Origin of the sequence: Vibrio sp. 10N.261.52.C2, from assembly GCF_041471425.1 — a bacterium.
Lineage (GTDB): Bacteria > Pseudomonadota > Gammaproteobacteria > Enterobacterales > Vibrionaceae > Vibrio > Vibrio crassostreae_C.
On record NZ_JBFROH010000032.1, the window covers coordinates 7,168 to 64,838 of the forward strand.

Here is a 57,671-nt window from a genome sequence, read left to right on the forward strand (position 1 = left end):
TACGAGATACGAGATACGAGATAAATGGGGAGTTTAAAAAGGTTGTTGGGATAAAACAAAGGGAAGAAAAAAAATATCGTGGCATAGCCGGGGGGACTATACCACGGGTGCCAACGACACCTTCGCTTGCTGCCGGAGTGATATAGCAAAGCCATATCACCTCTGGAATAAAATTAAAGAGAAGTAGTTTCTCTTCGATGGAGTAACTATACGTCCAGCTACTTATTTTACTTATAAAATTAACGACAGATACCTATGATAAAACCGACATTGTCTCAAGTAATTGATAATTAATGATTTATTTTTGTTTGGGAGGGTTTGTACTAGTGAGGTAGTTCTCGCTAGTTGTTGAAAGTAACGTTTTTGACGTAAACGTTTTTAACGAAACTTACGAGTATGTATTTTCGAAAACATTGATTTCACACAATAGAATTGTGGGCATGTATGTGTATCATGGCGTTAATAACAATCTTTCTCATTATCAGTCACGAATTGGGTACTTATGAAACTCTCACAACTAGAGCAAGGAAAGGCGGCTTCTATTGTTGCACTAACAGGTTTAACACCAGACGTAAGGAAGAAACTTATGGTCATGGGTATGTTGCCAAAAACCGAGGTGACGCTTATCCGCCGTGCACCTATGGGTGATCCGCTTCAAGTTGAAGTGAGAGGTGTTTCTATCGCCATTCGTGAAAGCATTGCAGAACAAATCGAGGTTATCTAAATGGATTATCAAGTTCTTACCGTTGGTAACCCGAATAGTGGTAAAACAACACTGTTCAACGCACTGACTGGTGCTAAGCAGCACGTTGGTAACTGGGTTGGTGTCACTGTTGAAAAGAAGACGGGTTTATACTCGCACGCTGGTGATCAGTTTCAACTAACGGATTTACCGGGTATCTATGCACTAGACAGTGGTAATGATGCGAACAGCATCGATGAGTCTATCGCGTCTCGCGCTGTTTTAACTCACCCAGCAGATGTGATCATCAATGTTGTCGACGCTAACTGTCTAGAACGAAGCTTATATATGACATTACAGCTGCGTGAGTTGGGTCGCCCAATGATCGTTGTGTTGAACAAAATGGATGTATTAAAGCGCGAACGTCAGGTGATTAACCTTAAAGCACTAGAGAAAGAGCTAGGTTGCCCAGTTCTAAGCTTGTCTGCAAACGATAAAGGTCAAGTGGTTCGCTTTAAAGAGCGTCTGCATAAACTGCTTGTTCAAGGTGTGAGCCTTGACCCTATCTCTATTGATTACGATGCCGCGTTAGAAGCTCTTATCCCTTCTGTTGAGTCACAATTTGATGATGCTGACGTATCTCACCGAGCGCTAGCGATTCGTGCTTTAGAAAATGATTACTTGGTATTGAATGGTTTAGCCCCACAAACTCGCACTCAAATTGATAGCGTGCGTCTTGGTGCCGATTTCGATATTGACCTTGCTGTTGCTGACGCTAAATACACTTTCTTACATGACCTTTGTAAACGTGTTCGTCGCAGCGAAGGCAAACTAAGCCGTAACTTTACAGAGAAAGCAGACCAATTCATTTTGAACAAATGGGTCGGTATTCCTTTCTTCTTCGTTATCATGTACCTAATGTTCATGTTCTCTATCAATATCGGTAGTGCGTTTATCGACTTCTTCGATATTGGTGTTGGAGCAATATTAGTTGATGGTGGACACCACTTATTAGATGGCCATTTACCAGTTTGGTTAGTCACTGTACTTGCTGATGGTATTGGCGGCGGTATCCAAACGGTTGCGACCTTTATTCCTGTTATCGCAGCGCTTTACCTATTCTTAGCGGTACTAGAAAGCTCAGGCTACATGGCTCGTGCTGCATTTGTACTTGATAAAGTGATGCAGAAGATTGGTTTACCGGGTAAAGCATTTGTCCCACTTGTACTGGGCTTTGGTTGTAACGTGCCTTCAATCATGGCAACTCGTACTCTTGACCAAGAGCGCGAACGTAAACTAGCAGCATCAATGGCGCCGTTTATGTCATGTGGTGCTCGTTTACCGGTATACGCACTGTTCGCGGCGGCGTTCTTCCCAGGTGCAGGACAAAACGTAGTATTCGCTCTGTACATCATGGGTATCGTTGCTTCTGTATTTACGGGTTTGTTCCTGAAAAACACGATCTACCCAGGTAGCAGTGATAGCTTAGTGATGGAAATGCCAGATTACGAATTGCCGACAGTGCAAAACGTAATGTTGAAAACTTGGCAGAAGCTGAAGCGTTTCGTACTTGGTGCAGGTAAAACAATCGTGATGGTTGTGGCTATTCTTAGCTTCCTAAACTCTCTAGGTATGGACGGCAGCTTTGGTAACGAAGATAGCGAAAACTCAGTACTGTCTAGAGCAGCTCAAGTTGTAACACCTGTATTCCAACCAATTGGTATTACTGAAGAGAACTGGCCTGCAACGGTTGGTATCATCACAGGTATTTTCGCTAAAGAAGCCGTTGTTGGTACATTAAATAGCCTATATACAACGCCTTCTGATGAAGAAGCAGCTGAGTTTGACTTAGCAGCAAGCCTGCAAGAAGCGGTAATGACGATCCCTGAAAACCTAGCCGGATTGAGCTACTCAGATCCATTAGGTATTGAAGTTGGCGACTTGTCTGACTCTAATTCTGTAGCAGCTGACCAAGAAGTCGATACCTCTATCTTTGGTAACTTGAAAGACAAGTTTGTATCTGGTCATGCGGCATTCGCTTACTTGATTCTTATCCTGCTTTACACGCCTTGTGTGGCCGCGATGGGTGCTTATGTTCGTGAATTTGGTCAGACGTTTGCACGCTTCATCGCGGTTTGGACGATGGCTCTTGGTTACTTTGGTGCGACTTTCTACTACCAAGCGGCAAACTTTGCTGCGCATCCTGTGACAAGTGCAGTATGGATGGTGGCGATTGCTGGTGGTTTTGTGGTGACGTATCGCGTCTTCAAGAAAGTGGGCAGTAAGCAGAAAGCACTAGAGGTGCAAGTAGTATGATTTTAACTGAACTTCATCAATACATTGATAGCCACGGCGTTGCGGCTCGTAAAGAGCTCGCTGCAAAGTTTGGCATGAGTGAAGATGGCGTCGATGCGATGCTGAGTGTTTGGGTCAAGAAAGGGAAAGTTTCTCGCTTGGTCGATACGAATAAGCATGGTCATACAACGCGTATTCGCTACACCATCAGCAAACAAGATGGTTTGTCGCTTAACGTGATGATGTAGTTCGGTCTTCAGACTCTCGTTGAAAAAGGCGAGATTAGAAAATGACAAAGCCGCTTATCTAAGATGAGCGGCTTTTTGTTATGTGTCTTTTCTGAAGTGTTTTGCTTTAAAGCTCAATGAGATGAACTCGAATTATGCTTTCTTGAAGATAGAGCTCAGTGACAGAACGTTTTGGATACGAGTCAGGATAGCGGCTTGATCTTCTTCACTGCGCTGTTCGCCTTTTGTATTACCCCATACTGGGCCGGGCCAAGCAATGTCGTCTTTGAAGCGTGCAATATGGTGGATGTGCAGTTGTGGCACCATATTACCCAGCGCACCAAGGTTCAATTTGTCTGGTTGGAACGTTGCTTCTAATGCTTGGCTTACCGCCTGAGATTCATGTAGGAACTGCTGTTGCTCTTTCATTGGTAAGTGGTGCAACTCTTTTAGGTTGGCACGTTTTGGTACCAAGATAACCCAAGGCACTGCGTTATCTTTGTGTAGCAGGGCTAAGCTCAGTGGAAATTCGCCGATAAGTGTGGTGTCTTTCGCAAGTTGCGGGTGAAGTTCGAAGCTCATGATCTTTCCAATTAATTGTTTTACATGAGTATAAGGTCGGAGTTTGAATGTGGCTAGGGCTTACGTTCTCAATAAGCAGATTCCCTATCACGTTCGTCCCTCACTGTAGGGAATGATGGCGAGAAGAGGGATAACGATTTGGTGTGGTTTGATGGCGCATCATTGATGTTGTCTTGGATTCACTACACCTATTCTCGTCATCTCCTAGAGCGACGAATGAGCGTAATAGGAGATCTCTTGCTGTGTAGGTTAGCTAATCGCTTAAATAATCGAGTAAACAAACCTCCAGACAAAAAAAGGTTGACGCTTTCACGTCAACCTTTCTAATTTTCTCGAATCTCGAATCTCGAATCTCGAATCTCGAATCTCGAATCTCGAATCTCGAATCTCGAATCGCTTACATGCGCTCTAGAGTGTCGATACCTAGAAGCGATAGACCTTGCTTGATCGTCTTCGCTGTTAGTGCAGCAAGCTTCAGACGGCTCTGCTTAACAGCTTCGTCTTCAGCAACTAGGATAGGGCACGCTTCGTAGAAGCTAGAGAATTGACCAGCTAGTTCGAACAGGTAGCTACACATGATGTGTGGTTGACCTTCACGAGCAACAGACTGTACTGCTTCTTCAAACTGTAGAAGTTTCGCGATAAGCGCTTTCTCTTTCTCTTCAGTGATTTTGATTTCACCTTCAAGCGAGTCCATAGAAATGCCAGCTTTAGCAAATACAGAAGCAACACGAGTGTATGCGTACTGCATGTATGGTGCTGTGTTGCCTTCGAATGCAAGCATGTTGTCCCAATCGAACACGTAGTCAGTAGTGCGGTGCTTAGAAAGGTCTGCGTACTTAACCGCTGCCATAGCAACAGTGTTCGCGATCGCTTTCTTCTCGTCTTCTGCTAGTTCTGGGTTCTTAGATTCGATTAGCTGCGCTGCACGAACTTCGGCTTCATCAAGAAGATCAGCAAGACGAACAGTACCGCCTGCACGAGTCTTGAATGGTTTACCGTCTTTACCTAGCATCATGCCGAATGCGTGGTGCTCAAGAGAAACAGATTCTGGGATGTAACCTGCTTTACGAACGATAGTCCAAGCTTGCATTAGGTGCTGGTGTTGACGTGAGTCGATGAAGTAAAGAACGCGGTCTGCGCCTAGTTCTTCAAAACGGTATTTTGCACAAGCAATGTCGGTTGTTGTGTAAAGGAAGCCGCCGTCGCGTTTCTGGATGATAACGCCCATTGGGTCACCATCTTTGTTTTTGTATTCGTCTAGGAATACAACTTGTGCGCCGTCATCTTCTTTAGCAAGACCTTGCTCTTTCAGATCCGCAACAATAGTTGGAAGCATGTGGTTGTACATGCTTTCGCCCATTACGTCATCACGTGTTAGAGACACGTTTAGACGATCGTAGTTGCGTTGGTTTTGAATCATTGTTACGTCAACAAGCTTCTTCCACATCTCTGCGCAGAACTCGTCGCCGCTTTGCAGTTTAACAACGTAGCCACGTGCTTTAACTGCGAACTCTTCGTCTTCATCGTAGAGCTTTTTAGATTCACGGTAGAAGCCTTCAAGGTCAGCAAGTTCCATTGAAACTTCACCAGACTCAGCCTGAACGCGCTCAAGGTTTGCGATAAGCATACCGAATTGAGTACCCCAGTCACCGATGTGGTTAGCGCGGATAACGTTGTGGCCTAGAAATTCTAGAGTACGAACTACTGCATCACCGATGATAGTTGAACGTAGGTGACCAACGTGCATTTCTTTAGCAACGTTTGGCGCAGAGTAATCCGCAACAATAGTTTGCGTTTCAGCAACGGCAACACCAAGGCGAGAGTCAGCCAATGCTGCGTCTGCTTGTTTGGCTAGGAAAGCTTCATCTAGGAAGATGTTTAGGAAACCCGGACCTGCGATTTCAACTTTAGACGCGATACCGTCTAGGTTTAGAACGTCCAATACTTTTTGAGCAAACTCTCGAGGATTAGTGCCTAGTCGCTTAGCAACGCCCATAACGCCGTTTGCTTGGTAGTCACCAAATTGTGGTTTTGCAGATTGGCGAACAGCCGCAGGAGAGCCTGCAGGTGCGCCAGCGGCTTCTAGAGCCTGAGATACTTTGTCATTAATAAGTGCTTGGATATTCACACGCGTTTCCTTCAATTCAAGGATGATAAGAGTGGCCGTTAATTCTTGGTCATTAAATTGGTTAATTATGCTTCTAGTTAACGATTTAATGCCACAATCAGCAGCAGACTCTGTTTAAGTTCACAGAAATGGCGGTAATCATACCAATTTTGTGCGGTTTCTTATAGGTCGAATTGATAGAAAATTAACATTTCCTGAGTGGTTTTTGACAATCGACTTTTAGCAAGACGCGTTTGCATGTTTAAGGAGCGAAAAGAACATAGTTATTGAGTGTTTTTTGTAAAAGCAACGCTTGTTGCAAAAGGCAAAACTGATAACATGCAGCCATTATTTGGAGAACACAGACAATGATGATGAGCCTGAAGCAAGCTGAACTAGAACCACAACAAATGATCGCCCGCCTTGATACTTTTATGGCAAAAATCGAGAGCCTAGGAAATACATTAGGTTTGGATTTAAGCTTTGCTCAAGCGGATCATATTGCGCTGCGAATCAATGACACTGAGCTAGCGAAATCTGCCCATCAAGCGTGGTCTGAGTACGGCTCTATGATTTCTGAGGCGATGATTAATGGTCGTCCAATTGTGGTGTTGGCTTTCGATGAACCCTTGCAAAGCCTTGGCTGGAAAATTGAATGTTTGGAGCTGCCATATCCAGCAGAAGGTAAGATTTACCCAAGCCAAGATTGGGAACATGTAGAGTTTGTGATTCCTTCTCATGCCCAAACAGCTGATGAGTATCTAGCGGATCTTAAAGAAACTTACCCGCAGTTCGCTGCTAACTTTGAAACGCTGGGTGAGCAAGGCGTTAAGATCAAACTCTCTAGCCCGAAAGGCGAGGGTGAACGCTTGAATAACCCAACAGTGGCTTTTAAACATCAAGGGATTTGCATCAAGCTGCATCCACACTCTTTGAAGAAGATTGTGGAATCAGAACAGGCTTAATTTGAATAGAGAGTTGCTAGGAAAGAGATTCCTGATCTCGCCTTGGCTCGTCGGAATGACGGGGTGTTCGATGAAATTTTCCAGAGTCTATCTTTGGATAGTGACAGACTGAGCGTTCGAGAGCGTATGTTAGAGCCTATAGCTCGAAGGTTCATCACCGAGTTCGTCATTCCCGATAGCGACGAAGGAGCGTAGTCGGGAATCTCTCAAAGCGAGTCTGATCATCAGATACAAAAAACGCGCGATGGGCTTTCCCTATTGCGCGTTTTTTATTGGGTTCTAACTGGAAGTCTTACCGGAAATCGAATATCCGATTTACAGAATTACAGTCTTGTTGCCGTAAACAAACACATGATCATTGATCACCTTGTTTAACGCCTTACTTAATACATTCTTCTCTACGTCACGACCGGCTTGTGCCATGTCTTTCGCGCTGAAGTTGTGATCCACAGGGATAACATCTTGCTTGATGATTGGACCTTCATCCAAATCATTCGTCACAAAGTGTGCCGTTGCGCCAATGATCTTCACGCCGCGCTCATACGCTTGTTGGTATGGCTTCGCGCCAATAAATGCTGGCAAGAAGCTGTGGTGGATATTGATGATCTTGTGGTGGTATTTTTCAACAAAACCTGGTGTCAGCACTCGCATGTACTTAGCCAAAACAAGGTAATCCGCCTCGTACTGGTCAATCACTTCTAGCATCTTCTTCTCATGTTCTTCACGGTTTAGCCCTTCGTGAGAAACATGGTGGTAAGGGATGTCAAAACGCTCGGTTAGGCTTTGTAGAATGTCGTAGTTACCGACAACGGCCGCAATTTCAACGTCTAAGCTGCCATCGAAGTTCTTCATTAGAATGTCGCCAAGGCAGTGTGCTTCCTTGGTCACGAGTATCACAACACGCTTGCGAGACGAATCAACAAGCTTACGTTTCGTATTTGGTGGCAGGGCTTGGTCTAAATCGGCAAGCAAGGTTTCATCATTGAAATAGCCTTCCAGCTCGGTGCGCATAAAGAAGTGGCCACTTGTGTTATCTACGAACTCATTGTTGTGAATAATATTGAGTTGGTGCTTATAACAAATATTGGTGATCTTAGAGATGAGGCCCGGGGCATCAGTACAATGTGTTAGTAAAGTTTTTCTTTCCATTTGCATCTTACTTCCATGAAATGTTGCACTTATTATATGAAATAGGGATTCTTCAAATTTAATGCAGGCCGTCGAACGGTGAACTGAGCCGCAATATCACCGTTATAATTAATCTATTATCAAGTTGGTTTCAACAAATTCTGCTGCTGATTTATCGCTTTGATAAATTGTTTGATATAGAAATATCAGTTTTTAGATAGAAAAACAGGCAGAAGCTTCATTTTTAAAAGTTTTGACCGTAGTACGCATTTGAACTTCAACCGAGTGAATTCATTGGCGAGAGGTACCGAATTAGATGGTCATGTTCTAGATGAAATGTGGGAAAGTAAGACCTCACCAACCGATGCAGCGAAAGCCATACAGCCTGGTGATAACCATTTTGAAGGTGCTCCTTGGCTATCACGTTATCTCAGTCGAAAATAAAAACGATTCTCTAATTCCTACTTCTTCAATTCTTACCTTCAAGGTAACTTAAGCCACGTCAAGCCAAACCAAACACCTCCGGTGCGAAGTCATTCTTGATTCGCGCCGGCTCACTAAACCTGCCATAATTCTCCTTCTCTTTTTCTAAACTTCGTACTCTATGATATCTAAAACGTTTTCTGCTGATGGCGCTCTGGGCAAAGCTATCCCTGGGTTTCAACCAAGACAAGCTCAGTTAGACATGGCTGAAGCGGTTTCACAAGCTATTGAAAATCAAAGCCAGTTGGTTGTTGAGGCTGGAACAGGTACTGGTAAGACGTTTGCTTACCTAGTGCCTGCGCTGCTTAGTGGCAAGAAAACCATCATTAGTACGGGGTCTAAAAACCTTCAAGAACAGCTGTTTCACCGAGATTTACCCTTGATGGTCGATGCGCTTGGCTTTTATGGTCAAGTTGCGTTGCTCAAAGGACGTTCAAACTATTTGTGTTTGGACAGACTCAGCCGCCAAATGATCGAGAGTCATGGTGCTCATACCGATCCAACGCTGCTGGCTCAGTTAGTCAAAGTTCGTAGTTGGTCGTCATCCACTCAAACGGGTGATTTAGGCGATTGTGATGATATCGCTGAAGACAGCCCGGTTATTCCAACCATTACCTCGACCAATGATAATTGCTTGGGTAAAGAGTGCCCAAGCTATACCGATTGCTTTGTGCTTAAAGCGCGTAAAAAAGCGATGGATTCCGATGTGGTGGTCGTAAACCACCACCTTTTCCTAGCTGATTTGGCGATCAAAGAAACCGGATTTGGCGAATTGATACCTGAAGCTGACGTGTTTATTTTCGATGAAGCACATCAACTTCCTGACATCGCCAGCCAGTACTTCGGACAATCGGTTTCCAGTCGACAGATCCAAGAGTTAGCCAAAGACATTGAAATTGCTTACCGAACTGAAGCCAAAGACATGCGTCAGCTACAGAAAGTAGGGGATAGGCTCGTTCAATCGTCAGCCGATCTGCGTATTGTGCTTGGTGATACCGGCTTTCGTGGTAACTGGCGCGAAGCTTTGAAATCCGAGTCGATTGCACGCGAGTTAGTTCGTTTGCAAGATGCTCTGCAACTTGCTGTTGATGTATTGAAGTTAGCACTTGGGCGAAGCCAGCTGTTAGATACCGCTTTCGAACGCGCAAATATGATTAAGTCGCGTATCGAACGTGTGTGCGATGTGTCGATCACTGGCTATTCGTATTGGTATGACACTACACCGCGCCACTTTGCTCTGCATATCACACCGCTTTCTGTCGCCGATAAATTCCACGAACAGATTGAGCTGAAGCCGGGCGCGTGGGTATTTACCTCAGCAACCTTGGCGGTGTCGGATGATTTCGACCACTTTACTTCTCGATTAGGGTTAAAACCGTCGGCACAGTTTTCATTGCCAAGCCCGTTTGATTACCCGAATCAGGCGCGCTTGTGTGTACCTCGTTATCTTCCTGAACCGAATAGCCCTGGCTTAGCCGATAAGCTAGTAAGAATGCTGACCCCTGTGATTGAGCAAAACCAAGGTCGCTGTTTCTTCTTGTGTACTTCACACAGCATGATGAAAGAGTTGGGGGAGCGATTTCGTGAAACCCTTTCGGTTCCCGTTCTGCTGCAAGGTGAGACAAGTAAGCAAAAAACCTTAGCCGAATTCATGGAATTAGGTAACGCATTGCTCGTAGCGACTGGCGCTTTCTGGGAGGGGATAGATGTTAGGGGCGACGCATTAAGCTGTGTTATCATCGATAAATTGCCCTTTACGGCCCCTGATGACCCTTTACTTAAGGCTCGAATCGAGGACTGTAAGCTAAAAGGGGGTGATCCTTTTGCACAAGTACAGTTGCCAGACGCTGTGATTACCTTGAAACAAGGTGTCGGCCGATTGATACGTGACAAGCGCGATAATGGTGCTTTGATTATTTGCGATAACCGATTGGTGACTCGCGATTACGGTGGCATATTTTTGGCGAGTTTACCGCCTATCCCTCGTACACGTGACTTAGGGGTCATTAAGGAATTCTTAGCTAAAGACCATTCAACCGCTGCTGAGTAATTGGCATTGTTGAGTTTAGCCATTATTTTTAGATTAGATAACGAATATTTGAGACACAAATGAGCGCGAAAATTCTTGCAGTAGATACCGCAACTGAAAACTGTTCAGTTGCATTAGTAATTGGTGACCAGGTGTTCGCACGTAGCGAAGAGGCTCCTCGAGACCATACGAAGAAAATTCTACCTATGGTGGATGAAGTACTGAAAGAAGCGAATGTCGCTTTAACCGATATCGATGCTATCGCGTTTGGCCAAGGCCCAGGCAGTTTCACGGGTGTGCGTATTGGTATTGGTATTGCTCAGGGCTTGGCTTTTGGTGCGGATTTACCAATGATTGGTGTCTCTACACTGGCAGCGATGGCGCAAGGCAGCTACCGTAAATTTGGTGAAACTCATGTAGCAACAGCGATTGATGCGCGTATGAGCGAAGTGTACTGGGCTCGTTACAGCCGCGAACAAGATGGTCGTTGGACTGCGGTTGATGCCGAATGTGTAACGCCACCAAGTGAACTGGCTGCGCAGTTAGAAGCAGATTCTGAAATATGGGCGAAAGTCGGTACCGGCTGGGAAGCTTATGCCGAGCATATGGATACACTTGCGATCAACACCAAAGCGTGTGAAGTGCTATTCCCAGAAGCTCAAGATATGGCGTTCCTTGCTCAATTTGCTTACGCAGAAGGTAAAGCGGTTGCAGCAGAAGAATCTGAGCCAGTTTATCTTCGTGACAAAGTGACTTGGAAGAAACTGCCAGGTCGCGAATAATTTTTACAAGGTTCTGATGCAAATTAGGTCTAAATGCGTATTATTTAGATTTGAGAGGGCAGATATTTAGTCATGGTATCAATTAACAACTTACCTCATTCTTCGATAGGCAGCACGTCTAAGCCGAATCGAATTAAAAAGAAGGAGCAGGCAAAAAAATCTGATGCTAGCACTGCGGTTGGGCAACCGACTAAGGTCGCTAATGCTGTTTCTCACTCTATTCGTCAAGTTAAAGAGTCTGAACTACACAAGGCTCAAATCCAGTATGATCTTCCAGAAGGCCGAGGACGTAAGGCTATGGAAGAGTATATGGATGTAATGAATCAGGCGAAGAAAGAAGAACTTGCAAAGCTTATCGGTGTCGATATCTACATCTAGAGCTTCTTATTAATGCCTGTTTAAGGACCAGAACCATGTCAAATTATCTCTCTAAATTACGCTTAATAGCCCTTTCTCTTGGTGTCTTGGTACTTGCCGGGTGTTCATCACTTCCTAGCGAACTTGAAGCAAAATCAGAGCCTGTAATTAGTGATTACCAACAGTGGGTCGACCAACTACCGGAGGCGAAAAGTGTTCGATTGGGTGGCGTTATCTCTAAAGTAACCAACTTGAAAGATAAGACTCGAATCGAAGTTGCTAATATGCCGATTTCGAGTAGCGGTAAGCCAGACCTAGACGCAGAGCCAAGCGGACGTTTTGTTGGTTATATTGAAGGGTATGTTGAGCCTCTAAGTTTTGCAGAAGGCCGTCTGATTACACTGGTTGGTCAGTCAAGCGGAAGTGAAAATGGAAAAATAGGGGAATACCCTTACATCTTCCCTGTGATGAAAGTGGACAACCAACGACTGTGGAACATCACTGAGCGTGTTGTTGTTAACGATTTTGCACCAACCTACTACTCGTGCAGAAGTTTACATTGTCGCAGTTTTCAAACGATGCCAAGACAAGGTCGAGTGATACAGGACGTAGAGTAATTAACTTTTTAGACGTTGATTGCGCAAACAGATGGAACTAAGTGTTTGATGATTGAAAAGTCATACTCCCTTGCGAGCGGGACGCTTGCAACACAACAGATTGGCAACCCACAAACGACCGCAACGACGGTCGTTTTTATTCATGGGTGGTTGGATAATTCGTCCAGCTTTAATCCGGTTATGCAGCAAGTCGCCAAGTTTGCGCCCAATGCTCACCTTGTTGCTATCGATCTCTTCGGACACGGCTTCTCGTCGCACAAATCGGGAAGTTACTACCCATTTCATGATTATATTGATGACTTGCATCAGTTGGTGACTAAATTATCGCCAAACAGACTGGTACTGGTAGGACATTCACTTGGTGCATTGATAGCAAGTTGCTATAGTGCCGCCTTTCCTGAAAAGGTGTCAGGATTAATTCAAATTGAAGGTCACGGACCTCTTTCTGAAGCTCCCCACGAAACAGTCTCTCGCTTGAGGGATGGGGTACTCAGTCGTCTTCGACAGCGAAGAAAGCCTTCACGTCCTTTGGCAAGCCTTGAGGATGCTATTAAGCTGAGAGCTCACGCCAACCAAATTAATGCTGAATTAATCGCTCCTATTGTTGAGCGAGGTATTGTCGAGTTCGAGAACTCTTGGCAATGGCGATGCGACCCTAATCTAAAATGTGACTCGTTATATCGAATGTCACAGGCGCACGCTGAAGCGATTATGGCGGCTATTGAATGCCCTCAATTAATAATCCTAGGGAATGGTGGATTCCGACATTTGCAGCATAATCGCTACAAATCAGTGCATAGTCCTCTGCATATAGAGACTGTTCCTGGTGGACATCATTGTCATTTAGAGAGCCCAGAGCTAGTTTCAGAGCTAATTCTTGGTGTAGTTAACAAAATTTAAACAAGTGTTTGAGCCTTTTAGTGCTCATGCACTAAAGCTGTGCTGTAATACCGCAATGATAAAAAGCGGCGAAGCAGTCGTCAGCTGATAAACGAGGAGTAACATCGTGGATAAACCTTGGCTTTCACGTTATCCAAGTGACGTACCAGAAACGATCAACCCAGATCAGTACCCATCTCTTGTAGAAATGTTTGAACAGTCGGTACAGAAGTACGCGGACCAACCTGCATTCGAGAACATGGGCTCGATTATGACATTCCGTAAGCTTGAAGAGCGCAGCCGTGCTTTTGCCGCTTACCTACAGAATGACTTGAAACTGAAGAAGGGCGATCGCGTCGCGCTAATGATGCCAAACCTACTGCAATACCCAATTGCACTATTTGGTGTATTGCGTGCAGGTATGATTGCAGTGAACGTCAACCCACTGTACACACCTCGTGAGCTTGAACATCAACTGAACGATTCTGGTGCAAAGGCGATTGTTATCGTATCTAACTTTGCGAGCACGCTAGAGAAAGTCGTTGATAACACGCCGGTTAAACACGTTGTTCTAACTAGCCTAGGGCAAATGCTGCCACGCGCGAAAGGGACAATTGTCGACTTTGTAGTGAAATACGTAAAAGGCATGGTGCCTAAGTATGATCTGCCGGGTGCTATCTCATTCAGAAAAGCGCTGCACAAAGGTCGTCGTCTTCAATATGTGAAACCGTTCATGGCGGGTGATGACATCGCGTTCCTACAGTACACTGGTGGTACAACAGGTGTAGCGAAGGGCGCAATCCTAACGCACCGCAATATGATTGCGAACGTACTTCAAGCGAAAGGGGCTTACGGTCCTGTTCTGCAAGAAGGCCGCGAGTTGGTTGTAACGGCATTACCGCTTTACCACGTATTTGCACTGACGGTGAACTGCTTACTGTTTGTTGAGATGGGTGGTCGTAACCTTCTAATTACTAACCCTCGTGACATTCCTGGCTTTATTAAAGAGCTGCAAAAGGTTCCGTTTACCGCAATTACCGGCGTAAACACCTTGTTTAATGCGCTAGTTAATAACGAAGATTTCCACGAGTTGGATTTCAGTAACCTACGCCTATCTGTTGGCGGCGGCATGGCGGTTCAACGCGCTGTTGCTGAGCAATGGAAGAAAGCGACAGGCATTCACCTATTGGAAGGCTATGGCTTAACTGAGTGTTCACCACTGGTAACGGGTAACCCATACGACCTGAAAGACTACACAGGTGCTATCGGCCTACCAGTACCATCGACAGAAGTTCGTATTGTTGATGATGAAGGTAAGGTTATTGCTAATGACCAAGTAGGCGAGCTACAAGTTCGTGGCCCTCAAGTGATGCAAGGTTACTGGCAGCGCCCTGAAGCGACCAAAGAAGTGATCGATCAAGACGGTTGGTTATCGACAGGTGACATCGTTAAGTTTGATGACGAAGGCTTGTTGTACATCGTTGACCGTAAGAAGGACATGATTCTTGTATCAGGCTTCAACGTCTACCCGAACGAGATTGAAGACGTTGTGGCTCTGCATGGTAAAGTGCTTGAAGTAGCAGCTATCGGTCAACCTCATGAAGTGTCTGGTGAATTGGTTAAGATCTACGTTGTGAAGCGTGACCCTAGCCTGACCAAAGAAGACATTATCGCGCACTGTCGTGAGCACTTAACGGGTTACAAAATCCCTAAATTAGTCGAGTTCAGAGATGATCTTCCAAAGACTAACGTAGGTAAGATCTTACGCCGCGTACTGCGTGAAGAAAACGATGCAGAACTTGCGAAACGCGCTAGCGAATAATTAGCCCGTTTGCGCGAAAGTACTGCACCAAAACCATTGAGGCGCTTAATCTAAGCGAGCGCTGAAAAATGGTGTTAGAATGCCGACAGTTAATGTCGGCATTTTTGTATCCGGCGATCAAATAGAAACCTGTGAGAGTTTTTGTGGATTATCAAATCATTACCCAATTGAAAGACCTTGAGCGAGTTTGCCAACAAGCACGTGAAGCCGATGTCGTTATGCTTGATACGGAGTTCGTTCGTACTAGAACCTATTACCCTCAATTAGGCTTGATTCAGTTATTTGATGGTGAAACGCTGTCACTGATTGACCCTATTGCTCTTGATGACATGACACCGTTCGTTACCTTGTTGAAAGACGCATCAGTATTGAAAGTGCTGCACGCGTGCGGTGAAGATTTGGAAGTGTTCCAGAACGCATTTGGCTGTACACCAACACCAATGGTTGATACACAGATCATGGCGGCTTTCTTAGGTCATGGTTTATCAACGGGCTTTGCTGCTCTGGTTTCAGAGTTTGTCGGTGTCGATCTCGATAAGAGTGAATCTCGCACAGACTGGCTAGCGCGTCCGCTTTCTCAAAAACAATTGGACTACGCAGCAGCAGACGTGCATTACCTAATGCCAATGTACAACAAGCTTCTAGAAAAAGTGATGGAAGCTGGCTGGTGGGAAGCGGCTCAGCAAGAGTCTGATTTACAAGTTGCCAAGCGCATTCGTAAAGTAAACCCAGATACAGCCTACCTTGATATTAAAGGGGCGTGGCAGCTTAAACCTAAGCAATTAGCGATCTTACGACCTCTAGCAACTTGGCGTCTAAAAGAAGCAATCAAGCGCGATTTAGCGCTGAACTTTGTCTTCAAAGAACAAGACCTATGGGCTGTGGCGCGTTTTGCGATGAAAGATCCCAAGCACATGGAGCAAGAGGGTTTTGATTACCGCTCTGTGCGTCGCCATGGTGCGAAGATCAGCTCAATTGTTAAGTTAGCTGAACATACACCAGAAGAAGAGTACCCAGCACCAGTAGAACGTCTAATGGACTTCCCTGGCTACAAGCAACTGTTCAAAGTGTTGAAAGATGAAGTGAAAACAGCATCACAACACAGTGGTTTGGCGACGGAATTCTTGGCATCTAAGAAGCAACTTAACCAAGTGTTAAGCTGGGTGTGGAAGCACGATCGTAACCCAGAGAAGCTGCCTGATGTTATGCAAGGCTGGCGTTTAGATGTGGTTGGCGAAAAGCTGAGTAAAGCGATCAAATAACCGCTTGCTGTTATAAAATCTAATTTAGTTACAGCTATAAACTGCAGATACAAAAAAGAGAGCCTAGGCTCTCTTTTTTTATTCAATCAATACAAGCAAGTGTATTACCTGCCGATCTTGTGCAGAAAGATTATCGATCTTCTTCTGGAAGCTTAACATTCAGCTCTAGCACTGAGATGTCGTCATCTTTGTGTTCAAAAGTCAGATCAACCATTGATGGATCGACCTCAACGTACTTGGCAATACACTTCAAGATGTCTTCTTTTAGTTGCGGCAGGTAAGACGGCGCTGGGTCGTCATGGCTGCGTCGTTCGGCAACAATGATCTGCAAACGTTCTTTGGCTAGGTTTGCGGTTGTCTTTTTCTGTGGTCTAAAAAACTCTAATAATGACATTGTGCATTAGCCCCCGAACAGTCGTTTGAAGATGCCTTTCTTCTGTTCCGTTAAGAAGCGGAAGTCAACTTGGCTACCCAGTAGTCGCTCTACAGTATCATTGTAAGCCATACCTGCGTCGGTTGCTTCGTCAAAGATAACTGGAACACCCTTGTTCGATGCGTTCAGTACCGCTTGGCTCTCTGGAATTACACCCAGTAGAGAGATGTGCAGGATTTCTTCAACGTCTTCAACACTGAGCATCTCACCTTGAGTTACACGTGCTGGGTTGTAGCGAGTCAATAGAAGGTGTGTTTTCACTGGCTCTAAGCCGTCTTCAGAACGACGAGATTTAGAGTCAAGAATACCTAGAATACGGTCTGAATCGCGTACTGAAGAGACTTCTGGGTTGGTGGTTACAATCGCTTCATCAGCGAAGTACAACGCCATAAGAGCGCCTTGTTCGATACCCGCAGGAGAATCACAGATGATGAAATCAAAGCCCATTTCATCCAGTTCATCAAATACACGACGAACACCATCTTTTGTTAGTGCGTCTTTATCACGAGTTTGAGAAGCAGGAAGAATGAACAGGTTCTCTGTGCGCTTGTCTTTGATCATCGCTTGGTTCAGCGTCGCTTCACCATTGATAACATTAACGAAGTCGTACACAACACGACGCTCACAACCCATGATTAAATCTAGGTTACGCAGACCGATATCAAAGTCGATAACTGCGGTTTTCTTTCCTTTTAAAGCCAGACCCGAGGCAATAGCTGCACTGGAGGTCGTTTTGCCTACCCCGCCTTTACCTGACGTTACAACGATAATGCGTGCCATTCTGTTTTCCTTTTATTTCTCTTATATTGCGAGGACATCAACGTGTAATACATCGTTTGCCATACTGAACATGGTTTTCTTCTGCCAGTACTCGCTTTCAATTTGATCGCTGAGCCAGTAATTTCCAGCAATGGAAACCAGCTCGGCTTGTAAGTCATTACAAATTATTTTTGCTTCAGTTTGACCACTTGCACCTGCAATCGCACGGCCGCGTAAAGTGCCATGAATATGGATGCTGCCATCGGCAATCACTTCCGCGCCTGCACTCACATGGCTGAGTATCAATAGATCGCCATCTTTCGCATAAACCTGCTGACCAGAACGAATAGGGGTTCTAATCACTTTGATTGGTGCCATTTTCGCTGGAGCTTGAGATGGCGACTTGCTTGCCGTCATCACTGCAAAACCGGCTTCTTTAGCGAGGTTTTGCATTCGCTTATCAGAACAGCCTGCCACACCAACCGGGATCATGCCCGCTTGAGATATACCATTTTTAAGTTGCACAAAATCGATATCGCCCGCGACTTTACTGATGTTGATAACAACAGGTGCGGCAGCGAAAAACGTAGGTGCTTGGTCTACTTTCTCTTGAAGAAAAGAGACTGCATTTTCGACTTGATCATCGGATAAGTGCAAAACAGATAGCGTAAAGCTGCTACCTTTTAGATCTGGGTTACTAGACATCGAAAAACTACAGGACCTCAATAGCGGATTAGTACAATTTCTTTATCAATAAAATAAAGGGCATTGCCTGAAACTAGGTTTATCATGTTATATTCCCAAACCAAGCACAGCAAGTAATCTTGTTGTCAAATGGACGTTTTGTTCCCAATATTTCCCTAACATAAACTATTGATCTCGCAAGTGAGAGTTTTGTAGTCATAATCAATTAAAAGGTTTGTCATGCTGTGTTCTATATATAAAAGCTCAAAGAAAGAAGGAACATACCTTTATATCCCTAAGAAGGATGATTTTTCACAAGTTCCTGACGCATTGATGCAAATGTTTGGTAAACCTAGTTTTGTAATGGTAATTAAAATGGATGGCCGTAAACTGGCTCAAGTAAACATCGAAAAAGTGAAAGAATCACTGAATACCGATGGTTTCTTTTTACAGGTTCCGCCACCACCAGTTAACGAACTTGAGCTTCATAAAGAGCGTAAAGCTCAACAGAAATCTCAAGACGAAGAGTGATAGCCACCTCAATTCAAGGAGGAGTGATCGTTGAGTAAATTTTCGAAAACCATATTGGCTGTGTCGGCATTACTATTGGGTAATAGCCTGACCATAAGTTCAGTACAAGCTGAAGAACTGAGCTTCGAGCAATATGTAGAAAAACTAAAACAACAAGGCCGTGAAGAAGGCATCTCTGAAGCGATCATTGATGAAGCCTTTGATGGTGTAACGTTTAAGCCAAGAGCGGTAAAAGCCGACAAAAACCAACCTGAGAAAAAACTGACTCTGGATGAATACATTCCACGAGCGGTTCCAGATTGGAAAGTGAAGCAAGCAAGGTCACTCTACAAGGAGCATTACACCGCGTTAAAGCGTATTGGTGATGAATATGGTGTTCAACCAAGATTCATTGTCGCGCTATGGGGCGTTGAGAGTAATTTTGGTAAGTTCACGGGCAATTACAGCGTTATCGACGCCCTAACGACCATGGCTTATGAAGGACGCCGAGAAGCTTTCTTCCGTAGCGAAGCGATGGCGGCATTGAAGATTCTTGATCAAGGCCATATTGCACCAAAAGAGATGAAAGGCTCTTGGGCTGGTGCGATGGGTCAACCTCAGTTTATGCCGAGCTCATTCTTAGCGTATGCCGCTGATGGTAACGGCGACGGTAAGAAAGACATTTGGGGCACAGAAGAAGACGTATTTGCTTCGGCGGCTAACTATCTCAGCCAATCAGGCTGGGAGGACAAATATACTTGGGGTCGTCAGGTACACGTTCCATCAACTGTGTCTATTGATATGCAAGGCCGAGACGAAGACAAAGCGAAATATCTAAAAGAGTGGTCTGAACTCGGTATTAAGCGTTATGACGACCGCCCACTACCAACGCTTGATGAAGACATCCAAGCGTGGTTGATAATGCCGGATGATGAAACCGGACGTTCGTACCTCATTTACAACAACTACAATGTGTTAATGAAGTGGAATCGTTCTTACTACTTTGCTTTGGCAGTAAGCCATCTAGCCGACAGAATTAAGTTTGATTAACAGACCTAAGTCGCTTTGAATAGCATTTGGCCTACCATAGGCAGAACGAACTAAAGGACTCTTCGGAGTCCTTTTTGATTTTATATTTCAGAGATTTAATAAGGTGATCTTGTGCTAACAGATAGAGCTGCACAGATGGTGATATTCCATGCGCTGATCAAGCACGAAGGCTTTACCAGTGCTGCAAAAAGCTTGAACGTTTCGGTGTCCCATATCAGTAAGCAAGTCGCTTTGCTTGAAGACTCTATAGGCATCAAGCTGGTGCAAAGGACAACACGAAGCTTAACGCTCACTGAAGCGGGAGACGTGTTCTATCAACATTGTGAGCAGCTGTTTAACACGGTGAAAGCAGCTCAGATGGATATGGACAGCCAGCGCGATGATATCTCTGGAATACTACGCGTCGGTTTGTCGCAGTCATTTGGCACACTCCATATCATTCCGGCGATTGATCAACTCAGACAGCTTTATCCTCAGTTGAGAATCGAGGTCCACTTGTTCGACTATAAGGTGGACATGATTGAAGAGCGCTTGGATCTCTGGATCACCAACAATGAAGATTTGCCTGAAGGTTACATTGCGCAGCGATTAGCCGACAGTCAGTTTGTGGTGGCTGCGTCACCGGATTATCTGATTAAGGCTGGGACGCCACATGTACCTTCCGATTTGATTGACCATAACTGTCTTATCTATCGCAGCCGTGAACGAGATTACACATCGTGGGCGTTTGACAACGGGCAAGAAAACCTCAGCGTCAAAGTCGCGGGCGATTACTCAGTCGATTTGGCTGAGGCAGTACGAGACGCGGCAGTATCAGGGTGGGGCGTTGCTTATTTGGCGACTTACTTAGTGAAAGAAGAGTTTAGAACGGGCAAGCTCATTCAAGTATTGCCAGAGTGGAGAGCCAGTCAGCTGATGCCATTCTATGCCGTTTACCCGAGCCGAAAGAATATGCCGAAGAAGCTTTCGGCAGTGATTGAGTTCATTAAAGATCATATCGGGTCGCCGACGTATTGGGACAAAAACCTCAAAACTTGCGTTGAACTGCATCGCTAACTGTTTCCTAATCTATAAATATAATTTCCATATGGAAAAAGTACGCTTTTTAATCAAAGTTAATTATTAAAATTCAATAACTTAATTATACTCATAGTTAAATCGTGATTACCCCAACATCACATTAACAACCTCAGCTTGCCGCAAACGATTTCCTCTATAGAATGCGTCGCCTTTCCTACCTACAACTTTTAGGTTGACGCACATGGCTTCCCTACTTGGAATTATCACTATTTTAGTTGCCGCTTGGTTACTATCTACGGACAGAAAAAATATTCCACTAAGAACAGTCTCTTTGGCTTTCTTATTACAAATCTCATTCGCGCTGTTGGTTCTGTATGTACCAATGGGTAAAGAAGCGTTGAATGCAGCCACAGGTGCGGTATCTAGCTTGATCAACTACGGTCAAGAGGGGATTAACTTCCTATTTGGTGGCCTAACGAATAACGGATTTGTTTTCGCGATTAACGTTCTAGGCATCATTATCTTTTTCTCTGCACTGATTTCAGGCTTGTACCACATCGGCTTTATGCCAAAGGTGATCAACCTTATCGGTGGCGCACTACAAAAGTTCTTGGGCACAGGTCGTGCGGAGTCACTGTCTGCGACTGCAAACATTTTCGTTGGCATGATTGAAGCTCCATTGGTGGTTAAGCCTTACTTGAAGCACATGACGGATTCACAACTGTTTGCTGTGATGGTGTGTGGTTTGGCTTCTGTCGCTGGTGGTACGCTAGTGGGTTACGCATCGCTTGGCGTTGATCTAAATTACCTGATCGCAGCTGCATTTATGTCTGCACCTGCTGGCCTATTGATGGCTAAGATCTTAGTACCAGGTAGCGCAGATGACGCTCAAGAAAATATTGAGTCTGACGTTGAAATTCCACGAGCAACAAACGTAGTTGAGGCAATGGCAGATGGGGCTATGTCTGGACTTCGTATTGCCGTTGCAGTGGGTGCGACACTTTTGGCCTTTATCAGTGTGATAGCAATGCTGAATGGCTTGTTAGGTATTGTTGGTGGCTGGTTTGGCGTAAACCTAAGCTTCGAACTTATCCTAGGTTATGTGTTTGCACCCGTTGCATGGCTAATCGGTGTACCGTGGTCTGAGGCTGTGGTTGCAGGTTCATTGATCGGTAACAAGATTGTCGTGAACGAGTTCGTGGCTTTCATCCAACTAATGGATGCTAAAGAGGCACTGAGTGAGCACTCTCAAGCGATCGTAACTTTTGCTCTATGTGGCTTTGCTAACATCTCTACCATGGCAATTTTGATCGGTGGTTTGGGTAGCTTAGTTCCAGAGCGTCGCTCTTTCATCTCACAATATGGCTTCAAAGCAATTTGTGCAGGTGTGTTTGCTAACCTAATGAGTGCTGCTATTGCTGGTGTTGTACTTTCTCTATAGTTAACTGATCATGACTTTACTCCCCCTATAGTAAAGTGACTGATTAATCACAATAATATTCGGTTAGCGTGAAAAAGAGAGCCTATAGTGTAAGAACGTAGGCTTTCTTATTTCATTGAATAGTTTGTACCACAGGGTGTGGTGCAAACCTTTTAGGGGCACAAATGGATTTGTCGATTACTTCTTCTTTGGCGTTAATTGGACTCTTGTCTTTAGCTTGTCAGCAGCTCGGCTGGCGTTTACGTCTTCCCGCCATTCTCCCTCTCCTTATCGTTGGCCTATTGTTAGGTCCCGGCCTGAATATTCTAAATCCCGATGCCATTTTCGGTGATGTGCTGTTTCCTATGATCTCCTTAGGGGTTGCCATCATCTTGTTTGAAGGAGCATTGACCCTAAATTTCAAAGAAATCAGAGGCCATGGCCGGATGGTGACTCACCTCGTGAGTTTCGGCATGTTGATTACATGGGCGTGTATCGTGGTGGGGGCATACTACTTTGTGGACTTCAGTTGGCCGTTAGCCGCACTGTTTGGTGCATTAGTTGTGGTAACTGGCCCTACGGTAATCGTGCCCATGCTTCGCAGTATTCAGCCTAAATCTTCGTTAGGCAGTATCTTGCGATGGGAAGGGATAGTAATTGATCCGATTGGCGCTCTGTTTGCGGTTCTCGTCTACGAGTACATTGTTTCTTCTGCCGACCCTACCGGACACGTTCTGTCAGCTCTGGGCCTGACGTTAGTCATAGGTTTAGGCTTAGGGATCATCGGTGGCCATTTGATTGCCAAGATGCTGCAAGGGCATTGGGTACCGCACTATTTACGTAATGTGGCTGTGCTGACGCTAATGTTGGCGGCGTTCTCGTTTTCTAATGATCTGAGTGAAGAATCGGGTTTATTAACCGTGACCATCATGGGGATCTGGCTTGCCAACGTGAAGGGCTTGGACATCGAAGACATCATCGAATTCAAAGAAACCCTGACCGTGTTACTTATTTCTGCGTTGTTTATTCTGTTAGCCAGTCGACTCGATTCGGGGGCTTTCCTTTCGATAGGTTGGGGCGGTATTGGGTTGCTAGCGGTGGTTATGTTGGTGGCTCGCCCGTTAAGCGTGTGGATCAGCGGGATCGGTACGGATCTTAATTCGGCGGATAAATGGTTTTTGAGTTGGATGGCACCTCGCGGGATCGTTGCAGCCGCGGTTTCTTCTCTGTTTGCAATCAAACTTCAAGAGAAGCAATTAATTGAAGGCGCAGATTTACTGGTGCCAATGGTGTTCTTGGTCATCATCGGTACGGTTGTGATTCAGAGCCTTACCGCGAGTTGGTGGGCGAGAAGGCTAGGGGTCACTCAAGAGAAGGCACAAGGCGTTATCTTCTTTGGTGCGACTCAGTTTTCACGCCAGTTTGCCAAAGTGTTGGCGACACACAACATCAACAGTGTGCTTGCCGATACCAACTGGGAAAGCATTCGCTTAGCGCGCATGGAAAACTTGAATGTTTATTTTGGTAACCCAGCTTCGAGCCACGCTGAAAATAATCTGGAATTGGATGGAATAGGGCGTGCGATGATCGTGTCGCCTTATCGTCAAACCAACCCGTTAGTTAGCATGCACTATCAAGACGAGTTTGGTGAGAATAAGGTGTTTGAGCTTGAATCCTCAGAGAATAAACATGAAAGGCACCAAGTGAGCCGCGATGGCAATAGAAGTCTGTTTTCGGAAGGGATCACCTATTCTAAGCTTAACTCGTTGATGGCTCAGGGTAGCCAAATTAAAAGTACAGGTTTGACCGAGGCATTTGATTTAAAAGAGTTTAACGCTTTGTATCCTAAAGCCATTCCTCTTGGGGTGATTAATGGCGGTGATTTCCGTTTAATTACACAAGGATCTGAGTTGGAAAAACTCATATCAACGGAGTGTGAGCTTATTAGTTTATTACCGCCTTCTGAACAGACGGAAAAAGTCGAGACTCCAGATAAGTAGCAACGAGCACTTCATCAAAAGCGAGTCACCCCGTTGTAAAAACGAATAGCTAAGTACCAAAGCATCAAAAAGCCGCAACGTTCATCACGTTGCGGCTTTCTAATTTTATTTATATGCGCTGCGGACTACTTCGAGTGAAATTGCTCACAAGCGATCATGGTGTTCTCGATTAGGCTCGCCACCGTCATTGGGCCAACACCACCCGGCACAGGTGTGATGAAGCTTGCGCTTTCTTTCGCTACGTCGTATTCAACGTCACCCACTAGTTTGCCAGATTCCAAACGGTTGATACCCACATCGACCACAACAGCGCCTTTCTTAATCCAAGCGCCAGGAATGAAGTTAGGTTTACCAACGGCAACTACAACAATGTCTGCTTGACGCACGTGACCTTCAAGGTCTTTGGTGAAGCGGTGACATGTTGTCGTCGTACAACCTGCTAGAAGAAGCTCTAGCGTCATTGGGCGACCTACGATGTTTGATGCGCCAACCACAACCGCGTGCTTACCACGTAAGTCGATGTTGTAACGGTCAAGCAGCGTGATGATGCCTTTTGGCGTGCAAGAGCGAAGCTTAGGCATGCGCTGAGCCAAACGGCCGACATTGTAGGGGTGGAAGCCATCAACGTCTTTTTCTGGCGTGATACGCTCAAGAACGTGAGTGCTATCAATGCCTGCTGGTAGAGGCAGTTGAACAAGAATACCGTCGATCTCTGGATCGTCGTTCAGTTGGTCTACCAATGTTAACAATTCGTCTTCTGTCGCAGTGGCTGGCAAGTCGTAAGATTTAGATACGAAGCCAACTTCTTCACACGCTTTACGCTTACTTCCAACGTAAACCTGAGAAGCAGGGTCTTCACCCACTAAAACAACCGCTAGGCCCGGAGCGCGTAATCCAGCTTCAGTACGAGCTTTTACACGTGCAGCAACTTCGGAGCGAACCGTTTGAGAAATTAGCTTTCCATCAATATTTTGAGCAGTCATGAATTTCCTTAGTATTGATATTCAAGTTAGTGGCTGATGTTTTTGGCGCATTATTCCAGAAAATCTTTTTGATTACCATCAAGCAAACGTTTGCTTTGGTCTATTTTCCAACACTTATATGTTTGTTGGCCTTTTTTTACCCACTTAGATCAGAATGTTACATAAAGCCGTTGCTTTACTGATTCGAATTCGTATAATTCGTTCCTGTAGCGCGCCCTTAGCTCAGCTGGATAGAGCACCTCCCTTCTAAGGAGGTGGTCGAAGGTTCGAATCCTTCAGGGCGTGCCATTATTTAAAGAAACCCGATAACTCTCCGAGTTGTCGGGTTTTTTGCATTTTACACATCATAAAACACTTCTTTTCAAGCGCGACTCATTTTCTTCTGTTATTCGTTTCATTCGGCTTATGTAATAGAAAGTTAAAATTGTTCGTTTTTTGGGGTTTACATCATTTGTTAATAAAGCCACTATGAATTCACGAAGAATAGACAAGTAAAGCTATTAGCCAGTCGGTTTAGGAATCAAACCTTCTGCTCAATAGCTGATTTAGAGGAAGTAATGGCAGGAAACAGTATCGGACAACATTTCCGCGTGACCACGTTCGGAGAAAGTCACGGTATCGCACTAGGATGTATCGTAGATGGGTGCCCACCAGGATTAGAAATTACCGAAGCAGACCTTCAAAGAGATTTGGATCGTCGTCGCCCTGGTACTTCTCGTTATACAACGGCTCGCCGTGAAGCGGATGAAGTGAAAATCTTATCAGGTGTGTTTGAAGGCCAAACTACGGGCACTTCTATTGGTCTATTAATTGAAAATACAGACCAACGCTCTAAAGACTATTCCGAAATTAAAGACAAGTTCCGCCCTGGACACGCTGACTATACGTACCATCAAAAGTACGGTGTGCGTGATTACCGTGGCGGTGGTCGTTCTTCAGCTCGTGAAACTGCAATGCGTGTAGCGGCAGGTGCAATTGCGAAGAAATACCTAAAACAAGAATTTGGTGTTGAAATCCAAGCTTACCTTTCTCAAATGGGTGATATCTCAATTGATAAAGTGGATTGGAACGAGATTGAAAACAACGCTTTCTTCTGCCCTGATGCCGACAAAGTACCGGAATTTGACCAACTGATTCGTGACTTGCTAAAAGAAGGCAACTCGATCGGTGCGAAGATTCAAGTGGTTGCGACTAAAGTGCCTGTAGGCCTTGGTGAGCCAATCTTTGACCGTCTAGATGCAGACATCGCGCACGCTCTAATGAGCATCAATGCGGTGAAAGGTGTTGAGATTGGTGATGGTTTTGATGTGGTTAATCAACGCGGTAGTGAACACCGTGATCCATTAACTCCAGAAGGTTTCAGCAGCAACCATGCTGGCGGTATCTTAGGTGGTATTTCTACTGGCCAAGATATTGTGGCAAGCATCGCGCTTAAACCAACCTCAAGCATTACCGTTCCTGGTGACACGATCACTAAAGACGGCGAAGCAACGCAGCTAATCACGAAAGGTCGTCATGATCCATGTGTTGGTATCCGTGCGGTGCCGATCGCAGAAGCAATGTTAGCGATTGTATTGCTTGATCACTTGCTACGTCACCGTGGTCAAAACTTTGGTGTGACAACTGAAACGCCAAAAATCTAATTCTGCTTCTTTTTATTTAGAATAGAATTGATAGAAACAAAAAAGGGTTGCTTCGTAATGAAGCAACCCTTTTTCACATTAGCAGGATTATTCGTCCGGTTAGCGACTATCGTCATTAAAGACAGCTAGCAGCTAAAGGCTCTTAATCTATTAATGCACTGAGCTTTCAGGATCAAGCTGGAACGAAGGCAAACGCCATTTGAATCTTACAGCCGCCATGCGCAGCAAGTAACCAACTACAAGCGTCACAATTGTCGCCGTTACGTCGTTGATGCCAAGCTCAAGCAAACCTAGGTACAAACCTGAAGCGACAAGTGCGACAGACGCGTATAGCTCTTCATGCAACACTAATGGTGTTTGACGACAGATAAGGTCGCGCAGCAAACCACCAAAGACACCGGTGACTAGCGCAGACACCATACAGATCATTGGGTGAAGACCCATGGTCATCGCTACCTTAGTACCAATGATACTGAACACGATAAGCCCTAGTGCATCCAAACGAATGAATAGCCCTTTGAGCTTGATAACCCATTTAGCCAGTCCGGTTGTAATAACACCTGCGATACAGGTGATTGCCAGATACTGCGGGTTTTCAACCCAACCTAAAGGGTAATGGCCAAGTAAGATATCTCGTACTGTACCGCCGCCAATTGCCGTTGCACTCGCAACCAACATTACACCAAACCAATCCATTTTTTGTTTGCCAGCACTGAGAGCGCCGGTCATGGCTTCTGCCGTGATGCCAATGATATACAAAACACTTAGTAGCATTGCTGTAGCTCTATAATATAGGTCTATAAATTGGAGTCTTATAGGCCATAGGGATATAAAAATGAAGCGCGAGTGTAGTAGTAAAAACGCTGATTGACGAATGAATATTTGTACCGTGAATAGGCATTTCAGATTAGCTAAACTAATCATTCACCTCAAAATGGTGTAATCTGGGATCAGCAATCGATTGTCATCGTAAAGTATTATGATGAACCTAATGTCATTGCCAGTGATAGGGCTTTACCGAGCGCTTAAAAAAACGCAAAATGCCCCAGTTCTTTTTATTTAAATTTGATCTTATGACGCACCAATACCCAGATATCATCGACATTTTCAATCAAACCTTTTTCGAGAGCTTTAATACCAAGCTAGAACTGGGAGCGGACGAGCCTATTTACCTGCCAGCCGATGGGGAGGTTTCTCATCACCGTATCGTATTTGCTCGCGGCTTTTACGCGTCAGCACTTCACGAGATAGCACACTGGTGTGTGGCTGGTCCTGAGCGTCGTTTATTGGAAGATTTTGGTTACTGGTATGAGCCTGATGGCCGAACTGAGTCGGTTCAAGCTGAGTTTGAAAAAGTAGAAATTCGCCCACAAGCGTATGAATGGATCATTGCGACCAGTGCAGGCTTTCCTTTTAATGTCAGCTGTGACAATCTACACGGCGATTTTGAGCCAGATCGTTTGGCCTTTATGAATAAAGTACACAGTGAAGTTATGGGTATCTTTGAAGTAGGCTTTCCGCCTCGCGTGAAAATGCTCTCTGAAGCATTACGCAGCTTCTACGATGTAGAACCTTTATGTGCTAGCCAATTTATTGTGAAATAAGAGAATATTATGATTATCGAATTTGAAGAAAAACTACTTGAAGTAATTGATGCTCGCATTGAAAACGCATCAGACGATGAACTGTTTGCTGGTGGTTACTTACGTGGTCATATTTCTCTTTCAGTGGCTTCATGTGAAGAAGAAGGCATTGAAGATGTGGCTGAAGTAAAAGCTCGTATTGAACAGAGCCTAGACGACGCTCGCTCTGAACTAACACCAGCAGACCGCACTATCGTTAATGACCTTTGGGTTGAGCTACAAAACCAAGCTTAATCTCGATGTATTAATACTATCCGCTCAGTCCCTTCCTTTCCCATTTTGCTGAGCGAACTGGTTTATTTGAGACTCGTTCGAAATTTTTGAATGAGTCCGTTCATTTCTTGTGATGGTTACATTTTCTTACTACGTTATTCTAATCCCACTTAACGGAATTACAGAAAGGTCACATCATGAAAGTTATCGCATTTGGCGCAAGCACAAGTTCTACCTCAATCAACAAAACACTAGCAACTTACGCAGCAAACTTGATTGAAGGTGCTGAAGTAAAAGTCCTAGACATCAACGATTACAATGTTCCTATGTTCAGTGAAGACACTGAAAAAGAGATTGGCCAAGCGGAAGGTGCTCAAGCATTCCTACGCGACCTAGCTGAAGCTGATGCGTTTGTTATCTCGTTCGCAGAACACAATGGTCACTACCCAGCAGCGTATAAAAACCTATTTGACTGGGCGACACGTATTGAGCGTTCAGTGTTTGGCGAGAAGCCGGCGGTTTACCTAGCGACTTCACCGGGCCCTGGTGGCGCACAAACGGTACTTGGTGCAGCGACAGGTTCTGCACCTTACTTCGGTGGCAACGTGCAAGCGTCAGTTTCAGTACCAAGCTTCTACGATAACTTTGATTTTGAATCTGGTTCTATCAGCAACGAAGAGATTGCTCTACAGATTAAAGACGCGGTTGCTAAGCTGTAAATACTGCTCCATTTAGAACATCAGTTTAGATCAACACGAATAACAAAAAGCCCGAGCGACACAATGTCGTTCGGGCTTTTTAGCTTTTAACTTATTAGTTTCAGATATTCAGATTAGCTGAACTAGAAACTACGGCTTTGATTTAGAATGCTTGTCAGCAACCCATCCAGCCGTTAATGCCTTACCTTTACGCAGTCTGCGTACCCACATTCGACTTGGGTGAATCGCCTCAAGCACATCAACAGGCAAGGGCAGCGGATCGCCACAGATCTGTGATGCTAATACTTCAGCCAATAATGGTGCAGAGCTCAAACCACGTGAACCCAGTCCGATAAAGCAATAAAGGTTAGGGAAGCTTGTTACCGTTTCTACATCCTCAACCGAGTCACGCTGCGGGTTGAAGTTGTGGAGATCTTGGTACTGCTCCTTAATGGCTTCAAAGTCACCAATGTTTCCGACAAACGGAAGGTGGTCACGGCTTACGCTTCGGATACCTTGGCGCGCTAAGTTGTCACTGGTATCGACATCTTTTGTCCATGCTTGGTCTGGTAGTGACCCATGTAGGCGCTCGCCATTGTGCTGCTGAACCTCAATATCAAATTCTTGGTCGATATTGGTTTTGTCGTAGTTCGCACCAATACAGTGATGACCATTGTTGGGGTTCTGTGGCGTCAAATAGCCATCAAAGCACAACACGGTTTTTAGCTGGCTGAGATTTTCCGTGGTCGGAATATGGCTCACTTGGCCTTTAACCGGAGTCAGTGGTACTGGCTGAGTTTGTTCAAACTGAGTGAACTTGTGTCCATTCGCGACAACCACTTGGTCGTGCTTGGTTTGAATCTCACCTTGAGGTGTATCCATCGTCAGTATCCATTGTTGTTCAGCTTCGAGCCACTCAAGTTGCGTTACTTGATGTTGATAGTGCGCGCTTACTTGGTTGTTCTCTTCTAACTTGCTAATCAAGCCTTGAGTCAGTTGCAGAGGGCTTAGCCAACCACCCAGCGGAAAGTAAACACTCTCTTTATCGACGGGTAAGCCAATCTTTTCGTTGGCTTGCTCTGGCGATAAACGCTGAATCAGGTCGGTGTGGAAGTTGCCTTCCAACATGCGGTTGAGCTTTTTAGTGGAGCCTTGATCCCACATCAAGATGTTCACGCCACACCAACTGTGATCAAATTGAATAGACTGAGCCGCTTGATTAATAAATTGACGAGCAAACAGTAATCCCGGGCCAAACACGCGAGACACGTTCGAGGTCGCTTCGCTTAATAGCGGGTAAATCGCACCTTGGTTGTTACCTGAGGCATTGCCCGCAGCTTGTGGATGTTCACAATAAAGGGTGATATTTTTGCCACGACGGCTTAGCGTTTTGGCTAATGCAGCACTGGCGACACCACCACCAATGATCGCAATGTCTTGGGATTCAGTGTGTTGAGCGAGGCCATACCAAGGTTTGATGTTGGTGTGAGCGTGCTTTTCGCCAAGTCGGCCGGCGATCATTTCTCGCTTAGTACCAAAGCCTTTGACCTTTTTCATTTCAAAGCCAGCTTCAATTAAGCCACGGCGAACAAAGCCAGCAGCGGTGAAGGTGGCGCAGCTACAATCTTGCTTAGCGAGCTTAGCCATGCCGTTGAATAGGTTTTGATTCCACATCTCTGGGTTCTTGCTCGGAGCAAAACCGTCTAAGAACCAAGCATCAACCAAACCTTCACGCGGGGTTGGTACGTTGGGCATGCAATCTTTAATATCGCCAAACCACAAATCAAGCGTGATTGCACCGTCGCCCAGCACAATGCGGTGACATTCAGGTAGAGCAATAGGGTAGTGTTCTTGGAGTTGCGTCGCATACTCGGCTAATTCTGGCCACGATTGGTGTGCTTTGATCAGATCCTCTTTATTTAAAGGATATTTTTCAAAACTGATGAAATGTAACTCTTTGGTCATCGCTTGTGGGTTATCTTTAAGAAAAGCATCGAACCATTGCCAAACTGCAAGAAAGTTCAAACCTGTGCCAAAGCCGGTTTCAGCAATCACAAAGCGGCGTTGTTCATGTTCAAGCCAACGCTCTGGAAGGTGGTTTTGCTTTAAAAAGACGTAGCGAGTTTCTTCTAAACCGTTAACATTGGAGAAGTAAACGTCGTCAAATTGGTCTGAAACTGGCGTGCCAGACTCATTCCATTCCAGTTCTGCATTAGTAATTGAAGTCATAAAATCTATCATTTTGTGATTTGAAGCGATATGTTGGTAGGGATTGTACGAATTTCTAGGAAAGCTGACCACTTTTGTTAGGCTTCTTAGTTATCATCTAGCTGAATTTAGAATTATAGGAATGTCACATGAAACGAGTCGTAATCACCGGTATGGGTATTGTTTCAAGTATCGGTAACAACGTCGAAGAAGTTTTAGCATCACTGAAAGAGGGTAAATCTGGTATTACCGCTTCAGAGCAGTTCAAGGAAAATGGCTTGCGCTCTCAAGTATGGGGTAACCTAAAAATGAACCCTGCTGACCATATCGATCGCAAAAAAATGCGCTTTATGGGTGATGCAGCGGCATTCGCTTATCTTTCAATGGAGCAAGCAATTGCTGATTCTGGCTTAACTGAAGATCAAGTATCTAATGACCGCACGGGTATCGTTGCGGGTTCAGGTGGTGCTTCATCTCTAAACCAAGTAAACGCGGTAGACATCATCCGTGAGAAAGGCGTGAAGCGCGTTGGTCCATACATGGTTCCACGTACAATGGCTTCTACGGTTTCTGCTTGTCTAGCAACTCCTTTCAAAATCCGTGGTGTGAACTACTCTATGAGCTCTGCATGTGCGACATCTGCACACTGTATTGGTCACGCAATGGAGCTTATCCAACTTGGTAAGCAAGACGTTGTATTCGCTGGTGGCGGTGAAGAACTGGATTGGTCTCTGACTATGATGTTCGACGCAATGGGCGCACTTTCTACTAAGTACAACGACACGCCAGAGCTGGCTTCTCGTACCTACGATGCAGACCGTGATGGTTTCGTTATCTCTGGTGGCGGCGGCATGTTAGTTATCGAAGAGCTTGAGCACGCTGTTGCTCGTGGCGCAAAAATCTACGGTGAAATCGTAGGCTACGGCGCAACTTCAGATGGCTACGACATGGTTGCTCCTTCTGGTGAAGGTGCGGTTCGTTGTATGAAGATGGCGATGCAAAACGTTGATGGCGTTGATTACGTGAACACTCACGGTACTTCAACTCCAGTTGGCGACGTTAAAGAGCTAGGCGCTATCCAAGAAGTTTTCTCTCAAGGCAATGGCGGTGGCAACAGCCCAGCAATCTCAGCAACTAAAGCGATGACAGGTCACGCTCTAGGTGCTGCTGGCGTACACGAAGCTATTTACTCAACGCTAATGCTAGATAACGGCTTTATCGCTCCAAGCATTAACGTTTCGAACCTAGACGAAGCTGCTGCTGGCCTAGACATCGTAACTGAAGCTCGTGATCAAGAGCTAACTACAGTTATGTCTAACAGTTTTGGTTTCGGCGGTACGAACGCAACGCTAGTAATCAAAAAGTACCAAGCTTAACTTAAGCTTGAGTTACAGAGACAAGGTTAATCGTTAAAGGGTTGCGCTAGTGCCGATTCAACACGCACAGGTCACCCAGTAATAATGACCATCAGAACAAAGTTTTTAGACGCAGGTTGGTAAACGTGTTTTTTGAACATAGTTTTTAAATCTGGGTTTAGAGATTGAAAGGTTTCCAGAGCTTGACCAGTACTGACTTTGGTTAGTACTGGTTGAACAGACGCAAGACTCTGTCTCCTGGAGAGCGAGATAGGATCCTTTTGTTCTGGATGTTTGCCCGATTGTTTATTCAATCGGGCATTTTTCGTTTTAGCCGTTTGATCTTGGGTGTTCACTCTGGTTTCGGTTCTTGTCTGCCAAGGTTAGGTGATTCAGCCCTTTATTTATAATGTATTCCAATTGCTACTCGACACCGTGTGTGGAATTTTGCACAATCATTTCAATTCACATTTAGGTCGATAGACCCCAACAAAAGTACTCGCCAAATGAAAATCTTAATCGACGAAAATATGCCTTACGCTGAAGCGCTTTTTAGCCAGCTAGGGGAAGTGACAATGAAGTCTGGTCGCACATTAACAGCTGACGACCTAGTTGACGTAGACGCATTGATGATTCGCTCTGTTACCAAGGTAAACGAGTCATTGATCAGCAAAGCCAATAAGCTGAAGTTTGTTGGTACTGCGACGGCTGGCATGGATCACGTTGACCAAGAGTTGATGAAAGAGCGTGGCATTTTCTTTACTGCGGCACCTGGTTGTAACAAGGTGGGTGTTGCTGAGTACGCGTTCAGTGCGATGATGGTGCTTGCGCAGCAACAAGGCTTTTCTGTTTTTGATAAAACGGTTGGTATTATCGGCTGTGGTCAAGTGGGCAGTTACTTAGCGAAGTGCCTTGAAGGTATTGGTATCAAAGTTCTGCTGAACGACCCTCTAAAACAGCAAGAGGGTGATACTCGCGAATTTACTGAGTTAGAGACTTTGCTTGAACAATCAGACGTTATTACATTACACACGCCAATCACTAAGACGGGTCAGTATCCAACGCATCACTTGATCAGTGAGCAAGTGCTGAACAACTTACGTGCTGATCAAATCCTGATTAATGCAGCTCGCGGTCCTGTGGTTGATAACCAAGCGCTAAAAGCTCGCCTGCAAAAAGCCGATGGTTTCACTGCAGTGCTTGATGTGTTTGAGTTTGAACCTGAAGTCGACTTTGAGCTTCTTCCGTTACTCGCTTTTGCAACGCCTCACGTAGCGGGCTACGGTTTAGAAGGTAAAGCGCGTGGTACCACGATGATCTTCAACAGTTATTGTGAATTTTTAGGTACTGAACAGCGTGCGTATGCAAGTGACTTATTGCCGACAGCGCCTGTACCTCAAATGAAATTAGATAGAGCTTGGGATGAAGCAACACTGCACAATTTGACTCAGTTGATCTATGATGTGCGCAAAGACGACGCCTTATTCCGTCGCAATATCGTTACGCCGGGTTCTTTTGACAAGATGCGTAAAGAATATTGGGACCGCAGAGAGTACAGTGCAGTCGAGTTAACGGGCGACGAATCTTGTAATTTAACGCCGTTATCTAAACTCGGTTTTATGGTAAAGCCAACTTTATAAAAGAGAGAAACAATGAGCCAAGAATTTAATATTGCTATTTTAGGTGCGACTGGTGCGGTTGGTGAAACCATTCTTGAAGTACTTAAAGAGCGTAAATTCCCTGTCGGTGAAATGCACTTACTAGCAAGTGAACGTAGTGAAGGCAAAACTTCCCGTTTTAACGGCAAAACAATACAAGTACAAAACGTAGAAGACTTCGATTGGTCTCAAGTACATATTGCGTTTTTCTCTGCAGGTAGCGAGCTTTCAGAGCGTTGGGCTCCAATTGCGGCTGATGAAGGTGTGGTTGTCATCGATAACACATCACGCTTCCGTTACGAATACGATGTTCCTCTGGTTGTGCCTGAAGTGAACCCTGAAGCGATTGCTGAGTTCCGTAACCGTAACATCATCGCGAACCCTAACTGCTCGACTATCCAAATGGTAGTAGCGCTAAAACCAATTCACGATGAAGTGGGCCTTGAGCGTATTAACGTTTCAACTTACCAATCTGTGTCTGGTGCAGGTAAGCCAGGTATCGATGAGCTAGCGGGTCAAACGGCTAAGCTTCTTAACGGTATGCCAGCTGAAAACTCAGCGTTCTCACAACAAATCGCTTTCAACTGTATTCCTCAAATCGATGAATTTACAGAGAACGGCTACACGCGTGAAGAGATGAAGATGGTTTGGGAAACTCAAAAAATCTTTGCTGACTCTTCAATCACAGTGAACCCGACTTGTGTCCGCGTACCAGTATTTTACGGTCACGCAGAATCTCTACACATTGAAACTCGCGCACCAATCGGTGCAGAGCAAGTGGTTCAGCTTCTAGAGAACACAGAAGGTGTTGAAGTATTCCAAGCGCTAGACTTCCCAACTCAAGTTCGTGATGCAGGTGGTAAAGACCACGTAATGGTTGGTCGTATTCGTAACGACATCAGCCATCACAGTGGCGTAAACATGTGGGTTGTCGCTGATAACGTTCGTAAAGGCGCAGCAACAAACGCAGTTCAAATCGCTGAAGTTCTGATTCGCGATTACTTCTAAGCTTTATTGCTTTGATAGAAAAGCCTCACTCTTTAGTGGGGCTTTTTTAATCGATTAAAAATATTGTTAGTCAAATTGTGTGAAATTGCTGCGAATATTGTTGCTGCAACACATTTTTTGTTTTCATCTCTATAGTTTTACGTCATTTATCCGATATATTTAATAGATCATCACTTTTCCGAATTTAAGCACCTAGCTGAGCCTTTTATGTTTCAAATTTTCAAGCCGTGGTTAATGCCTTTTGCCTTTATCATTGCGACTCAGATTTCCGTTGTTCGTGCAGATTCCATTCGAGTTGTAGGGCCTAATGGCCAGATACAATCAGCGCCTACGTTTTCAGAACCACTTCAAAGAGCGCAATCAAATAGCGCTGAGCCTTCACGTTTCTATGGTCCAACTCGCGGCTCAGAAACATTGTGGTCTATTGCCTCAAAGTTACGCCCTGATAACTCCGTTTCAGTCCAACAAACTCTGTTGGCTATTTATCGCTTAAACCCACAAGCGTTTGAAAACCAGAATATCCATAGCCTGCTGCCTGCGAGCAATCTACGCGTGCCTTCTTTAGAGCAAGCACGTGCAAGCTCGACGCAGCAAGCTATCAACATCATGAACTCACATCTTGCTAAGCTTGATGCTCCTGCAAGTAAGCCTGTCGCTTCAAAACCCAAAGCGCCGAGTTCTGATGCAAAAAATGTTACTCCTGCTAAGCAAGTAAGCACTACTGAAACTGCTAAAAAGCCATTGTCTCCAACTCAATCATCTCTAGCTCAATCTGCACCAACCCAAGAGATGAACAAGTTAGAGAAGCAGCTAGAGCTTTCAGAAACTGAACTGCTGTCACTTGAAGAGAAAAATCACCAACTTCGTTTGATGTTATCGAATGTTCAATCGGAAGTGGATGAGCTAAAAACAGAGCTCAGTGATGAAGACCGCATTCGTAGCGAAGTGGAAAAGCTGCTTGATGAAGAGCGCAGAAAGAACGCCGAAATTGAAAAGATGGCACCAAGTGTCATGGACGAACTGTTATCGAATGGTTGGTTAGTGGCGGCTCTTGCGATTATTCCAGGTCTGCTCATTGGTTTGATCGTTGTGATGCTGTTAGGCCGTCGTTCTAAAAATGATGAGCAACAGCGGACGACTCAAGAACAACCGCTCCAGCCAGAACCAAGTACCGTTGCACCTATTACATTGGGCGACGAGATGGACGACCTTAACGAGCTGTCTTTAGATGATGACTTGTTTGGTACGGAAGATGACGCCAACAAGCTGTTTGACGATCAAGCGCTAGCCGAAGAGGATGATGTCTTTGCTGGTTTAGATGAATCTGATCTCGATTTCAATCTAGATGGTGAAGACGATGACCCATTTGCTAGCATTGGCGAAAACGGTGATTTAGACACCAACTTCGACGATCTAGATTTAGACAGCAGCAACGGCATTAGTGTTAATGGCGAAGAGAAAGCGCTTGGCCTTGAAGAGATGGAACGTGCGCTAGACAAAACAGCGGAAAGCGCCGTCGATACTGATGATGTCGACTTTGATCTTTCTGATGATAACGCAATGTCTGCTGATGACATTGAAGCTTTACTATCTCAAGAGTCTGAAACTGAAGATCTCGGTTCCAACGAGCTAGACCAATCTTTATTAGATGATCTGTTTGCTCTTGATGACGAAGATGACGACAGCTTCGATATTGATGCTCTGATTTCGGAAGAGCAAAGTGATTCGCCTTCTAGCACTGAAACACCAGCAAGCGATGATTTTGACATCGATGCGCTTATCTCTGAGCAACAAAGTGAGACTAAGCCTGTTGATTTGAGCAATGACGATTTTGATATTGATGCTCTAATCTCTGAACAACAGTCCCCTGAGCCAGCTTCACCGACAGCGAATGATGATATTGATGACATCTTTGCCCAAGTTGCTGCTCAGAACGATCAAGCGAATGACCCTTTCAACCTCGATAGCGACGATGAGATTGCCACTAACCTAAACAGTGGTTTGGCGTCTGATGATGATATCGAAAACATTCTGTCTCAGTTCGATAAGCCCATCGTAAATGAAGAACCTCAAGACAGCGTTGATCTGCTTGATGAGCAACTGGCAGGCGATGACGTAGACCTAAGTAACTCGACAGACCTTCTTGATGAGATGCTAGGGGACGATTCGGATGATGAGTCTGAAAGCGAACCTCTTGGCTTTGATTCTCTGTCTGAGCTTGAAGAGCTTTCTGGTTTATCGACCGATGATGACCTCAACATCGCAGAAGACAGCACGGAAACCTTGGATGAATTAATAGGTGACTCTGACGACGATGATTTCGAACTCGACGCCGAAAGTACCGACTTATTGGATGATTTCCTTGATAGTGAATTGTCAGATGATGAGCTTTTAGCGGATGCATCAAAATCAGAATCTCTAGACCCATTTGATGACTTACTGACAAGTGGCATTGAAGACGAGCTTGAATCTGAAGATAAGACGTTTGATAAAGAGTTAGACGCAGCCTTTGGTTTGGACAACGCCAATGAGGAGCCTGAAAAGGACTCAGACGTTGAGCTTACTCCGTTAACCTCTGAAGGTGAGCCTGAGCAAGATCCGGACATTAGTGAAACACTACAACCTGAAGTCGTTACTGATGAATCGTTAGATTCGGAACTGATTCAAGACAGCGCTGACGTTAAGCCAGAAAATGATGAAGCCTTTAATCGTGATGGTTTTATCGATGATTTGTTCGGTGTTGCACCAGCAACGGATGCTTTGCTTGATGACTCGCTAGAAACAACAGACGAAGCGTTGATTGATGAGTTAATGACTTCTGATGACAATGATTTGTTGTCAGCAATAGAAGAGCCTGTTGAACCATCAATTGAAAATACGGTTGAATCAGAGCAAGCGCCTCTTTCAAACAGCAACGAAGTATCAGCGCAAGAAACCGCATCATCGGTGGAGGATGATAAATTGGATATCGACTCGCTGTTATCTGAGAATTCTGATTTTGATAAACCAGATTTTGAAGAGCGAGTTAAAGAAGAAACCGCACAACAAGAACCAGAGCCGAAAGAAGCCGACGTACAAGAGCAAGCTTCGCCATCCTCTTTAAATGATATCTCTGAAGATGATGAAGAGACGGTTGAAGACTGGCTAGCTGAGGCTATCGACGATGTAGAGTCGCCAGCTAACGTTACCTCTGATTTTGACTTTGAACCGAAAATCCAAGGTAGCGATCAGCTTGAAGATGTCGTTGAATCCTTGCCAGAGCCAGAGCCAGAGCCAGTTCGTGCTGCAAACATGCCAGAGATCATTCCAAATGAATTTGGTGTGCCAGAAGACGATGATTGGCTGATTGAAGATGAGGCGTCTGAACCAGAAGCATTAGCGGAAACTGACGTAACACCAGAGCTAGTGACACCTGTCGCTGAACCGAAAGTTGAAGCTACACCACAAGCGGAAGTAGCAGAACAAGCTGAAGTTCTAGGACAAGAAGGCGAAGAAGAATTCTCGTTTGATGACTTCGAATTGCCAGAGTTTAATGAAGAAGATGCACTAGCGGAAGCTGATGCTGAATCAACACCAGAACCAGTAACGCCAGCTATTGATGCTCAACCAAGTGTTGAGCCTCAAACTGAAGCCCAAGTTATAGCTCAGGCGCAAGACGACGAAGAGTTTTCGTTTGATGATTTCGACTTACCAGAGTTTAGTGAAGAAGACGCACTAGCGGAAGCTGATGCTGAATCAACAACAGAGCCAGCAACGCCTGCTATAGACTCTCAATCAAGTGTTGAATCGCAACCTACCGCTGAGCCTCAGTTAGATGCTGCACCACAAGTTGAAACTGCGAAACCAGAAAGCGAAGAAGAATTCTCGCTTGATGACTTCGAACTACCAGAGTTTGGTGAAGACGATGCGTTAGCGGAAGTGGTGAGTGAACCAGATGAAGCACAGTTAGAGCAAGACTTAGCGCCTGACACAGAGAAGTTCGAGTTCGATGACCTTGATCTTCCGGAGTACGATGAAGAAAGCGCAAAAGCAGACTCTGTTTTAGATGATATTGAGCAAAGCAATGCCGAGCCGGTGGCGGAAGCCCAAGGCGTAGAGTTCGATGAGTTTGATTTACCGGAATATGGTGAAGATGAAGCCATCTCTGATGCGTTTGCTGATAAGCCAACACCACTGACTTCTTTCAGCCCACAAGGCGAAGAGCAAGATGCGTTGCATGATCTGTTCTCAAATCCGCAGAGCTATAGTCAGGCTGATGATTTCTCGAATGCTGAAGACTCTGAACCGGCTGGTTTTGCACAGCCAGAACAATCACTGAGCGCGGCTTCAGAGCCAAACTCAACGCCTGCAGCGGTTCAAGACGAGCCACTAGAAGGCTTTGATGACTTTGATGAGACAGCATTAGCTGAGTTGCTTTCTGAAGATGTTCAAGACTCTGTCGACAACATGTTCGATAAGCCATTGGACGCAACTTCGATTGATAGCGCAGGGTTAGATATTGACGCCATGCTTGAAGTCGGCGGCGAAGACTGGAAAGGCTTTAACCTAGCGCCAGAACAACAATCTAGCATGCATAATGATGTGCCTGATGACCAACAAGAGATTTGGGCATCGGCTGAACAGCAAGCTGAACCGAAAATCAAAGAAGAGAATTGGGCTGAACAAGACAATCTAACCGAATCAGGCAACAGTCGTGATAAGCAGTACATGACGATTGATGAGCTAATGGCTCAAGTCGAGCAAGAAGGTGAAGAAGTCATTAATCCAGACGATGAAGAGCTTAAACTGGATGTGGGTCTTAACGAATTCCCTGATGTTATCGGTGATATTGGCAATTATGATGTCGACAGCAATGCAGAAGCTGCGGGTAAGCTTGATTTGGCCAAAATCTACATCGAGATGAGTGACTCGCAAGGGGCAATTAAGCTTCTAGAAGAGGCAATCGTTGACGGCAGCGATGATATTCGTCGAGAGGCAAAAAATCTTATCGATACGTTAAACGGTCGATAAATTTACAAATCAGAAAGGGTAGCGTTGGCTACCCTTTATTTTAAGGCGATACAGAGCGCTATCGTTTCATTTGGTTTTTCAACAGCATCGTCTCGGTCGATGCTGATTGTTTATTGAAGTTTTAGCCCCATCCTATTTGGGCTAGCACTGATTTCCGTATATACTTCTCGCCCATTTTCAAAGAGAACAAGAACATGAAAATTGCTTTAGGTATTGAATATAACGGTACCCACTACTTTGGTTGGCAGCGCCAACGAGACGTGAAAAGTGTCCAAGAAGAATTGGAAAAGGCTCTTTCAGTTGTCGCGAATCACCCTGTAGAAGTTATGTGCGCAGGTCGTACAGATGCCGGTGTTCACGGTACGGGACAAGTCGTTCACTTTGAAACTAATGTCGATCGTAAAATGGTGGCATGGACAATGGGCGCGAATGCCAACATGCCAAAAGATATTGCGGTTCGTTGGGCGACAGAAGTGAATGAGGATTTCCATGCTCGTTTCTCGGCTACTGCCCGCCGTTATCGCTACATTATCTTTAACCATGCACTACGCCCAGGCATTTTGAATTCAGGTGTGAGCCATTATCATGGTCATCTTGATGAGAAAAAAATGCATGAAGCGGGTCAGTACTTACTTGGTGAGAATGACTTCACTTCGTTCAGGGCAACACACTGTCAATCTCGTAGCCCATGGAGAAACATGATTCACTTGAACGTGACTCGTCATGGACACTACATTGTGATCGATATTAAAGCGAATGCGTTTGTTCACCACATGGTGAGGAATATTACGGGTAGCCTTATTGCCGTAGGTAAAGGTGAGCAGAAACCAGAGTGGATCCAGTGGCTTTTAGAAGCTAAAGATCGAAAAGTAGCCGGCGCAACTGCAAAAGCGGAAGGTTTGTATCTGGTGGATGTTGATTATCCTGAACATTTTGAGCTACCACGAGAGCCAATTGGTCCTCTATTTTTACCGGATAATTTGAACTAAATGTGAGACTTAGGTTCAAAAATTATTACGGTTTAGTGCGTAAGATAGTCCCAGAAAATAGGTACAACCAGTTTTTTATCTACAGTCGCTGTTTTATGTGCTTTAATTCCCACGCATAATTCCCAAATTTATTTCTTTCGCAATCAAGCGGAAGAATCGAAACAAAAAGGTCTTCCATGAGTTGGCTTGAAAAGATTTTAGAAAAAAGCAACATCGTAACATCTCGTAAAGCGTCTATCCCTGAGGGTGTTTGGACGAAATGTACTTCTTGTGAGCAGGTTCTGTACCATGCTGAACTAGAGCGTAACCTAGAAGTATGTCCAAAATGTGACCATCACATGCGCATGAAAGCACGTCGTCGTCTGGATACATTCCTAGACAAAGGTGAGCGTGTTGAACTAGGTGCTGATCTTGAGCCACAAGACAAGCTGAAGTTTAAAGACTCTAAGCGTTACAAAGAACGTATCTCTGCTGCTCAAAAGAACAGTGGTGAAACAGACGCATTAGTTGCAATGAAAGGCGAACTATTGGGTTTACCTATCGTAGCGTGTGCTTTTGAATTCTCATTCATGGGCGGCTCAATGGGTTCTGTTGTTGGTGCTCGTTTCGTGAAAGCGGTAGATGCTGCTATCGAGAACAACTGTGGTTTAGTGTGTTTCTCTGCAAGTGGTGGTGCTCGTATGCAAGAGGCATTGATGTCTCTAATGCAAATGGCGAAAACCAGTGCTGCGCTTGAGCGTTTATCTGCGAAAGGCCTACCGTTTGTTTCAGTTATGACTGATCCAACAATGGGTGGTGTTTCTGCAAGTTTGGCAATGCTTGGCGATATCAATATTGGTGAACCAAAAGCACTGATCGGTTTTGCTGGACGTCGTGTAATCGAACAAACGGTACGTGAAGACCTTCCTGAAGGTTTCCAACGCAGTGAGTTCCTACTAGACCACGGTGCTATCGACATGATTGTTGACCGTCGTGAGATGCGTCAGCGCGTTGCAAGCCTTGTTGCTAAAATGACCAACCAGCCTTCACCATTAGTAGTTTCTGTGAACGATTCACCGAATGAAGCTACTTATGAAGTACCAGAAGCGCCAGAAAAAGGGTAAAGTACCTTCTAACAAACCAACTTAATTATGGTTATGAGTTAGATGAGTCAACAACCTATTCCTCAAGCCACATCCTCTTTGGAGATGTGGCTTGATTATTTATCAAACATCCACACAAGCGCTATTGATCTTGGATTAGACCGAGTTCAGGCCGTCGCCTCTAAGGCAAACCTCACCAAACCTGCTCAACATGTTATTACTGTTGCCGGAACCAATGGCAAAGGCTCAACATGTGCACTGATGGAAGCGATTCTATTGGACGCTGGTTACTCAGTTGGTGTCTACAGCTCTCCTCACTTAATTCGCTATAACGAACGTGTTCGTATCAACGGCCAAGATCTATCTGATGAAAAGATGGTTCAGTCTTTCGATTTCATTGAGAAAGAGCGTGGCGAAATCAGCCTGAGTTTTTTCGAATATGGCACTTTAGCGGCGTTACGTGCATTTCAAACTGAAGCGGTTGATGTTGTGCTTTTAGAAGTGGGTTTAGGCGGGCGTTTAGACGCGACCAATATCGTTGAGCATGATGTTTCTGTGATTACTAGTTTGGCTGTCGACCATGTTGACTGGCTAGGTGATGACATCAATGTGATTGGTTTTGAGAAAGCGGGCATTTATCGTAGCGGTAAACCCGCTATCTGTGGTCAACCCAAGCCACCGGCTACGGTTGCAGCGCACGCTGATGACATTAAGGCTGAGTTCTACCAAGTCGGTATTCAATACACTTATGATGTTGACGGTGATACGTGGAACTGGCGCAGTGGTGCATTCCAACTAGAATCACTACCTATTCCAAGCCTGCCGTTACCTAACGCTGCAACAGCGTTGATGGCATTGGGCACATCAGAGCTTAGTATTAGCGACGTGAACGTGGTTAACGGCATGAAGAATGCGCAGCTTCCAGGTCGTATGCAGCAAATTAGCGAACAACCCGTGATTGTGCTTGATGTGGCGCACAACCCGCATTCTGCTGAGTACTTTGCGCAGCAAGTCGCGAAGAAGTATGCAGGCAAAAATTTACACGTTGTAGTCGCCATGCTTCATGACAAAGATATCCCCGCGACATTGGAAGTATTAGCGCCAATCACAACTCATTGGTATCCAGCTTCATTGCAAGGGCCACGCGCAGCGACAGCTGCTGAATTGTGTCAAGGCCTACCCGAAGGCGTAGAGCAGCATTCAAACCCTGTCACAGCTTTTGAAGCGGCTTTAGCTTCTGTTAAAGGTGACGATGTTGTGTTGGTTGTCGGTTCTTTCCATACAGTGGGTGAAGTGTTGGAGCATTGGCAGAAAAAAGGAAACTAAATGGCAAGTAAATTCCAAAGCCGGTTAGTCGGCACCATCATTTTAGTGGCCATTGGCGTGATTGTATTGCCCGATGTACTAGATGGTAAGAAGCTCCACTACAAAGAAGAGTTTGCAAGCATTCCAATTAAGCCTGAGCTTGATAGTAATGTTGAAGTGTTTGAAGTACTCGATCCCGTTGAAGATCAGATAGCGCTACCGGATTCTCCGGTTGAGCAAGTGGTTGAAAGTGGTCGTACTGATAATTCAAACACGCAAACCGCGTCTTCTTCTAATGATAAAGAAGCAGACAAAGTGGCAGTTGTGGTTAAGCCGGTACCTGAAAAAAATGAATACCAAGACAGTGCTTGGATTATTCAATTGATGGCTTTGAAGAATGCTGACAACGCAAAAAACGTTGTTAAGGATCTGCAAAAGCGCGGTTATCAGGCTCACACCAAGCAAGAAAAAACTTTTACGCGAGTAATTATTGGCCCGGATGTCTCTAAATCCAAACTTGAGCGACAAATTAAGGAATTAGAAAAAATTACGGGTTCAAAAGGCCAGTTGCTCAAATTTAAACCGTTAAATCCATAAGAAAACGTTTGCGTCAGCATTTTTTCTGTTAAAATGCGCGCCAACTTAAGATGAAGAATTCATGAATTGGTTAGATTTTGTCATTTTAGGCGTGATCGGCTTCTCTGCCGTGATCAGTTTAGTTCGTGGTTTCGCTAAAGAAGCCTTGTCACTCGTTATTTGGTTTGGAGCATTTTTTATTGCTAGCCAGTACTACGCTAAATTAGCGATGTACTTCACCAATATCGAAGATGAGATGTTTCGAAACGGAACTGCGATAGCAGCATTGTTTGTTGCAACGTTAGTTGTGGGTGCCTTAGTTAACTATGTCATCGGTCAACTAGTTCAGAAAACAGGCCTGTCAGGTACAGACAGAATCCTCGGTGTCGTCTTTGGTGGCTTACGTGGTGTTCTGATTGTGTCAGCAGTGTTGTTTTTCATGGATGCGTTTACTGCATTCCCAAGTTCTGAGTGGTGGAAGAATTCGCAATTGGTTCCAGAATTTAGTCGAATCATTGCGCCGTTCTTCGAGCATTTACAAGCAACATCTAGTTTCTTATCTGGCGCGCTCTAGCGCCAGTTAATGTCGAAAAATCGAGGATTAGGACATGTGTGGTATTGTTGGAATCGTGGGTTCAACACCTGTAAACCAGTCTATTTATGACGCTTTAACGGTATTGCAGCATCGTGGCCAAGATGCCGCTGGTATTTGTACCATAGAAAGCAATCGTTTCCGTCTGCGTAAGGCGAACGGTTTAGTAAAAGATGTTTTTGAAGCAAAACACATGCAGCGCCTACAAGGTGAAGTTGGTATTGGCCATGTTCGTTATCCTACTGCGGGTAGTTCAAGTGCGTCTGAAGCTCAGCCTTTCTACGTAAACTCTCCTTTTGGCATTACGTTGGCGCACAACGGTAACCTGACGAACGCAAACGAAGTTCGTGAGAAGTTGTTCGAAAAAGACCGTCGTCATGTAAACACAACCTCTGACTCTGAAGTTCTACTGAACGTATTAGCTCATGAGATCGATACTGTTAAAGGTAACGTAACTTCAGATGACGTTTTCCGCGCTGTGGCAAATGTGCATCGTACAATTCGTGGTGCTTACGCCGTAACGGCGATGATCATCGGCCACGGTATGATCGCATTCCGTGACCCACATGGTATTCGTCCATTGTGTCTTGGTAAGCGTGAAGTTCAAGGTAAAACAGAGTACATGGTTGCGTCTGAATCGGTAGCACTCGATGCTGTTGGTTTCGACTTCATGCGCGACGTAGCACCAGGTGAAGCTATCTACGCAACGTTTGACGGTGAGCTTTTCACTAAGCAATGTGCAGACAACCCACAACTAAACCCATGTATCTTTGAGTTTGTATACTTTGCACGCCCAGATTCATTCATCGACAAAATCTCGGTTTACAGCGCACGCGTTGAGATGGGTGAGATGCTTGGTATGCGTATTAAAGAAGAGTACGCAGACTTAGACATTGATGTAGTTATTCCAATCCCTGAAACATCAAACGATATTGCGCTACGAATCGCTCAAGCGATCAATAAGCCATACCGTCAAGGTTTCGTGAAAAACCGCTATGTTGGCCGCACATTCATCATGCCAGGTCAGCAACAACGTAAGAAGTCGGTTCGCCGTAAGCTCAACGCAATTCGCTCTGAGTTTAAAGGTAAGAACGTTCTTCTGGTTGACGATTCTATCGTTCGCGGCACAACATCAGAGCAGATCATTGAGATGGCTCGTGATTCTGGCGCAAATAAGGTCTTCATGGTTTCAGCTGCTCCAGAGGTTCGCTTCCCTAACGTTTACGGCATTGATATGCCGAGCGCGACAGAGTTGATTGCTCATGGTCGTGATAACGAAACGATTTGTAAGCAGATTGGCGCAGACGCCTTGATTTTCCAAACGCTACCAGATCTGATTTCTGCAGTGGGCATGGGCAATCAAGACATCTCTCGTTTTGATACTTCTGTATTTAACGGCGAGTATGTAACGGGCGATATCGACCAAGTGTACCTAGATTTCCTAGACTCTTTGCGTAATGACGACTCAAAGGTTCAGCGTGAGATTCAACAAGATCTTGCTAACTTAGAGTTACACAACGAAGGCGCTTAACTAGCGTTTCGTTAGTCATACAGAGTTTCGCTAGCGATACAGAAAATAAAAAACCAGAGCATCGGCTCTGGTTTTTTGTTTATAGAGAAGGGGATTGACCTTAATGAATGTGGTATGCGATCACAAAATCAATAAACAATCTCACTTTCTCTGGTAGATGGTCTTTGTGGTTATAAAGCATGTAAATATCACGAGGGTTAGCGCTCCAGTCTTCTAAGACTTGCACTAAGCTGCCATCTTCAATGTATTCACGAATCATCACGTCAGGCATCAGGGTGATACCTAGGCCTTCTGAGCACGCTTGTCTTACGACATTAAGCGCATTGGCGTTGAAACGGCCTTTCTCGCTATTCACCACCGTCTCTTCATTCGAATTACTCAGCTGCCACTTAATCAGCGGGTAGCCTTTGAGTAGCGAATGGTTCGCTAGCTCTTCAGCATGGCTTGGAGCTGGGTTCTTCGCTAAGTACTCAGGGCTCGCGATAAGAATATCTTTGACTTCACTGATTTTTCGAGCGATTAGGCTTGAATCACGCTGAGGGCCGACTCGGAAAATTACGTCCCACTCCGTTGGATCCAGCTGATCCGCTTGGTTGTTCATCATCAGCTCAATATTGATATCAGGGTATTGAATCATGAATTCACTGAACATTGGCATCATCATGCGCTTGGTCAGGTTTGAGGGTGCCGTAATACGAATCTTACCGGAAGCGCCTTTGCACACGTCAGTTAACTCTTCTGCAGTAGAAGAGAGACGTTGCAACAGCGGAGAGCATTCATTGAAGAAACGTTCGCCTGCCTCTGTTAAAGAAAGTTTACGCGCGTGTCTATTGAGAAGCCTAAGGTTCAAAGAATCTTCTAAGGCTTGGATGCGTCGTGTGATGGTCGCAACCGGAATCATAGTCTTGCGCGATGTTGCGGTGTAGCTCCCATTTTCAACGACGAGTCGAAAGAGGTTTAAATCATCTAATTTCATAAATCCAGACACATTTGTTTACAATCTCATCTAATTTATACGTAACAGTGAGATCAATGTTTGCGTTACGTCAACTCGTTGCACTATTTACAAGTATTCCAACCCTCGTCACGAATTACCAGTAAAGAGTGCAAATTTGTGTATTTAGCATTTTATTACTAAGTTTTATATTAGTTCTTAGAACAGATAACAATAATAATTCGACTTAGTTTTGTGAGGTTATAGATTATGTACAAAACTCACAGTCAGCCAGTAATGACCTCGGCTCAGGAAGTAATTAACCAAAAATGCGTGATGTTGGTTGATGATGATCCTATTTTTCGCCGTATAACCAGCGCGTACCTAGACAAGGTCGGTTATAAAGTGGTTGAGGCTGAAAATGGACTGGACGCTTTGCAGAAACTTAGAGACTCAGCGCCAGATTTGATTGTGTGTGACTTATCAATGCCAATACTTGATGGCATAGAGCTTGTGGAAGAGCTCAGTTTAGAGTACCCGTCACTGCCTATGATCGTTGTGTCTGGCACTGATGATATGTCTGACGTGGCGAAAGCCTTGCGATTTGGTATTAAAGACTTCTTGGCGAAGCCGTTAGAGGATCACCGTCACCTAGGAAGTGCGATTGCGAATACATTGACAGATTCGTTTGATAACATTTCAGACCAACGAGATTTTTCGAGCCAATGGTTCTGTGTGGATGATGGGGGAGAGATCCCTGAAGACCAAGAACTGCATTGGCACCTGAATTACCTTCAAGATAACCCAAGCGCAGCAAAAGACTTACTGCATGCGCTGCTTCCAGAGAAAGATACGCGACAAGGCTCATGGCGTTGCAGTTACCGGTTACTGCAATCAACAGAGATGATGCCACTTGTGTTTGACTATGCGTGGATGATGAACGGGCAGTTTGCTTTTTACCTCGTCGATTCATCGTCGTCTGATAATGGCGGCTCCGCGACAACATTGTTAGTGAGAGCGCTGTTCCACGATTACATAAGAAACAGAAAAGATTTTAATGTTGATCTCAAAGATATTGCTGAAATCTTAGAGAAGGGGATTCGTTGCTCTAAATGCTCCACCCCAGTGAATGCCTTGTTTGGTGTTGCTGACCTTGCCGAGGGAACCATCTCCATTTTGCCTGCGGGTCTAGACGGGCAATGGTCGAATGGTGAATTGAATCAATATATTGCAGCAGGTGAGCGCTTGGGTGAGAACTGCAAGAAGAACTTTATTACGCGGGACCTTCCGATCGAACAGGGCTGCCAACTGTCGTTGAGCCTACTTGGAGCGGCAAGTCTTAGTTTAGACATACACCAAGGGTCTACTGATTAACCCTATATTTCCTCGGTTTTTGTGAATAATTGATTAAGGTATAGTTGCGCAAATGGTGTGGCTATGCCTTTTTTGTTAAATGTCGATTTAGCAAAGCGGGTTTGGTTCGCCGGATACTTACCTTCACTAACAAAAACAAGAAGCAATCATGGCAGATAACAAAGACTTTCAAGACCCGTTTAATGTATTCTACTTTTTAGGATTTTTAGCCGCATTTTTAATGATTCCATTGCTACCAGCAACACTTACGTTGATCCGTGTATTCAATGGTTACGCAACATTCTAGTTAAGCTGTCGTCGCCGATTGGTGATAGCTAACTCAAGGAGGCCACAATTAGCGTTCGAGTTTTAAGCCTCAATATTGCTGGTAGCCTTTGTATATTTCTCGCAGTTCTAGGGATAGTTTTGCCCGTTCTGCCAACCACTCCTTTTCTCCTTCTTGCCAGCGCATGCTTCATGCGAAGCAATCCGAAAGTTCATAAATGGATGCATGAGCACAAAACGCTGGGTCCTTTGCTGAACAATTGGTATCAACACGGTGCCGTCACCAAACAAGTTAAAACGCGTGGCGTATTCTTTATCTTGTTGAGTTTTGCGTTATCCATCTACTTTGCCCCTATCATTTGGGTCAAGGCTTTCCTAATTTGTGTACTTGTTATTCTTCTCACATGGTTTATGCGACTTCCAACCCATGAGTTGGTTGCTGACAGCAAAGAAAATCACTACCATTAAGCCAGTGTGCCTGCTTGTATAGCGGGCGTTTATTATTTCAGCAATCAGAGTTATGACTCTCGTTGCAATGAATACCAATCGTACCTTTCCTTAATTCCGAGCGTTGATGTTTGATTCGTTAACGAGAGTTTGGAAAGCGGCCTAATGAAGTGCATAAGATTATGAACACAGAAAAAATCTCTCTGATCAAAGCAAGCATCAAAAGCATTCCTGATTACCCTAAAGCGGGTATTTTGTTCCGTGACGTAACAAGCTTGATGGAAGATCCAGTAGCTTACAAAGCGACTATCGACCTGCTAGCGGAAACATACAAGGACATGGGCTTTACTAAGATCGTTGGTACTGAAGCTCGTGGTTTCCTATTTGGTGCGCCTTTGGCACTTGAGCTAGGTGTTGGCTTCATTCCTGTTCGTAAGCCGGGCAAGCTGCCTCGTCAAACTGTGGCACAATCTTATGAGCTTGAGTACGGCACCGACACTCTAGAAATCCATACTGATGCTATCGTTGAAGGCGATAAAGTGCTTATGGTTGATGACTTGCTAGCAACGGGCGGTACGATTGAAGCAACAACAAAGTTGATTCGTCAGCTTGGTGGTGTGGTAGAACACGCTGCATTTGTTATTAACCTTCCAGAAATCGGTGGTGACAAGCGCTTACAAGGCTTAGGTCTAGAAGTGTTTAGCATCTGCGAATTCGACGGTCACTAATCCTTTTCGGAATTATTCATGAGCTATCTTGCGTTAGCGCGAAAATGGCGACCAACCAAATTCAAAGAAGTGGTTGGTCAAGCCCATGTTTTAACAGCATTAGAGAATGCCCTTAGCCAAAATAGGTTGCATCACGCTTACCTATTCAGCGGTACACGAGGTGTCGGTAAAACGACCATCGGCCGTTTGTTTGCTAAGGGACTCAACTGTGAAACAGGCATTACTTCAACCCCTTGTGGTGAGTGTGCAACCTGCAAAGAGATCGATGAAGGTCGTTTTGTTGACCTGCTCGAGATCGATGCTGCCTCACGTACTAAGGTAGAAGATACCCGCGAGCTTCTGGACAATGTTCAGTACAAGCCTGCACGTGGTCGCTTCAAGGTTTACCTAATCGATGAAGTACACATGCTGTCTAGGCACAGTTTTAACGCGCTTCTAAAGACCTTAGAAGAGCCGCCTGAGTATGTGAAGTTCTTGCTCGCAACAACGGATCCGCAAAAGCTTCCTGTGACGATATTGTCGCGTTGTCTGCAATTCCATCTTAAGCCGATTAGCGTTGATAATATCCACGAGCAACTCGATCATATTCTTGAACAAGAAAATGTGACGTCTGAATCTCGTGCGCTTGGAATGATTGCTCATGCCGCTGATGGCAGTATGCGTGACGCTCTTAGCCTAACAGACCAAGCTATCGCATTAGGTAATGGCAATGTAGTGACAGACACTGTTGCTCACATGCTCGGAACACTGGATACCGACCAAGCTATCCACTTGCTTGAAGCGATTAGCAGTAAGCAGCCGCAACAAGCAATGGCGTGTATCCAAAGCCTTGCTGAGAATGGTGTTGAGTGGGACGGTTTGCTGAATCAGCTTGCGACTCAACTGCATCGTCTTGCGATGTTCCAAGCTTTGCCATCTACATTAGATAAGGCACAGCCTGACGCAGAGAAGCTTGAACTACTGAGCAAAGCGCTTAGCCCACAAGACATTCAACTCTACTACCAGATCGTGTTGAAAGGTCGTGAAGACTTACCATTGTCGCCAACCGCTCGCGTTGGTATTGAGATGGTGGTCTTACGCATGTTGGCATTTAGACCAGCTGAACAAGCGGTTGCTACTGCAATCTCGACTCAGTCGGCAAGCCCAGCGCCAGTTCCAGCAGCTCAAGCTCAGAACGTTGCTCAGTCAGTGAGTCAACCTGCGCCAATGGCAGCTCCGAGACAGCCTCAGATGCAACAACAGGCGCCTCAACAGCAAGCTATGCAGCAGCAACCGGTGCAACAGGCTCCAGCACAGTATTCAGATTCTCAAGGTTACGCTGATCATTCAGGTAACCAAGGTTATCCAGAACAGGATTACCCGCATAGCCAGTATGACGCGCCTCCTGCTTATGATGAGCGTCCAAGCTACGGTGCAGATCAGCCTCAGCAGCAACAAACGAATTATCAAAACCAGAGCCCGGTTCAACAGCCAAGCGCTGCACCTTCTGCTCCGCAAGAGCAGCCGGCGCGTGCAACTTCGCCTGTGAGTGGTTTACGCCACCAATTACGTTCTCAACGTAGAGGCAGCTCGGCAACAGAAAACAAAGGCTCGGCGCCAAAAAAGGCTAAAGCGACACCTGCTAAAACTTCAGTTCTTGATCGAGTTGCTCAGCAACACGGTGGTTCTGAGCGGGTGTCGCCAGCTTCTTTATCAGCCTCTTCGACAGAAAATGTGACCAACGATAATGAACCTTATCGCTGGAAACCGTCTAAACCTGTAGTGAAAGAGGTGAGCAAAGAGCTTACACCTACTCAGATCAAGCGTGCGTTAGAGCATATTAAGACACCAGAAATGGTCGACAAATTGCTTCAAGAGTCGATTGCTCAAGATGAATGGTCCGCCACGATTCAAAAGCTAGAGACAGCCAAGCTTGTTGAACAGTTAGCATTGAACTCAGTGTTTGCTAAAAACGACACATCAATCACTTTAACGTTAAGAGCGAGCCAAGCTCACTTGAATACGGACCGTGCACAGAGTGAGCTATTGCAGTCTCTCAATACTGTGCTTGCGGAAGAGTGTCATTTGAGTGTTGAAATCGGTGATGGTGGAGAAACGCCGCTAGAATTACGAGAACGACTGTATCAAGGTAAGTTGAAAGACGCGTTTACCGCGTTGGAAAACGATGCCAACGTACAGTTCATTGAAAGACGTTTTGCCGCTGAACTCGACAGAGACAGCGTTCGTCCTATCTAGAACGTTTTCTTGTTTAGTGACCGGCGTATCATCCCAGATAAGCAAATCTGAGAACTGAACATCGAGGGGTTGAATCACACAGTTTTAACCCCCATTTAAGCTCGTATAGCTTAATTAATTTTAATAAACCAATTAGACCAGAGAGTATTAACATGTTTGGTAAAGGCGGTATGGGCAACATGATGAAGCAAGCCCAGCAAATGCAAGAGCGCATGCAAAAGCTTCAAGAAGAAATCGCAAATATGGAAGTTACAGGTGAGTCAGGTGCTGGCCTTGTAAAAGTAACGATCACTGGTAGCCACAGCGTTCGCCGTGTTGATATCGATGAAAGCCTAATGGAAGACGATAAAGAGATGCTTGAAGATCTTATCGCTGCTGCTTTCAACGATGCGGCTCGTCGCGTTGAAGAAACTCAAAAAGAGAAAATGGCTAGCGTAACTGGCGGAATGCAACTTCCACCAGGTATGAAGATGCCTTTCTAAGAAACTATTTCTAAAGGTTTATTCAAGCTGCGGTTTATCTTGAGTAAATCGTTACTTGAAAATTAGAACGGTTAAATATGCGTACCAGTCATATGCTGGAGCATTTGATGGAGGCCTTACGTTGTCTACCTGGGGTTGGCCCCAAGTCGGCGCAGCGTATGGCCTTTCATTTGTTACAGCGCGATAGAAAAGGCGGCCTACAGTTGGCTGAAGCTCTTAGCCAAGCAATGACCGAAATTGGTCACTGTAATGAGTGCCGTACTTTTACTGAAGAAGATACCTGCCACATTTGTACCAATCCTAAACGTCAGGAAAATGGTCAAATCTGTGTAGTAGAGAGCCCAGCAGACATTGCAGCTATCGAAGCAACAGGCCAATATTCTGGTCGTTACTTTGTGCTTATGGGTCACCTTTCACCACTTGATGGTATTGGTCCAAGTGATATCGGTCTCGATGTTCTGGACTACCGCTTACGCCGTGGTGATATCTCTGAAGTAATCCTAGCGACTAACCCAACAGTTGAAGGGGAAGCGACAGCGCACTACATTGCTGAGCTATGTAATGCCCATGAAGTGAACGCTAGCCGTATCGCTCATGGTGTTCCCGTTGGTGGTGAGCTAGAGCTGGTGGATGGCACCACGCTTTCGCACTCCTTACTCGGTCGTCATAAGATCTAAAAAAGCCGCTCATTGAGCGGCTTTTTGTATTTTTGGGGGAATTGCTAGCGAAAATTAGAAACGGTAATCTACGCTCAGTGTCAACTCGCCGTGGTTTTTCACAGTGTGTGTATCTTTGTAGTGACCATTGTCCCAAGACTCTGATTGAGAAACCGAAGTTGACTCAAACATATGACGGTATTGAAGATCTGCAGACCAATTTGAATTGATCTTATATTGAGCACCTACCTGTAGACCATATGTGAAGTCGGTTTCTTTGTATTTATCTTTAGAAGTTTCTCCGTTGTATTTGTCTTCAAAAGTAAGAGTATTTTGTACAACGCCAGCTGTAGCACCTGCAAATAGTGCAAATTCAGAAGTCAGATAATGTAAATAGTCATACGACGCAAGGTACTCTGACTGCTTTAGGTTTTCAGTATATTTACCATACTCATCACTATCAGAGTAAAGCTCATTGTCACCTGTAAAATTTGCAGTCAACGTTACACGATGGTTTGGTGTTAAGTAAGCACCAGTACGAATACTGAAAGCTGCACCTTTTGCTGTATTTGACTCTTTACCTGACCAGCTATCACCCTCGTAAACTTCAGAGTATTTACTTTCAAACTTTGCATGGTGATAACCAACACCGCCACCAACAAAAAACTCAGGGTTAAGGTCAAGTGCAGAAACTGAAGTTGAAGCTAATGCCAAAGTGCTTAGCGCTATAATTGTTTTTTTCACTGTATATTCCGATAATTTTAGTTATATCGACCACTGCGGTCGAGCGGAATAATACTGGTAATATTTTGTTTTTATTAGCTTTTTTGGTTTTGTTATTGTAATGAGTCATTTCATGTGTATTTGAATACTAAAGAAATATATACAACATTGAGCATGGTTTGTAGGTGTGTTTTAAAGTTTGTGATTTAGAACAATAATTCTACTTCATTAGTGTGAAGTTAGAGCTTTGTATCTAATGGCTTTTGCTATCCACTTGTGTAGCGATGATAATATTGAGTTGCCGGATAGAGGTGGTTGATTCTTTAGGAATATGTAATCAGTTAAGCTGCTTCAATAGATTAAACTTAACTGATTACAATAAGTTAGTTGTACACTAATCTGAACCTCTCACCGCTTTGTATATCATCGCGCCAATCACGGCACCAATAATCGGTGCAACCCAGAATAGCCATAATTGCGAAACGGCCCAGTCACCGACAAATACAGCCACGCCGGTACTTCGAGCAGGGTTCACAGAAGTATTGGTTACGGGAATACTGATAAGGTGAATCAAGGTCAAACAGAGACCAATTGCGATCGGTGCAAACCCAGCAGGGGCTTTCGAATCAGTCGCGCCCATGATCACGAACAGGAACACCATGGTCATGACCACTTCACAGACCAGTGCAGCGGTAAGTGAATAGCCGCCCGGTGAGTGTTCACCGTAACCATTTGAAGCAAAGCCAGATGCCGCAGCGTCAAAGCCTGCTTGGCCTGAAGCAATCACGAATAACACACCACCCGCGATAATACCGCCAATGACCTGGGCAATAATATAAGGTGCGACGTCTTTGGCATCAAAGCGACCACCGCTCCAAAGACCTATTGTAACAGCAGGGTTGAGATGACAGCCGGATATATGGCCAATAGCAAAAGCCATGGTGAGTACGGTTAAACCAAACGCGAGGGAAACCCCGAGTAAGCCGATACCTACATCGGGAAAAGCAGCGGCCAAGACGGCACTACCACAACCCCCTAACACCAACCAAAATGTACCGAATATTTCTGCGATATACCTATTCATAACGATCCTTATTAATCTGTACCAGTATCAACAAGATAGTTTAGATTTCGCAGAAGTGTGAAATCTTGTGTATATAGTTGAAAGAAAGAACAGAGAATCTTATGTAATCACTTCGAACTCGCACTAAAGATCGTTAAGGTCAGTCGTATTCTATCGCTATTTTAGCAAGTAAGAGTGACCTGATAATTAGCCGTATTTGTGTCAGTATTCTTTTTATTTAAACTACGATGAGTTGATAAAAATTAAGTAAGTTCTACTTCTACCAACACCCCAAAGTGATCTGATACAACCGGATAAAAATCGTGATTAAAAATCACCTTATGCTGCTTTACCACTACAGGCTGATTACTAAGTACTAAATCAATGCGTAACGCTTGGCTATTTTGCTCCCAACCATCAATGTTTTTAATGACAGTGGTTCCATCATCTTTGATTTCAGCAACTTCATAACAATCCATCAAACCGCGTTGTAATACGTAATCATAGCCTTCATTACGTATATGGCTTGGGTTGTTGAAATCGCCTAATAGAAAGCTCAACTCTGTTGGTAAAGTTGCCTTGATTCGGTCGAACTGATCCTCAAATGAGTTCTCTGAGTCATTCCACCAGCCACAATGACAATTATAAAGATTAAAATCACCCTGTTGAGAGGTCACTTTAATACGCACTGCTCGCCGATGTTTCCAAAAGCTCACATCATAGTTATCACTTAAATCAATGACCTCATGTTCGACAATCGGTAGTCGCGTTAAAAATGAGAGCCCCTCTTGATATACTTCATAACTTTGATGAACGAAATCCCACGTAAGTTGGTAGTGATGACCGTATTCCATGAGTTTTTTCTGTAATAAATAACCATAGTTATTCGCCAACATAGTGTGATTGGTTAATATATTGGCATCAACGGCCGGGCTATCTTGATGTTGATTCACTTCCTGTAATGCAACCACATCGCACCCTTGCTCGATAATGGCTTGCGCGACCACATCTAACTTTTCTAGCTGTTTTTCTTCTTGCCAACTGTGGGTATTTAGTGTCATTAACTTCATTATTATTCACTTATTTATTCTAGTGAGATAAAACGCAGCGCAAGGCTGCGTTTCTCGAGGTTATTTGATCTAAAAAGAATTACGCAGGTTGTGCTGAATATTTCTCTATTAACTTAGATTTAATAACATCCACCCCAGGGCCATAAATAACTTGTACACCCTGTTCTTTAATCACAGCACCAAGAGCCCCTGTCGGCTTCCATGACGTATATTCAGCAACCAACTTCGGATCATTAACTGTAATACGCAAGCGAGTCATACAAGCATCAATCTCAGCAATATTGGCACGGCCACCTAAATTCTGAATAATAATGTTCATCTTCTCATCTTCTGACATCGATTCTGAGCTTTCATCCAGGTAGTTACCCATACGACCCGGTGTTGGTAACTTCAATTTCACGATTAGGAAGCGGAACAATCCATAGTTAACCACAAAGAAAACAATAGAAACTAATGCAAAGCGAACCAGATCACCACCGATGCCCGCTGAAACCATCATAGGTATACGAGTGAGTAACTCAATCAAACCAAAGGCATGTACACGTAGGTCCATCACATCGACCAACGCAAATGCAACTCCTGTTAACACAGCATGTGCAACATACAAAACGGGAGCGATAAACATAAACATGAATTCAATAGGCTCAGTCACACCGGTTAATAACACAGCAAGACAGGCAGATAAGAACATTGGCTTATATTGTGCGCGCTTATCACTATCAACACAGTGATACATCGCAAGTCCAATACCAATCAATGAAGAGGCTGCGATAATAACTTGGCCTGCTTTAAAGCGTGCTGGGTGCACCGTATCTAACAGGTGTTGGTAAGTTGTCGGATCGCTTAATTTAAGATTATTTAAATCGCTGACCCAAGCAAGCCATAATGGATCTTGACCATAAACACTTGAGCCCGCATTCATCCCAGTCAAAAGCTCATAAGTACCACCCAACTCGGTGTAATTCATTGGAATAGTTAAAGTGTGGTGTAAACCAAATGGCAGTAATAAACGCTCTAACGTACCATACAAGAAAGGAGCAGTGATCGGCGCAGTGTCTTTAGAGGTAGCAATCCATTGACCAAAATCATTAAGCGCACCTTGAAT

52 protein-coding genes and 1 tRNA gene (1 of these 53 running past the window's edge) are annotated in these 57,671 nt (G+C 44.8%); 39 read left to right on the top strand and 14 right to left on the bottom strand.

Annotation, left to right across the window (positions count from 1 at the left end):
* Positions 1–502: 502 nt before the first annotated feature.
* The 3 genes from AB4307_RS12550 to AB4307_RS12560 are packed head-to-tail and all read left to right on the top strand — an operon-like array spanning position 503 to position 3,225.
* Positions 503–724: a FeoA family protein gene (locus tag AB4307_RS12550; RefSeq protein ID WP_004734203.1), complete on the top strand. Its 222-nt coding sequence runs from the start codon at positions 503–505 to the stop codon at positions 722–724.
* A complete protein-coding gene (gene feoB, locus AB4307_RS12555; RefSeq protein ID WP_017061939.1) occupies positions 725–2,998 on the top strand; it encodes a Fe(2+) transporter permease subunit FeoB in 2,274 nt (757 codons plus the stop codon).
* Positions 2,995–3,225: a FeoC-like transcriptional regulator gene (locus AB4307_RS12560; protein ID WP_017061938.1), complete on the top strand. Its 231-nt coding sequence runs from the start codon at positions 2,995–2,997 to the stop codon at positions 3,223–3,225. Before feoB ends, AB4307_RS12560 begins: the two co-directional genes overlap by 4 nt.
* Positions 3,226–3,357: 132 nt before the next feature.
* On the opposite strand, the gene AB4307_RS12565 is transcribed toward AB4307_RS12560, so the two are convergent.
* Together AB4307_RS12565 and argS are read right to left on the bottom strand one after the other, a co-directional pair.
* On the bottom strand, positions 3,358–3,786 hold the full coding sequence (locus AB4307_RS12565) for an HIT family protein (protein WP_017061937.1): 429 nt from the start codon (positions 3,784–3,786) through the stop codon (positions 3,358–3,360).
* Positions 3,787–4,183: 397 nt separating this feature from the next.
* The gene (gene argS, locus AB4307_RS12570) at positions 4,184–5,917 is read right to left on the bottom strand and encodes an arginine--tRNA ligase (protein WP_017067376.1); all 1,734 of its coding nucleotides are present in this window, start codon (positions 5,915–5,917) and stop codon (positions 4,184–4,186) included.
* A 347-nt stretch (positions 5,918–6,264) separates the two neighbouring features.
* On the opposite strand from argS, the gene AB4307_RS12575 reads away from it, so the two are divergent.
* Positions 6,265–6,861, top strand: coding sequence for a VOC family protein (locus AB4307_RS12575; RefSeq protein WP_017070298.1), 597 nt, complete (start codon positions 6,265–6,267; stop codon positions 6,859–6,861).
* 315 nt (positions 6,862–7,176) lie between these two features.
* Here the strand turns inward: AB4307_RS12575 and purU are convergent, their stop codons facing one another.
* Positions 7,177–8,010, bottom strand: a complete 834-nt coding sequence (gene purU, locus AB4307_RS12580) for a formyltetrahydrofolate deformylase (RefSeq protein WP_029235131.1) — start codon at positions 8,008–8,010, stop codon at positions 7,177–7,179.
* A gap of 273 nt (positions 8,011–8,283) precedes the next feature.
* Here purU and AB4307_RS12585 point away from each other — a divergent pair, with 273 nt between their 5' ends.
* From AB4307_RS12585 to rnd, 8 genes are all read left to right on the top strand, one after another.
* Positions 8,284–8,433: a hypothetical protein gene (locus AB4307_RS12585; protein ID WP_171732103.1), complete on the top strand. Its 150-nt coding sequence runs from the start codon at positions 8,284–8,286 to the stop codon at positions 8,431–8,433.
* A gap of 160 nt (positions 8,434–8,593) precedes the next feature.
* On the top strand, positions 8,594–10,522 hold the full coding sequence (gene yoaA, locus AB4307_RS12590; RefSeq protein ID WP_372132009.1) for a DNA repair helicase YoaA: 1,929 nt from the start codon (positions 8,594–8,596) through the stop codon (positions 10,520–10,522).
* A gap of 59 nt (positions 10,523–10,581) precedes the next feature.
* Positions 10,582–11,283, top strand: coding sequence for a tRNA (adenosine(37)-N6)-threonylcarbamoyltransferase complex dimerization subunit type 1 TsaB (gene tsaB, locus AB4307_RS12595; RefSeq protein ID WP_017062379.1), 702 nt, complete (start codon positions 10,582–10,584; stop codon positions 11,281–11,283).
* 72 nt (positions 11,284–11,355) lie between these two features.
* Entirely contained in the window at positions 11,356–11,661 is a 306-nt protein-coding gene (locus AB4307_RS12600) for a chromosome partitioning protein ParA (protein WP_102398072.1), read from the top strand.
* A 35-nt stretch (positions 11,662–11,696) separates the two neighbouring features.
* A complete protein-coding gene (locus AB4307_RS12605) occupies positions 11,697–12,257 on the top strand; it encodes a Slp family lipoprotein (protein WP_102398073.1) in 561 nt (186 codons plus the stop codon).
* A gap of 48 nt (positions 12,258–12,305) precedes the next feature.
* Positions 12,306–13,157, top strand: coding sequence for an alpha/beta fold hydrolase (locus tag AB4307_RS12610; RefSeq protein ID WP_102332536.1), 852 nt, complete (start codon positions 12,306–12,308; stop codon positions 13,155–13,157).
* A 106-nt stretch (positions 13,158–13,263) separates the two neighbouring features.
* Positions 13,264–14,958, top strand: a complete 1,695-nt coding sequence (gene fadD, locus AB4307_RS12615; RefSeq protein WP_017062375.1) for a long-chain-fatty-acid--CoA ligase FadD — start codon at positions 13,264–13,266, stop codon at positions 14,956–14,958.
* Between the two features lie 143 nt (positions 14,959–15,101).
* A complete protein-coding gene (rnd, locus tag AB4307_RS12620) occupies positions 15,102–16,220 on the top strand; it encodes a ribonuclease D (RefSeq protein ID WP_102398074.1) in 1,119 nt (372 codons plus the stop codon).
* A 130-nt stretch (positions 16,221–16,350) separates the two neighbouring features.
* Here rnd and minE read toward each other — a convergent pair whose 3' ends face one another.
* The 3 genes from minE to minC are packed head-to-tail and all read right to left on the bottom strand — an operon-like array spanning position 16,351 to position 18,117.
* On the bottom strand, positions 16,351–16,614 hold the full coding sequence (minE, locus tag AB4307_RS12625; RefSeq protein WP_010436847.1) for a cell division topological specificity factor MinE: 264 nt from the start codon (positions 16,612–16,614) through the stop codon (positions 16,351–16,353).
* A gap of 6 nt (positions 16,615–16,620) precedes the next feature.
* A complete protein-coding gene (gene minD, locus AB4307_RS12630) occupies positions 16,621–17,433 on the bottom strand; it encodes a septum site-determining protein MinD (protein ID WP_009848498.1) in 813 nt (270 codons plus the stop codon).
* A gap of 21 nt (positions 17,434–17,454) precedes the next feature.
* Complete coding sequence (gene minC / locus AB4307_RS12635) at positions 17,455–18,117, bottom strand: septum site-determining protein MinC (RefSeq protein ID WP_017063419.1); 663 nt, start codon at positions 18,115–18,117, stop codon at positions 17,455–17,457.
* Between the two features lie 219 nt (positions 18,118–18,336).
* Between minC and AB4307_RS12640 the strand changes: the two genes are divergently transcribed.
* From AB4307_RS12640 to AB4307_RS12660, 5 genes are all read left to right on the top strand, one after another.
* Positions 18,337–18,627, top strand: coding sequence for a YcgL domain-containing protein (locus AB4307_RS12640; RefSeq protein WP_017062372.1), 291 nt, complete (start codon positions 18,337–18,339; stop codon positions 18,625–18,627).
* A 30-nt stretch (positions 18,628–18,657) separates the two neighbouring features.
* Positions 18,658–19,656, top strand: coding sequence for a lytic murein transglycosylase (locus tag AB4307_RS12645; protein ID WP_102393268.1), 999 nt, complete (start codon positions 18,658–18,660; stop codon positions 19,654–19,656).
* A gap of 135 nt (positions 19,657–19,791) precedes the next feature.
* Complete coding sequence (locus tag AB4307_RS12650; protein ID WP_017063421.1) at positions 19,792–20,712, top strand: LysR family transcriptional regulator; 921 nt, start codon at positions 19,792–19,794, stop codon at positions 20,710–20,712.
* A 205-nt stretch (positions 20,713–20,917) separates the two neighbouring features.
* The gene (locus tag AB4307_RS12655; protein WP_017070302.1) at positions 20,918–22,117 is read left to right on the top strand and encodes a NupC/NupG family nucleoside CNT transporter; all 1,200 of its coding nucleotides are present in this window, start codon (positions 20,918–20,920) and stop codon (positions 22,115–22,117) included.
* Between the two features lie 164 nt (positions 22,118–22,281).
* The gene (locus tag AB4307_RS12660) at positions 22,282–24,096 is read left to right on the top strand and encodes a cation:proton antiporter (protein WP_102393269.1); all 1,815 of its coding nucleotides are present in this window, start codon (positions 22,282–22,284) and stop codon (positions 24,094–24,096) included.
* Between the two features lie 125 nt (positions 24,097–24,221).
* Here AB4307_RS12660 and folD read toward each other — a convergent pair whose 3' ends face one another.
* Entirely contained in the window at positions 24,222–25,079 is an 858-nt protein-coding gene (gene folD, locus AB4307_RS12665; protein ID WP_102393270.1) for a bifunctional methylenetetrahydrofolate dehydrogenase/methenyltetrahydrofolate cyclohydrolase FolD, read from the bottom strand.
* Positions 25,080–25,290: 211 nt separating this feature from the next.
* Here folD and AB4307_RS12670 point away from each other — a divergent pair.
* A tRNA-Arg gene (locus AB4307_RS12670) sits at positions 25,291–25,367 on the top strand.
* 269 nt (positions 25,368–25,636) lie between these two features.
* Complete coding sequence (gene aroC, locus AB4307_RS12675; RefSeq protein ID WP_004734182.1) at positions 25,637–26,722, top strand: chorismate synthase; 1,086 nt, start codon at positions 25,637–25,639, stop codon at positions 26,720–26,722.
* A gap of 150 nt (positions 26,723–26,872) precedes the next feature.
* Here aroC and AB4307_RS12680 read toward each other — a convergent pair whose 3' ends face one another.
* Positions 26,873–27,496 carry a trimeric intracellular cation channel family protein gene (locus AB4307_RS12680; RefSeq protein ID WP_004734183.1) on the bottom strand — a complete coding sequence of 208 codons (624 nt, stop codon included), beginning with the start codon at positions 27,494–27,496 and terminating at the stop codon, positions 26,873–26,875.
* A 299-nt stretch (positions 27,497–27,795) separates the two neighbouring features.
* On the opposite strand from AB4307_RS12680, the gene AB4307_RS12685 reads away from it, so the two are divergent.
* From AB4307_RS12685 to AB4307_RS12695, 3 genes are all read left to right on the top strand, one after another.
* Positions 27,796–28,326, top strand: a complete 531-nt coding sequence (locus AB4307_RS12685; protein WP_372132011.1) for an elongation factor P hydroxylase — start codon at positions 27,796–27,798, stop codon at positions 28,324–28,326.
* A gap of 9 nt (positions 28,327–28,335) precedes the next feature.
* Positions 28,336–28,599, top strand: coding sequence for a YfcL family protein (locus tag AB4307_RS12690; RefSeq protein ID WP_017063425.1), 264 nt, complete (start codon positions 28,336–28,338; stop codon positions 28,597–28,599).
* 176 nt (positions 28,600–28,775) lie between these two features.
* Positions 28,776–29,297: an NADPH-dependent FMN reductase gene (locus AB4307_RS12695; protein ID WP_017070306.1), complete on the top strand. Its 522-nt coding sequence runs from the start codon at positions 28,776–28,778 to the stop codon at positions 29,295–29,297.
* 129 nt (positions 29,298–29,426) lie between these two features.
* Here the strand turns inward: AB4307_RS12695 and mnmC are convergent, their stop codons facing one another.
* Positions 29,427–31,505 (bottom strand): bifunctional tRNA (5-methylaminomethyl-2-thiouridine)(34)-methyltransferase MnmC2/FAD-dependent 5-carboxymethylaminomethyl-2-thiouridine(34) oxidoreductase MnmC1, encoded by a 2,079-nt coding sequence (mnmC, locus tag AB4307_RS12700; protein WP_206361185.1) that lies wholly within the window; start codon positions 31,503–31,505, stop codon positions 29,427–29,429.
* Positions 31,506–31,633: 128 nt separating this feature from the next.
* On the opposite strand from mnmC, the gene fabB reads away from it, so the two are divergent.
* From fabB to purF, 10 genes are all read left to right on the top strand, one after another.
* Positions 31,634–32,860, top strand: a complete 1,227-nt coding sequence (gene fabB, locus AB4307_RS12705) for a beta-ketoacyl-ACP synthase I (protein ID WP_017070308.1) — start codon at positions 31,634–31,636, stop codon at positions 32,858–32,860.
* 485 nt (positions 32,861–33,345) lie between these two features.
* On the top strand, positions 33,346–34,479 hold the full coding sequence (locus AB4307_RS12710; protein WP_017066628.1) for a 4-phosphoerythronate dehydrogenase: 1,134 nt from the start codon (positions 33,346–33,348) through the stop codon (positions 34,477–34,479).
* A 12-nt stretch (positions 34,480–34,491) separates the two neighbouring features.
* Positions 34,492–35,505: an aspartate-semialdehyde dehydrogenase gene (locus tag AB4307_RS12715; protein WP_017062350.1), complete on the top strand. Its 1,014-nt coding sequence runs from the start codon at positions 34,492–34,494 to the stop codon at positions 35,503–35,505.
* A 207-nt stretch (positions 35,506–35,712) separates the two neighbouring features.
* Positions 35,713–40,515: a FimV/HubP family polar landmark protein gene (locus AB4307_RS12720; protein WP_372132013.1), complete on the top strand. Its 4,803-nt coding sequence runs from the start codon at positions 35,713–35,715 to the stop codon at positions 40,513–40,515.
* Between the two features lie 194 nt (positions 40,516–40,709).
* Positions 40,710–41,504 carry a tRNA pseudouridine(38-40) synthase TruA gene (gene truA / locus AB4307_RS12725; protein ID WP_004734161.1) on the top strand — a complete coding sequence of 265 codons (795 nt, stop codon included), beginning with the start codon at positions 40,710–40,712 and terminating at the stop codon, positions 41,502–41,504.
* A 176-nt stretch (positions 41,505–41,680) separates the two neighbouring features.
* On the top strand, positions 41,681–42,607 hold the full coding sequence (gene accD / locus AB4307_RS12730) for an acetyl-CoA carboxylase, carboxyltransferase subunit beta (protein WP_017062348.1): 927 nt from the start codon (positions 41,681–41,683) through the stop codon (positions 42,605–42,607).
* Between the two features lie 42 nt (positions 42,608–42,649).
* Positions 42,650–43,912 (top strand): bifunctional tetrahydrofolate synthase/dihydrofolate synthase, encoded by a 1,263-nt coding sequence (folC, locus tag AB4307_RS12735; protein ID WP_372132015.1) that lies wholly within the window; start codon positions 42,650–42,652, stop codon positions 43,910–43,912.
* Positions 43,913–44,488 carry an SPOR domain-containing protein gene (locus tag AB4307_RS12740; RefSeq protein WP_017063432.1) on the top strand — a complete coding sequence of 192 codons (576 nt, stop codon included), beginning with the start codon at positions 43,913–43,915 and terminating at the stop codon, positions 44,486–44,488.
* Between the two features lie 61 nt (positions 44,489–44,549).
* The gene (locus tag AB4307_RS12745; protein WP_009848678.1) at positions 44,550–45,041 is read left to right on the top strand and encodes a CvpA family protein; all 492 of its coding nucleotides are present in this window, start codon (positions 44,550–44,552) and stop codon (positions 45,039–45,041) included.
* 34 nt (positions 45,042–45,075) lie between these two features.
* The gene (purF, locus tag AB4307_RS12750; RefSeq protein ID WP_017062345.1) at positions 45,076–46,590 is read left to right on the top strand and encodes an amidophosphoribosyltransferase; all 1,515 of its coding nucleotides are present in this window, start codon (positions 45,076–45,078) and stop codon (positions 46,588–46,590) included.
* 100 nt (positions 46,591–46,690) lie between these two features.
* Here purF and AB4307_RS12755 read toward each other — a convergent pair whose 3' ends face one another.
* Positions 46,691–47,566 (bottom strand): LysR family transcriptional regulator, encoded by an 876-nt coding sequence (locus tag AB4307_RS12755; RefSeq protein WP_017062344.1) that lies wholly within the window; start codon positions 47,564–47,566, stop codon positions 46,691–46,693.
* 228 nt (positions 47,567–47,794) lie between these two features.
* Between AB4307_RS12755 and AB4307_RS12760 the strand changes: the two genes are divergently transcribed.
* From AB4307_RS12760 to recR, 7 genes are all read left to right on the top strand, one after another.
* Positions 47,795–48,898, top strand: a complete 1,104-nt coding sequence (locus AB4307_RS12760; protein WP_372132017.1) for a response regulator — start codon at positions 47,795–47,797, stop codon at positions 48,896–48,898.
* 148 nt (positions 48,899–49,046) lie between these two features.
* A complete protein-coding gene (locus tag AB4307_RS12765; RefSeq protein ID WP_017067606.1) occupies positions 49,047–49,184 on the top strand; it encodes a hypothetical protein in 138 nt (45 codons plus the stop codon).
* A gap of 74 nt (positions 49,185–49,258) precedes the next feature.
* Positions 49,259–49,630: a YbaN family protein gene (locus tag AB4307_RS12770; protein ID WP_372132079.1), complete on the top strand. Its 372-nt coding sequence runs from the start codon at positions 49,259–49,261 to the stop codon at positions 49,628–49,630.
* A gap of 161 nt (positions 49,631–49,791) precedes the next feature.
* Positions 49,792–50,337, top strand: coding sequence for an adenine phosphoribosyltransferase (apt, locus tag AB4307_RS12775; protein WP_017062340.1), 546 nt, complete (start codon positions 49,792–49,794; stop codon positions 50,335–50,337).
* A gap of 18 nt (positions 50,338–50,355) precedes the next feature.
* The gene (gene dnaX, locus AB4307_RS12780; RefSeq protein ID WP_372132019.1) at positions 50,356–52,572 is read left to right on the top strand and encodes a DNA polymerase III subunit gamma/tau; all 2,217 of its coding nucleotides are present in this window, start codon (positions 50,356–50,358) and stop codon (positions 52,570–52,572) included.
* A gap of 152 nt (positions 52,573–52,724) precedes the next feature.
* Positions 52,725–53,054, top strand: a complete 330-nt coding sequence (locus AB4307_RS12785) for a YbaB/EbfC family nucleoid-associated protein (RefSeq protein WP_017062338.1) — start codon at positions 52,725–52,727, stop codon at positions 53,052–53,054.
* Positions 53,055–53,131: 77 nt separating this feature from the next.
* The gene (gene recR, locus AB4307_RS12790) at positions 53,132–53,731 is read left to right on the top strand and encodes a recombination mediator RecR (protein ID WP_019823189.1); all 600 of its coding nucleotides are present in this window, start codon (positions 53,132–53,134) and stop codon (positions 53,729–53,731) included.
* Positions 53,732–53,785: 54 nt separating this feature from the next.
* Here recR and AB4307_RS12795 read toward each other — a convergent pair whose 3' ends face one another.
* The 4 genes from AB4307_RS12795 to AB4307_RS12810 all read right to left on the bottom strand — a co-directional run.
* Positions 53,786–54,454, bottom strand: coding sequence for an outer membrane beta-barrel protein (locus AB4307_RS12795; protein WP_136981673.1), 669 nt, complete (start codon positions 54,452–54,454; stop codon positions 53,786–53,788).
* Between the two features lie 373 nt (positions 54,455–54,827).
* Entirely contained in the window at positions 54,828–55,517 is a 690-nt protein-coding gene (gene aqpZ, locus AB4307_RS12800; RefSeq protein ID WP_017070744.1) for an aquaporin Z, read from the bottom strand.
* 242 nt (positions 55,518–55,759) lie between these two features.
* A complete protein-coding gene (locus AB4307_RS12805; RefSeq protein ID WP_372132021.1) occupies positions 55,760–56,566 on the bottom strand; it encodes an endonuclease/exonuclease/phosphatase family protein in 807 nt (268 codons plus the stop codon).
* 79 nt (positions 56,567–56,645) lie between these two features.
* Positions 56,646–57,671: the 3' portion of a PTS transporter subunit IIBC gene (locus tag AB4307_RS12810; protein WP_372132023.1), read on the bottom strand. 603 nt of this gene lie beyond the right edge of the window; the window shows 1,026 of its 1,629 coding nt (coding positions 604–1,629); its start codon lies beyond the right edge, outside the window; the stop codon is at positions 56,646–56,648.

What these genes read in the sequence shown, in the direction of transcription:
- AB4307_RS12550 (WP_004734203.1), top strand. Translation starts at nt 503, where the DNA reads ATGAAACTCTCACAACTAGAGCAAGGAAAGGCGGCTTCTATTGTTGCA.
- feoB (WP_017061939.1), top strand. Translation starts at nt 725, where the DNA reads ATGGATTATCAAGTTCTTACCGTTGGTAACCCGAATAGTGGTAAAACA.
- AB4307_RS12560 (WP_017061938.1), top strand. Translation starts at nt 2,995, where the DNA reads ATGATTTTAACTGAACTTCATCAATACATTGATAGCCACGGCGTTGCG.
- AB4307_RS12565 (WP_017061937.1), bottom strand. Translation starts at nt 3,786, where the DNA reads ATGAGCTTCGAACTTCACCCGCAACTTGCGAAAGACACCACACTTATC.
- AB4307_RS12575 (WP_017070298.1), top strand. Translation starts at nt 6,265, where the DNA reads ATGATGATGAGCCTGAAGCAAGCTGAACTAGAACCACAACAAATGATC.
- purU (WP_029235131.1), bottom strand. Translation starts at nt 8,010, where the DNA reads ATGGAAAGAAAAACTTTACTAACACATTGTACTGATGCCCCGGGCCTC.
- yoaA (WP_372132009.1), top strand. Translation starts at nt 8,594, where the DNA reads ATGATATCTAAAACGTTTTCTGCTGATGGCGCTCTGGGCAAAGCTATC.
- tsaB (WP_017062379.1), top strand. Translation starts at nt 10,582, where the DNA reads ATGAGCGCGAAAATTCTTGCAGTAGATACCGCAACTGAAAACTGTTCA.
- AB4307_RS12600 (WP_102398072.1), top strand. Translation starts at nt 11,356, where the DNA reads ATGGTATCAATTAACAACTTACCTCATTCTTCGATAGGCAGCACGTCT.
- AB4307_RS12605 (WP_102398073.1), top strand. Translation starts at nt 11,697, where the DNA reads ATGTCAAATTATCTCTCTAAATTACGCTTAATAGCCCTTTCTCTTGGT.
- AB4307_RS12610 (WP_102332536.1), top strand. Translation starts at nt 12,306, where the DNA reads ATGATTGAAAAGTCATACTCCCTTGCGAGCGGGACGCTTGCAACACAA.
- minE (WP_010436847.1), bottom strand. Translation starts at nt 16,614, where the DNA reads ATGTCATTATTAGAGTTTTTTAGACCACAGAAAAAGACAACCGCAAAC.
- minD (WP_009848498.1), bottom strand. Translation starts at nt 17,433, where the DNA reads ATGGCACGCATTATCGTTGTAACGTCAGGTAAAGGCGGGGTAGGCAAA.
- minC (WP_017063419.1), bottom strand. Translation starts at nt 18,117, where the DNA reads ATGTCTAGTAACCCAGATCTAAAAGGTAGCAGCTTTACGCTATCTGTT.
- AB4307_RS12640 (WP_017062372.1), top strand. Translation starts at nt 18,337, where the DNA reads ATGCTGTGTTCTATATATAAAAGCTCAAAGAAAGAAGGAACATACCTT.
- AB4307_RS12650 (WP_017063421.1), top strand. Translation starts at nt 19,792, where the DNA reads ATGGTGATATTCCATGCGCTGATCAAGCACGAAGGCTTTACCAGTGCT.
- AB4307_RS12655 (WP_017070302.1), top strand. Translation starts at nt 20,918, where the DNA reads ATGGCTTCCCTACTTGGAATTATCACTATTTTAGTTGCCGCTTGGTTA.
- AB4307_RS12660 (WP_102393269.1), top strand. Translation starts at nt 22,282, where the DNA reads ATGGATTTGTCGATTACTTCTTCTTTGGCGTTAATTGGACTCTTGTCT.
- folD (WP_102393270.1), bottom strand. Translation starts at nt 25,079, where the DNA reads ATGACTGCTCAAAATATTGATGGAAAGCTAATTTCTCAAACGGTTCGC.
- aroC (WP_004734182.1), top strand. Translation starts at nt 25,637, where the DNA reads ATGGCAGGAAACAGTATCGGACAACATTTCCGCGTGACCACGTTCGGA.
- AB4307_RS12680 (WP_004734183.1), bottom strand. Translation starts at nt 27,496, where the DNA reads ATGCTACTAAGTGTTTTGTATATCATTGGCATCACGGCAGAAGCCATG.
- AB4307_RS12685 (WP_372132011.1), top strand. Translation starts at nt 27,796, where the DNA reads ATGACGCACCAATACCCAGATATCATCGACATTTTCAATCAAACCTTT.
- AB4307_RS12690 (WP_017063425.1), top strand. Translation starts at nt 28,336, where the DNA reads ATGATTATCGAATTTGAAGAAAAACTACTTGAAGTAATTGATGCTCGC.
- AB4307_RS12695 (WP_017070306.1), top strand. Translation starts at nt 28,776, where the DNA reads ATGAAAGTTATCGCATTTGGCGCAAGCACAAGTTCTACCTCAATCAAC.
- mnmC (WP_206361185.1), bottom strand. Translation starts at nt 31,505, where the DNA reads ATGACTTCAATTACTAATGCAGAACTGGAATGGAATGAGTCTGGCACG.
- fabB (WP_017070308.1), top strand. Translation starts at nt 31,634, where the DNA reads ATGAAACGAGTCGTAATCACCGGTATGGGTATTGTTTCAAGTATCGGT.
- AB4307_RS12710 (WP_017066628.1), top strand. Translation starts at nt 33,346, where the DNA reads ATGAAAATCTTAATCGACGAAAATATGCCTTACGCTGAAGCGCTTTTT.
- AB4307_RS12715 (WP_017062350.1), top strand. Translation starts at nt 34,492, where the DNA reads ATGAGCCAAGAATTTAATATTGCTATTTTAGGTGCGACTGGTGCGGTT.
- AB4307_RS12720 (WP_372132013.1), top strand. Translation starts at nt 35,713, where the DNA reads ATGTTTCAAATTTTCAAGCCGTGGTTAATGCCTTTTGCCTTTATCATT.
- truA (WP_004734161.1), top strand. Translation starts at nt 40,710, where the DNA reads ATGAAAATTGCTTTAGGTATTGAATATAACGGTACCCACTACTTTGGT.
- accD (WP_017062348.1), top strand. Translation starts at nt 41,681, where the DNA reads ATGAGTTGGCTTGAAAAGATTTTAGAAAAAAGCAACATCGTAACATCT.
- folC (WP_372132015.1), top strand. Translation starts at nt 42,650, where the DNA reads ATGAGTCAACAACCTATTCCTCAAGCCACATCCTCTTTGGAGATGTGG.
- AB4307_RS12740 (WP_017063432.1), top strand. Translation starts at nt 43,913, where the DNA reads ATGGCAAGTAAATTCCAAAGCCGGTTAGTCGGCACCATCATTTTAGTG.
- AB4307_RS12745 (WP_009848678.1), top strand. Translation starts at nt 44,550, where the DNA reads ATGAATTGGTTAGATTTTGTCATTTTAGGCGTGATCGGCTTCTCTGCC.
- purF (WP_017062345.1), top strand. Translation starts at nt 45,076, where the DNA reads ATGTGTGGTATTGTTGGAATCGTGGGTTCAACACCTGTAAACCAGTCT.
- AB4307_RS12755 (WP_017062344.1), bottom strand. Translation starts at nt 47,566, where the DNA reads ATGAAATTAGATGATTTAAACCTCTTTCGACTCGTCGTTGAAAATGGG.
- AB4307_RS12760 (WP_372132017.1), top strand. Translation starts at nt 47,795, where the DNA reads ATGTACAAAACTCACAGTCAGCCAGTAATGACCTCGGCTCAGGAAGTA.
- AB4307_RS12765 (WP_017067606.1), top strand. Translation starts at nt 49,047, where the DNA reads ATGGCAGATAACAAAGACTTTCAAGACCCGTTTAATGTATTCTACTTT.
- apt (WP_017062340.1), top strand. Translation starts at nt 49,792, where the DNA reads ATGAACACAGAAAAAATCTCTCTGATCAAAGCAAGCATCAAAAGCATT.
- dnaX (WP_372132019.1), top strand. Translation starts at nt 50,356, where the DNA reads ATGAGCTATCTTGCGTTAGCGCGAAAATGGCGACCAACCAAATTCAAA.
- AB4307_RS12785 (WP_017062338.1), top strand. Translation starts at nt 52,725, where the DNA reads ATGTTTGGTAAAGGCGGTATGGGCAACATGATGAAGCAAGCCCAGCAA.
- recR (WP_019823189.1), top strand. Translation starts at nt 53,132, where the DNA reads ATGCGTACCAGTCATATGCTGGAGCATTTGATGGAGGCCTTACGTTGT.
- aqpZ (WP_017070744.1), bottom strand. Translation starts at nt 55,517, where the DNA reads ATGAATAGGTATATCGCAGAAATATTCGGTACATTTTGGTTGGTGTTA.
- AB4307_RS12805 (WP_372132021.1), bottom strand. Translation starts at nt 56,566, where the DNA reads ATGAAGTTAATGACACTAAATACCCACAGTTGGCAAGAAGAAAAACAG.